The organism is Paenibacillus lautus NBRC 15380 (assembly GCF_004000945.1).
Taxonomy (GTDB): Bacteria; Bacillota; Bacilli; order Paenibacillales; family Paenibacillaceae; genus Paenibacillus_AQ; species Paenibacillus_AQ lautus.
This window is the reverse complement of the sequence record NZ_BIMF01000030.1, coordinates 1-46,138: the sequence shown is the minus strand read 5'-3', so window position 1 is coordinate 46,138 and position 46,138 is coordinate 1. Positions and strand designations below refer to the sequence as shown.

Annotated in this window: 40 protein-coding genes, 4 tRNA genes and 1 pseudogene; 39 read left to right on the top strand and 6 right to left on the bottom strand. The window is 50.6% G+C overall.

Annotated features, from left to right (window positions below):
• Positions 1 to 173 precede the first annotated feature (173 nt).
• The 10 genes from PLA01S_RS29415 (at position 174) to PLA01S_RS29370 (ending at position 8,995) form a co-directional block, all read left to right on the top strand.
• Positions 174 to 869 (top strand): Type 1 glutamine amidotransferase-like domain-containing protein, encoded by a 696-nt coding sequence (locus tag PLA01S_RS29415; protein WP_127595733.1) that lies wholly within the window; start codon positions 174 to 176, stop codon positions 867 to 869.
• 116 nt (positions 870 to 985) lie between these two features.
• A tRNA-Glu gene (locus PLA01S_RS29410) sits at positions 986 to 1,060 on the top strand.
• A 146-nt stretch (positions 1,061 to 1,206) separates the two neighbouring features.
• Positions 1,207 to 1,282: transfer RNA gene (locus tag PLA01S_RS29405), tRNA-Lys, on the top strand.
• A 39-nt stretch (positions 1,283 to 1,321) separates the two neighbouring features.
• A tRNA-Leu gene (locus PLA01S_RS29400) sits at positions 1,322 to 1,404 on the top strand.
• A gap of 312 nt (positions 1,405 to 1,716) precedes the next feature.
• Positions 1,717 to 2,181, top strand: a complete 465-nt coding sequence (locus PLA01S_RS29395; RefSeq protein ID WP_127595730.1) for a KGG domain-containing protein — start codon at positions 1,717 to 1,719, stop codon at positions 2,179 to 2,181.
• 258 nt (positions 2,182 to 2,439) lie between these two features.
• Entirely contained in the window at positions 2,440 to 4,107 is a 1,668-nt protein-coding gene (locus PLA01S_RS29390) for an AraC family transcriptional regulator (protein ID WP_127595727.1), read from the top strand.
• Positions 4,108 to 4,222: 115 nt separating this feature from the next.
• On the top strand, positions 4,223 to 5,245 hold the full coding sequence (locus tag PLA01S_RS29385; RefSeq protein WP_127595724.1) for an ABC transporter substrate-binding protein: 1,023 nt from the start codon (positions 4,223 to 4,225) through the stop codon (positions 5,243 to 5,245).
• Positions 5,246 to 5,285: 40 nt separating this feature from the next.
• Positions 5,286 to 6,293 (top strand): FecCD family ABC transporter permease, encoded by a 1,008-nt coding sequence (locus PLA01S_RS29380; protein WP_127595721.1) that lies wholly within the window; start codon positions 5,286 to 5,288, stop codon positions 6,291 to 6,293.
• Entirely contained in the window at positions 6,286 to 7,305 is a 1,020-nt protein-coding gene (locus PLA01S_RS29375; protein ID WP_127595718.1) for a FecCD family ABC transporter permease, read from the top strand. Before PLA01S_RS29380 ends, PLA01S_RS29375 begins: the two co-directional genes overlap by 8 nt.
• Positions 7,306 to 7,327: 22 nt before the next feature.
• A complete protein-coding gene (locus PLA01S_RS29370; protein ID WP_127595715.1) occupies positions 7,328 to 8,995 on the top strand; it encodes an alpha/beta hydrolase in 1,668 nt (555 codons plus the stop codon).
• A gap of 100 nt (positions 8,996 to 9,095) precedes the next feature.
• On the opposite strand, the gene PLA01S_RS29365 is transcribed toward PLA01S_RS29370, so the two are convergent.
• Positions 9,096 to 9,740, bottom strand: coding sequence for a PAS domain-containing protein (locus tag PLA01S_RS29365; protein WP_127595712.1), 645 nt, complete (start codon positions 9,738 to 9,740; stop codon positions 9,096 to 9,098).
• Between the two features lie 177 nt (positions 9,741 to 9,917).
• On the opposite strand from PLA01S_RS29365, the gene PLA01S_RS29360 reads away from it, so the two are divergent.
• The 6 genes from PLA01S_RS29360 to PLA01S_RS29335 all read left to right on the top strand — a co-directional run bounded on the left by PLA01S_RS29360 (position 9,918) and on the right by PLA01S_RS29335 (position 12,327).
• Positions 9,918 to 10,280 carry a helix-turn-helix domain-containing protein gene (locus tag PLA01S_RS29360; RefSeq protein ID WP_100539069.1) on the top strand — a complete coding sequence of 121 codons (363 nt, stop codon included), beginning with the start codon at positions 9,918 to 9,920 and terminating at the stop codon, positions 10,278 to 10,280.
• 103 nt (positions 10,281 to 10,383) lie between these two features.
• A tRNA-Leu gene (locus PLA01S_RS29355) sits at positions 10,384 to 10,466 on the top strand.
• Positions 10,467 to 10,652: 186 nt separating this feature from the next.
• The gene (locus PLA01S_RS29350; RefSeq protein ID WP_127595710.1) at positions 10,653 to 11,072 is read left to right on the top strand and encodes an organic hydroperoxide resistance protein; all 420 of its coding nucleotides are present in this window, start codon (positions 10,653 to 10,655) and stop codon (positions 11,070 to 11,072) included.
• A 135-nt stretch (positions 11,073 to 11,207) separates the two neighbouring features.
• Complete coding sequence (locus PLA01S_RS29345) at positions 11,208 to 11,450, top strand: zinc ribbon domain-containing protein (protein WP_006212369.1); 243 nt, start codon at positions 11,208 to 11,210, stop codon at positions 11,448 to 11,450.
• A gap of 89 nt (positions 11,451 to 11,539) precedes the next feature.
• Positions 11,540 to 11,815 carry a hypothetical protein gene (locus tag PLA01S_RS29340; RefSeq protein WP_076324660.1) on the top strand — a complete coding sequence of 92 codons (276 nt, stop codon included), beginning with the start codon at positions 11,540 to 11,542 and terminating at the stop codon, positions 11,813 to 11,815.
• Between the two features lie 86 nt (positions 11,816 to 11,901).
• Entirely contained in the window at positions 11,902 to 12,327 is a 426-nt protein-coding gene (locus PLA01S_RS29335) for a thiol-disulfide oxidoreductase DCC family protein (RefSeq protein ID WP_127595707.1), read from the top strand.
• Positions 12,328 to 12,337: 10 nt separating this feature from the next.
• Here PLA01S_RS29335 and PLA01S_RS29330 read toward each other — a convergent pair whose 3' ends face one another.
• From PLA01S_RS29330 to PLA01S_RS29320, 3 genes are all read right to left on the bottom strand, one after another.
• A complete protein-coding gene (locus PLA01S_RS29330; protein WP_127595704.1) occupies positions 12,338 to 12,814 on the bottom strand; it encodes a FixH family protein in 477 nt (158 codons plus the stop codon).
• 40 nt (positions 12,815 to 12,854) lie between these two features.
• Positions 12,855 to 14,267, bottom strand: a complete 1,413-nt coding sequence (locus tag PLA01S_RS29325) for a PepSY-associated TM helix domain-containing protein (RefSeq protein WP_127595701.1) — start codon at positions 14,265 to 14,267, stop codon at positions 12,855 to 12,857.
• A 78-nt stretch (positions 14,268 to 14,345) separates the two neighbouring features.
• Positions 14,346 to 15,212, bottom strand: coding sequence for a thermonuclease family protein (locus PLA01S_RS29320; RefSeq protein ID WP_127595698.1), 867 nt, complete (start codon positions 15,210 to 15,212; stop codon positions 14,346 to 14,348).
• Between the two features lie 311 nt (positions 15,213 to 15,523).
• On the opposite strand from PLA01S_RS29320, the gene PLA01S_RS29315 reads away from it, so the two are divergent.
• From PLA01S_RS29315 to PLA01S_RS32745, 12 genes and pseudogenes are all read left to right on the top strand, one after another.
• A complete protein-coding gene (locus PLA01S_RS29315; RefSeq protein WP_127595695.1) occupies positions 15,524 to 16,678 on the top strand; it encodes a P-loop NTPase family protein in 1,155 nt (384 codons plus the stop codon).
• The gene (locus tag PLA01S_RS29310; RefSeq protein ID WP_127595739.1) at positions 16,678 to 17,928 is read left to right on the top strand and encodes a TadA family conjugal transfer-associated ATPase; all 1,251 of its coding nucleotides are present in this window, start codon (positions 16,678 to 16,680) and stop codon (positions 17,926 to 17,928) included. The genes PLA01S_RS29315 and PLA01S_RS29310 overlap by 1 nt, the downstream gene beginning before the upstream one ends.
• Positions 17,925 to 18,782, top strand: coding sequence for a type II secretion system F family protein (locus PLA01S_RS29305; RefSeq protein ID WP_127595692.1), 858 nt, complete (start codon positions 17,925 to 17,927; stop codon positions 18,780 to 18,782). The genes PLA01S_RS29310 and PLA01S_RS29305 overlap by 4 nt, the downstream gene beginning before the upstream one ends.
• Positions 18,783 to 18,797: 15 nt before the next feature.
• A complete protein-coding gene (locus PLA01S_RS29300) occupies positions 18,798 to 19,670 on the top strand; it encodes a type II secretion system F family protein (RefSeq protein WP_127595689.1) in 873 nt (290 codons plus the stop codon).
• Positions 19,671 to 19,690: 20 nt separating this feature from the next.
• A complete protein-coding gene (locus PLA01S_RS29295) occupies positions 19,691 to 19,882 on the top strand; it encodes a Flp1 family type IVb pilin (RefSeq protein ID WP_127595686.1) in 192 nt (63 codons plus the stop codon).
• A complete protein-coding gene (locus tag PLA01S_RS29290; protein ID WP_127595683.1) occupies positions 19,875 to 20,549 on the top strand; it encodes a TadE family protein in 675 nt (224 codons plus the stop codon). Before PLA01S_RS29295 ends, PLA01S_RS29290 begins: the two co-directional genes overlap by 8 nt.
• Positions 20,550 to 20,551: 2 nt before the next feature.
• Positions 20,552 to 22,783 (top strand): TadE/TadG family type IV pilus assembly protein, encoded by a 2,232-nt coding sequence (locus tag PLA01S_RS29285; protein ID WP_127595680.1) that lies wholly within the window; start codon positions 20,552 to 20,554, stop codon positions 22,781 to 22,783.
• 80 nt (positions 22,784 to 22,863) lie between these two features.
• Positions 22,864 to 23,784 (top strand): TadE/TadG family type IV pilus assembly protein, encoded by a 921-nt coding sequence (locus PLA01S_RS29280; RefSeq protein ID WP_127595736.1) that lies wholly within the window; start codon positions 22,864 to 22,866, stop codon positions 23,782 to 23,784.
• Between the two features lie 239 nt (positions 23,785 to 24,023).
• A complete protein-coding gene (locus PLA01S_RS29275) occupies positions 24,024 to 24,536 on the top strand; it encodes an A24 family peptidase (protein ID WP_127595677.1) in 513 nt (170 codons plus the stop codon).
• Between the two features lie 12 nt (positions 24,537 to 24,548).
• Positions 24,549 to 26,405 carry a DUF6382 domain-containing protein gene (locus PLA01S_RS29270; protein ID WP_127595674.1) on the top strand — a complete coding sequence of 619 codons (1,857 nt, stop codon included), beginning with the start codon at positions 24,549 to 24,551 and terminating at the stop codon, positions 26,403 to 26,405.
• A 417-nt stretch (positions 26,406 to 26,822) separates the two neighbouring features.
• A complete protein-coding gene (locus PLA01S_RS29265) occupies positions 26,823 to 27,443 on the top strand; it encodes a hypothetical protein (RefSeq protein ID WP_127595671.1) in 621 nt (206 codons plus the stop codon).
• 89 nt (positions 27,444 to 27,532) lie between these two features.
• Positions 27,533 to 27,785, top strand: a pseudogene (locus tag PLA01S_RS32745) (IS3 family transposase); the annotation flags it as partial.
• A gap of 123 nt (positions 27,786 to 27,908) precedes the next feature.
• On the opposite strand, the gene PLA01S_RS29260 reads toward PLA01S_RS32745, so the two are convergent.
• The gene (locus PLA01S_RS29260; protein ID WP_246059927.1) at positions 27,909 to 28,907 is read right to left on the bottom strand and encodes a copper amine oxidase N-terminal domain-containing protein; all 999 of its coding nucleotides are present in this window, start codon (positions 28,905 to 28,907) and stop codon (positions 27,909 to 27,911) included.
• 140 nt (positions 28,908 to 29,047) lie between these two features.
• Between PLA01S_RS29260 and PLA01S_RS29255 the strand changes: the two genes are divergently transcribed.
• The gene (locus PLA01S_RS29255) at positions 29,048 to 30,223 is read left to right on the top strand and encodes a copper amine oxidase N-terminal domain-containing protein (protein ID WP_164817545.1); all 1,176 of its coding nucleotides are present in this window, start codon (positions 29,048 to 29,050) and stop codon (positions 30,221 to 30,223) included.
• Between the two features lie 100 nt (positions 30,224 to 30,323).
• Here the strand turns inward: PLA01S_RS29255 and PLA01S_RS29250 are convergent, their stop codons facing one another.
• Positions 30,324 to 30,797: a DUF2621 domain-containing protein gene (locus PLA01S_RS29250; RefSeq protein WP_127595663.1), complete on the bottom strand. Its 474-nt coding sequence runs from the start codon at positions 30,795 to 30,797 to the stop codon at positions 30,324 to 30,326.
• 125 nt (positions 30,798 to 30,922) lie between these two features.
• On the opposite strand from PLA01S_RS29250, the gene PLA01S_RS29245 reads away from it, so the two are divergent.
• The 10 genes from PLA01S_RS29245 to PLA01S_RS29200 form a co-directional block, all read left to right on the top strand.
• Positions 30,923 to 32,044 (top strand): deoxyribonuclease IV, encoded by a 1,122-nt coding sequence (locus PLA01S_RS29245; RefSeq protein WP_127595660.1) that lies wholly within the window; start codon positions 30,923 to 30,925, stop codon positions 32,042 to 32,044.
• Positions 32,045 to 32,175: 131 nt separating this feature from the next.
• Positions 32,176 to 33,075, top strand: a complete 900-nt coding sequence (gene purU / locus PLA01S_RS29240; RefSeq protein WP_100539042.1) for a formyltetrahydrofolate deformylase — start codon at positions 32,176 to 32,178, stop codon at positions 33,073 to 33,075.
• A gap of 268 nt (positions 33,076 to 33,343) precedes the next feature.
• Positions 33,344 to 35,704, top strand: coding sequence for a DUF8725 domain-containing protein (locus PLA01S_RS29235; RefSeq protein ID WP_246059925.1), 2,361 nt, complete (start codon positions 33,344 to 33,346; stop codon positions 35,702 to 35,704).
• Positions 35,701 to 36,630, top strand: coding sequence for an ABC transporter ATP-binding protein (locus tag PLA01S_RS29230; protein ID WP_127595654.1), 930 nt, complete (start codon positions 35,701 to 35,703; stop codon positions 36,628 to 36,630). The genes PLA01S_RS29235 and PLA01S_RS29230 overlap by 4 nt, the downstream gene beginning before the upstream one ends.
• Positions 36,627 to 37,574 carry an ABC transporter permease gene (locus PLA01S_RS29225; protein WP_127595651.1) on the top strand — a complete coding sequence of 316 codons (948 nt, stop codon included), beginning with the start codon at positions 36,627 to 36,629 and terminating at the stop codon, positions 37,572 to 37,574. The genes PLA01S_RS29230 and PLA01S_RS29225 overlap by 4 nt, the downstream gene beginning before the upstream one ends.
• Positions 37,575 to 37,610: 36 nt before the next feature.
• Positions 37,611 to 39,296 carry a DUF8809 domain-containing protein gene (locus tag PLA01S_RS29220; protein ID WP_127595648.1) on the top strand — a complete coding sequence of 562 codons (1,686 nt, stop codon included), beginning with the start codon at positions 37,611 to 37,613 and terminating at the stop codon, positions 39,294 to 39,296.
• Between the two features lie 75 nt (positions 39,297 to 39,371).
• The gene (locus PLA01S_RS29215; protein ID WP_100539037.1) at positions 39,372 to 40,361 is read left to right on the top strand and encodes an AAA family ATPase; all 990 of its coding nucleotides are present in this window, start codon (positions 39,372 to 39,374) and stop codon (positions 40,359 to 40,361) included.
• Positions 40,358 to 41,305: a DUF58 domain-containing protein gene (locus PLA01S_RS29210; RefSeq protein ID WP_127595645.1), complete on the top strand. Its 948-nt coding sequence runs from the start codon at positions 40,358 to 40,360 to the stop codon at positions 41,303 to 41,305. Before PLA01S_RS29215 ends, PLA01S_RS29210 begins: the two co-directional genes overlap by 4 nt.
• Positions 41,306 to 41,562: 257 nt before the next feature.
• Positions 41,563 to 43,566, top strand: a complete 2,004-nt coding sequence (locus PLA01S_RS29205; RefSeq protein ID WP_127595641.1) for a vWA domain-containing protein — start codon at positions 41,563 to 41,565, stop codon at positions 43,564 to 43,566.
• A partial coding sequence (locus tag PLA01S_RS29200; RefSeq protein WP_127595638.1) for a VWA domain-containing protein occupies positions 43,550 to 46,138 on the top strand: 2,589 nt, incomplete at its 3' end. The genes PLA01S_RS29205 and PLA01S_RS29200, both read left to right, overlap by 17 nt.

Here is a 46,138-nt window from a genome sequence, read left to right as displayed (position 1 = left end):
ATTACATCGAAGAAAGCTCCCATCACAAAGTGATCGGGGGTTTTTTTGTCTAGGGATGAGAACCCAGGATAGGGTTCGTCGGAGCATAAGTGGCGTTAGGCATACTTCGCAGTCTCGACCGAAGGGAGAGTACCCATTTTCTCTTTCGTTGAACTTAAATGGGGGAGAGCTCAATGAAACAGATTATTGCCATGGGTGGCGGCGGTTTCTCGATGGAACCGGATAATCTCTTGCTTGATCGCTATGTTCTGGCACAAGTATCGAGAGAGATGCCTGAAGTGTGTTTTGTTCCGACGGCAAGCGGGGATGCGGATGGTTATGTTGAACGTTTCTATCATGCTTTCCGGACACTGCCGTGCACTCCCAGCCATCTGTTACTGTTTCAGGCGAACTTTGCCGATCTTCGGTCTTTTGTACTCAAGAAGGATATCATCTATGTTGGCGGGGGCAATACCCGGAATATGCTCGTCTTGTGGAAGGAATGGGGCTTGGATCAGATACTCAAAGAGGCTTATGAACAGGGTGTCATCTTAACCGGGTTAAGCGCTGGTTCCATTTGTTGGTTTGAGCAAGGGGTGACGGACCCGTTGAACGGGCCTTTGTACAAGCTTGAGGGTTTGGGTCTATTACAAGGCAGTCATTGCCCGCATTATGATGGTGAGAGCAAAAGAAGACCTGCCTATCATAAACTCGTGCTTCAAGGTGAAGCACAAGCGGGATATGCTGCTGATGATGGGGTTGCATTGCATTTTATGGATGGACGGTTGCATAGAATCGTAAGCTCAAGGAAAAATGCACATGCATACCTTGTGGAGCGCGAAGGAAATAGCGTTCAAGAAGCGAAGTTAACGCCGGACTTTTTAGGCTGATTTATCGGCCGAAAAAGCTCCAAAAATAAATATTAAAATTTACGAAAAAAAAGCTTGCCAGCATTTTTGAAATTATGCTATACTCAATCTTGTCGTCACGGCGACGTGGTTAAAGTGGCCCGTTGGTCAAGGGGTTAAGACACCTCCCTTTCACGGAGGTAACAGGGGTTCGAATCCCCTACGGGTCACCACTTTCTATATTACTTCGGGGATGAGAACCCCGTCGGTTCGTCGGAGCATAACCTTCGTTAGGATAGGCTTCGCAGTCTCGAACGAAGAGAGAGTATCCCCTACGGGTCACCACTTTCTTATATGGCAGCAGCATGATTGTCATCGAGAGCCATTAGCTCAGTTGGTAGAGCACCTGACTTTTAATCAGGGTGTCGAAGGTTCGAGCCCTTCATGGCTCACCATTTTTATGAAGTAACGAAATGATGTACCCCTTATATTATGCGGTAGTGGTGGAATGGCAGACACGCTATCTTGAGGGGGTAGTGGGTGTATACCCGTGGAGGTTCGAGTCCTCTCTACCGCATACGAACATTAAGAAAAAGCTCCGCACTTTGTGCGGGGCTTTTTTTGCGTTCAAGATATCAGAAAGTATAAACTTCGAAGGATGGCCTACCTGATATCGCAAGAAAAACAACATCTAAACGCGGTCTGTCTTCTTAAGAATGTACGTCGATAGACGTTTTTCTTACACCAAGGTTTACATAGGATTCATCACGGTTTTCATCGATTTTCAGTGCGCGTTTATGCAAAACTGGTGTTTCATCTCTGGTCAGGAGTTTAATATCATAACGTGGACGAGCAACAACTTCAAATTACCTATAAGGAGTGATTCAGAATGGCTAATAACAACAATGGAAAGATGAGCCGTGAAGAAGCAGGACGTTTAGGTGGAGAAGCAACAGCGAACAACCATGACAAAGAGTTCTACCAAGAAATCGGACGGAAGGGCGGCGAAGCAACTTCCCGGTCCCATGACAAAGAGTTTTATCAGGATATCGGTAAAAAGGGTGGAGAATCCACGTCAAACTCCCATGATAAAGAATTTTATCAAGAAATCGGCCAGAAGGGCGGGGAAGCGACTTCCGATTCCCATGGCAGGGAATTCTATGAGGATATCGGACGCAAAGGCGGCGAGGCTACCTCGGATTCCCACGGACGTGAGTTCTATCAAGAGATTGGGCAGCAGGGCGGCGAAGCCAGAAGCGGCAACGGCAGCAGCGGGGACGGCAAGATGAGCCGTGAAGAAGCGGGCCGCAAAGGCGGCGAGGCGAGAGCAAGGCAGCGCCAGCGGGGGAACTAATGACAATCCGGCGGATTTGAGAAGAAGTTCCCCTTGGAGGGGACTGAAATTCTCGCATGCGAAAGATCCGCCTCATATAATACCATTTGAAAGCAGCAGCTACGACTCCCTGACAGGGAGCGCGTGGCTGCTTTCTTTTTGCCTTATATCGTCATGCAGCAAGGTGGAAAAGAGAAGATCGTGCTGGACTTTTGGGACAGTGTGTGATAATTATATGATAATGATAACCATTCTCATTTAAGGTTGGGGTCTGTACATATGGTAAACGTATCGACGAATAGTAGTAGCAAAAAAGCTCCGCGTGAATACAGCGGGCTCATGGCCCGTTTATGGAATATGGATATTGTTCATGGGCAAGAGCTCTCCTTGGAGCAGCAGCTGGCAGTTCAGCCAGCCCTGATCATCCCGCTTAGCGGAGAAACCTGTTTACAACAGGCAGAGCAAATGACCCGTATGAATAAGGGATGTGTTTATTTTTGTGCAGCGGGGTCTACTTTTGGAATCAAGAGTGCCGATCTCAAGAATTCCGAGGAATACGAGCAGGCTTCGGTCGCGATCCTTCATTTTATTTTTATGGAAGGGATATCAGGCTGCGGTCGATTGCATGAGGTGGACGGCGCCGCTTTCATGCCCTATGACGGCATCTTTGTCATCAGCTCTCCGGACCGCTTGAATCTCGTCTGCCGGTCGATGTATAAGGATTTTCACAGCAAGGAGCCCATGAAGCAGTGGAGGGTTCAGCTGGATTTTCAAGAGCTGCTGTATACGATGATTGCCGAATGCAGCCCTTACTCCAAGAATGATAAGCGGCAAGCGCTGGAGCGGGTGAAGGAGTATATCGAGGAGCATTATGATGAAGATTTAACGATTGAACAATTGGCGAACCTTTCCGAGCTGAGTCCTAAATATTTTGTAGAAGTATATAAGAAGACGTATGGGCACAGCGCAATGGATTATTTGGCGCATGTTCGTTTGAACAAGGCGAAGCAGCTGATGCTGGGCTCGGATTCTTTGCTGCGTGAAGTGGCGCATATGGTGGGGTATAAGGATGAATTTTATTTTAGCCGAAAGTTCAAGAAGTCATTCGGGATCTCTCCCTCGGTGTATATGAAGACAAGGAAAAATAAACTGGCGATGTATGGCTCCACAGCCCTTCTGGGTTATGCCATGCCGCTGGATTTCACGCCGTATGCTGCTCCGCTTCATCCGAAGTGGTCACAGCATTACTATAACCTTCTTGGGCCGGATATCCCTGTCCATCTGGATGCATACCGCCAGAATCATAACAAATATGCCAATCTGGAGAAGCTGGCCTCGGCACGTCCGGAGCTCATCGTCTGTGCACAGGGGGTGGAGGATTGGGAGAAGGAGCAGCTTCGGCTGATTGCACCTCTCTACGAAATGCCGGAAGAACAGGAAGGGTGGCAGCTTAATCTGTTGGGACTCGCTAAATTGCTGAACAAGCGGCCCGAAGCAGAGCGATGGATTGAAACGTTCCATCATAAAATATCAACTTACCGTGAGAAGCTCCCCGCTGACATGATGGATGAACGCACGCTTTTGACCGCACGCCTGCATCAGGATGAACTTATGGCTTACAGCCATCCGGGCATGAAGGAACTATTATTTGATTATTTCAATTTTCAACCGGCTATGCCTATGGATCGGGAGGATGCAGGATGTTTAACGATTAAGCAGATCAAGGAGAGCCGCGCAGACCATATTCTGCTCTTGATCCGTCAGGATTCCGAAACGCTGGCGAATTGGAGAAAACTGCAGGCAACGCCGGAGTGGATGACCATTCCCGCAGTGCGAGAGGGAACGTTCCATCAATTATCCTCTTACCCTTGGCGCGAATACTCTCCCATTGCGATGGAGCAGATGGCGGAGGAGGCCTTCCGTTTGTTTTCCGGAAATTGTCCATGAGGAATCCGGTTATTTGTCCATGGTGCTTAGAGAGCAAATCCTATACTATGATCAATAATGATAATCATTATCAGTTGTTTTGATCATAGATCATGGAAGGGGTATTTGGAGAGAGATGAAACGAATGAAATGGGTCTTGGGGTTATTGCTGGTATTTGCGTTGGTACTGTCCGCTTGCGGTGGAGGTAACGACGCTAAAGATACAGACGGAGCAAGCACGAATAATGCAGCAGAAAGCACGAACACTGCCGGGGAGGATAACGCCGCGAAAGAAGAAGCGCCCCCCGCTGCGTCCGATACTAAAGTTGTGAAATACCTCGATCAGGAATATACGCTTCCGGCCAAAACGGAGCGCATCGTCATCACGGGTGCCGTTGAAGCCATGGAGGATGCCATCGTGTTGGAAGTGAATCCGGTTGGAGCCATCACCTTCTCGGGTAAATTTCCGCCGATGTTTGAGTCGATCACGAAGGATGCCCAGTCGGTTGGTGAGAAAATGGAGCCGAATTTCGAAACGATCCTGTCTTTGAAGCCGGATGTGATTTTGGCATCGTCCAAAGCTAAGCCTGAAGTCATTGAACAGTTGAACAAAATTGCTCCCACGATTCCGTACTCCCATATCTCGACCAACTGGGAGAGCAACCTCAAATTGCTCGGCGAGTTAAGCGGCAAACAGGAACAAGCGGAACAGGAAATCGCGAAATATAAAGAGGACTTGGAGAACGTCAAAGCGACGATTGGAGATAGCCTGAAGGACAAGAAAGTTCTGGCGCTTCGGATTCGTGCAGGCGAGATGTACATCTACCCGGCAGGGGTGTTCTTTAATCCGGTGTTGTATGAGGACTTGGGGATTGCAGTACCGGCTGAAGTAGCGGCAGCCAAAGCGCAGGAACTGATCTCGAAAGAGAAAATCGCGGAGATGAATCCGGATTATGTATTCGTACAGTTCTCGCCTGATGAGAACAAGGATACGCCGAATGCACTGGAAGAGCTGCAGAATGATCCGATCATGAAAAACTTGAATGCATTTAAGAACGGCACCGCTTTTGTCAACGTGGTGGACCCACTCGCTCAAGGTGGAACCGCGTACAGCAAAATCGAGTTTCTGAAAGCTGCAGTCGAAAGTCTGACAAAGTAACATCCAACATTTCAGTATAAACCTATAAGGCGTGTTGTTCATGGGGTTCAAAAAATCACTGCCGGCTGTCATCCTTGTGATGGCCCCGGCAGTCTGTTTATTACTCATAGCGGCCTCCATCCTGTATGGAGCCAAAAATATTACGATGGATACCGTTTGGGATTCCATCTTTGCTTTTGATTCGGAGAGCATCGATCATCAGATCATTGTGAGCTCCCGATTGCCGAGAGTCGTTGGCGCCATGCTCATCGGCGCTTTTCTCGCGGTATCAGGCGCATTAATGCAAGGAATGACAAGGAACTATTTGGCGTCCCCATCCATCATGGGGGTATCCGACGGTTCGGTGTTCGCGGTGACGCTGTTCATGGTATTTATCCCGAACGCCAGCTCCAATATGTACATCGTCAGTTCGTTGATCGGCTCAGCCATCGGAGCAGCCGTCGTGTTCGGCTTGGCATGGCTTATTCCTGGCGGACTCAGTCCGGTTCGACTGGCAATACTCGGAACCGTGATCGGAACGTTTCTTAGCGGTACCGCGGAGGCATTGGCGGCGTATTTTCAAGTATCGCAAAATATCAGCTTCTGGTACAATGCCCGACTGCACGCAATGGACCCGGAACTGATCAAACTGAGCATTCCGTTTGCCATCGTCGGTTTAAGCCTTGCCGTTGTATTATCCAAATCGATCACGCTGCTGTCGCTCGGGGACGAGACGGCCAAGGGACTCGGTGTGAATACATGGCTGATCAAAGCCCTTGCGATGCTGGCTGTTGTCATTCTGACCGGCGTATCTGTGGCGCTGGCGGGTAAGGTTGCCTTTGTAGGCTTGATTATTCCTCATATTGCCCGTTTCCTGTCCGGCTCGGATTATCGATGGATCGTACCGGTGTCGGGCGTGCTTGGCGGCATGTTTCTTGCATTATGCGATATTCTCGCACGCTTTGTAAATTACCCGTTTGAGACGCCGGTGGGTGTTATTACTTCGTTGATCGGGGTTCCTTTCTTCCTCTATTTGATCAAGACGAGGGGAGGGGCTCAGCGTGCGTAACACCTATTATCGATTCCCGATTGTTCTGACTGGAGGAATCTTGGTTGTATTGACTGCCGTATATTTCAGTCTGACCAACGGGACGTTTGATATGTCCATCAAGGAAGTATTTCAGACACTGCTTCGGATGAGTCCCAATTCCGATTTTGAACTCGTTGTGTTTGAATTCAGGTTGCCGCGTATCGTGCTTGGCGCTCTCGTCGGGTTTGCGCTGGGGATGGCCGGTGCAGTTATCCAGGGGGTTACCCGCAATGGATTGGCTGATCCGGGTATCCTCGGCATCAATGCAGGTGCAGGCATGGCGGTTGTGTTCTTTATGTTCCTGCTGCAAGGGCAGATCACGATGACAGGCTGTCTCGGCGTTATGATGATGCCGATGTTCGGTATCGCTGGCGGCTTGGCGGCGACTACGGCCATATTTATGTTCGCCAGAGAAAACGGAAAGCTGGATCCGCAGCGGCTCATTCTTGTGGGGATTGCCATTGCCTCGGGCTTCGGTGCTATTACGATGTTCCTCTCGCTGAAAATGAATCCATCGGATTATGAGATGGCCGTAGCTTGGCTGGCCGGCAGCCTTCACAGCGCCAACTGGAAGTTCGTGGTCACCATGCTTCCTTGGCTCATTTTGCTGCCGCCTGTCATTTGGCTCCGCTCTCAAGTGCTCGACTTGTTCCAGCTGAGTGAGGAAAGCGTGAAGAGTGTCGGGGTGTCCGTCGAGCGCGAGAAAAATGCATTGCTTCTATGCAGCATCGGTTTGGTCAGCGCGAGCGTTGCCGTATCCGGCAGCATTGGGTTTGTCGGTCTGATCGCTCCGCATCTGGCGAGGCAGCTGGTTGGACTGCGGCACAGGCATATCATCCCGATCAGCGGTATAGCAGGTATGGCGATTGTGGTCATAGGCGATTTCATCGGCAGAACGATATTCGCTCCGGCCGAGCTGGCTGCAGGCATTGTGGTGTCCGTGATCGGGGTTCCGTATTTTATCTATCTATTAATTCGCATGAGAAAATAAAAGCAGCTTTCGGGAGGATCACATGAATCGTTATCAACAGCTGGTGGTTGAGGACAGGGAACTCATACTGTATTTACCTCCTTCTTATCATGAGTCGGACCGTTCCTATCCTGTTGCCTATGTGCAGGATCAAGGAGATATGTTTACGGACTGCCTAAACTATCTGAATCATTTGTTTGCAGCAGGCCGGCTCGTCGAGGTCATCCTGGTCGGGATTACGCCCACAAACCGGAATTGTGAGTATACGCCTTGGCCAGCCGAGCCGCTGCTGGAGGGCAATCCGCCTTTCGGCGGGGAGGGCAGAGCTTATGTCGATGAGGTTGCGGATGTCATCAAGGCATACATAGACAGACATTACCGTACACTCGCAGCACCCGAGCATACAGCCATCATGGGCGGTTCCTTTGGCGGTTTGATCTCGATGTTCGCAGGGTATTGGCGGGCCGAGACCTTCGGACGGATCGGGATGCTGTCGGCTTCGTTATGGTATGAGGGGGCTATGGATTACATCAGGGAGCAGGGGGAATTGCTTACCGGGCTGAGGGTGTATATGTCCGTTGGACAGTTGGAAGGTGCGTATAAGGAAAATGCGCAGAAACAGATGTTTTCGAATAACGTCGAGGCCCATCGGTTCTGGATCAAACAAGGGGTGAGCCCCGAGCGGCTCCAGCTGGCGGTAGATCCTGATGGAACCCATGATCCTATCTTTATGGCCCGAAGATTTCCGGATGCGCTGCGGTGGTTGTTTGTCAAGGAAGCGTATGACCAAGAGTCGGAAATAACGCAAGCTCAGCATGAGGGTAGGGATAATCACCAAAAGCGCGAAGCGGACCACGAGCACGATAACCACAATAACCGGGATAACCACAATAACCACAATAACCGGGATAACCGCGAAAAGGCTCCCTTGTTTCGCATACCGGGAACGGTGACATGGTCCATGCAATCCGACGTCACAGGCCGTGAATACCGTATTTTCATTGCCGAACCGATGGGGCCGCCACCCGAAGGGGGGTATCCTGTGTTATATTCGCTGGATGCCAATGCGACCTTCGGATCGCTTGCGGAGGCAATCCGGCTGCAATCCAGGACGCCTCGGGGCATTCCTTCGGCGCTTATTGTCGGGATCGGCTTTGACAGTGACAGTCCCATCGTGAGCAGTGAGCGTTTTTATAACTTTACTGAATATGCCGAAGACCATGAACTGCCGGTTCGTCCTAACGGATTGGATTGGCCGGAAACGGGCGGCGTCGAAGCATTCCTTACGTTCATCGAGCAGCAGCTGAAGCCGGCCGTGGAGCGGCAATACGAGGTGAACCGTTCAAAGCAGGCGCTGTTCGGGCACTCGCTCGGTGGTTTTTTTACCTTGTATACCTTATTCACCAGACCGGAGGCCTTTTCGCGGTATATTGCGGCCTGTCCCTCGGTGTGGTGGAAGAACTACGTGCTGTACAAACGATGGGAAGAGGGAAAAACCCGTTTACAGCAGAGTGGACAACGCAAACAGCTGCGTCTGTACGTGGGAGCCGAGGAGAAGCCGTCCATGGTTCAAGACGCCAGGGAACTCTATGCATTCCTCAAAGGGCACGATGAGATGCTGGAGACTACGTTTCATGAAATTGAGGGAGAAGGCCATGTCTCGGTACTGCCTGTTCTGATAAGCCCTCTGCTTCGTTTTGTGAACGCGTAATATGACAATGATGCCTTAAGCATGAATAAGCAGCCTCATATCCGTGATAAAGCCGGATATTGAAGTTGCTTATTTCGTGTTGTTGTATGTAGGCAGAGAGTTAATCGAGTAATTCCGGATCATCAAGGATGGATGAGTACTTGGGGTATAATCTACGAATGCAATCCGGACAGATATCGTGGGTGAATTCAATGGGGAGGCGGCTCTCCAAATAGCTCTCCACAGGCTCCCATTCTTCCGCGTGGTGAACGTATTTGCATACGGCGCAGATGGGAATATGTCCGGGAAGGGGAAAGCTGTGAGCCAGCGCTTGTTCCAGCAGCAGTTCCTTGCGTTTGAACTTCGTAATATCTGTAAATGATATCATAGCTCCGTGAATACGACGGTCCTTGTTGATAAGCAGCGGCAATACCTCACATAAAACCCAATTCTCTTGGCCGTTCCATTGCACTGCATATTCAAAAGAATAATCAGGCTGCTTACCCAGCATAACATCTCTTATGGAGGGTACATCCAGCTCATGGAAAAAATGATCGAATGAAGCCAAACTCAATGGCTGGGAAGCAATATTAAAAAAAGATGCCCCCTGCCATCCAAACTCAGGGGAAACACCATATCTTTCGGCCATGGTAATGAGTGGATCGTTAATTTTGTCTATGATGCCATCCGGCGTAATGATCATCAATCCTTTATTCAAGGAATGAACCGCATTATTCCAAGATGTGATCATGGTATCGTAGGGCAAATGACTCGCTCCTCGTACTGAATAGACTCATGAGTAAAAGATACAACGAACAATGAGTACTATGGTATAATTTAGGCAATATATATTTGATTATACACGTAATTAAGTGGTTTTGCAAGAGAAAAATACGTACATAAGTAATTTTCTTTCAAAGAGAACTAGGAAGGCGGTTGTTTGATGCAATCTATTTACCAACGAATCGAACATCTCATAGAAAGCCGAGGTATGACCAAGAAGGCGTTTTGTGAAACCCTCGGAATCAGCACAGGAAATTTTGGTGATTGGAAGAGGGGGAAAACAACGCCGAGCACAAATAAATTGATTGAGATTGCAGCATTCTTTTCCGTAAGCTTGGATTGGTTGATTATTGGCAAGGGCAACCCTACCCGAGTCAGGGAAGCGCGTGGGGAGTATGGAGTGGATGCGGAATCGTCCGATCTTCCCTTCATGTCCGGATTGGCAGAGAATGAGAAGGAGTTTATCCGTGAATATATCGAGTTTTCAGCATACCGGAAGGAAAAGCGAAACGACAAGACTTAGCAGCTCATTCGCCTAAGCCAACGATCCATAATTTGGTTCTTTACTTTTGTATGATGGAACAGTATAATAGGGAATGTTCGCTACAGAACATCCCTTACAACATGCGGTAGTGGTGGAATGGCAGACACGCTATCTTGAGGGGGTAGTGGGTGTATACCCGTGGAGGTTCGAGTCCTCTCTACCGCATACTTCATAAAAGAGCTGTTTATCAGGAGGAATTCAATCCTTTGATAAACAGCTTTTTTTGTTTGCTTTGCGAGCTGGGACATGCTGTTTCTTTTGCGAGTTGCCCTATTTATCGTTTCAATTTGTGCTGCAAGTTTAAAGAGTACATGTAGAGATCATAATAGGGCATGAAGGAGATGAACGAGCATGAAACCATTATACACAGCAGATGTAAAAGTCATTGGAGGGCGCGAAGGCTCTGTTGAATCTACGGATGGGGTTCTTAATCACAAACTAAGCATGCCGAAGGAGCTTGGAGGACCGGGCGGTGAAGGAACCAATCCGGAGCAGCTGTTTGCTGCCGGCTATGGCGCCTGTTACGAAAGCGCCCTGGCTAATATCGCCCGCAAAGAGGGCGTCGAGCTCAAGGACGTTGTGATACACTCCCAGGTCATGATCGGAAAGGACGAAGGCGCTGACGGCTTCAAGCTTGCGGTGAAGCTGAAGATCGAAATGCCGGGTATCGAACGAAGCCAGGCAGAGGACCTTGCGAAGAAGGCGCATGCGTTTTGCCCTTATTCCAAGGCAACCCGAGGCAACATCGACGTGGAATTAAGCGTAAGCTGACCATAAAGAAATTCGGATGGCCCTCTGAAATGGAGGGTCATCCTTTTTTGTCGGCTTACGATGCGGAATATGAAACTTTTTACATGATACTCCGTATTTCAGTTAAAGCTATGAAATGGAAAGGGGCGCTTTAAGATGCGTATTGAACAAATGATAGAGGAACGGTTTGTATGCAGCAAATGCGGAGGGAATCACTGCCAGACGAAAGAGGTCTCGATGTCAGGGGCCGGGCTGAGCAAGATGTTTGATATCCAGCACAATCATTTCCTATTTGTTTCCTGCACGAACTGCGGATATGTGGAAGTGTTCAACCCGGATATATTAGAAGGTAAAAAGAGGGGGCAGCTTGGCTCGATCCTGGATGTGTTCTTCGGTTGACATCACCTCTAAAATTCTTTAATATGACTAAGTACCAGAAAGTACAAACCAGTCATAAGGAATTTAAATAAAATAAACGGGTGATGAACATGCCATACAGACCGCAGATTGCAAATGTGACCACAGCTGGAAGCAATGAAAAAGAAGGGCTTTACGAATTCATTATCCACACGGCTGACGGAACGGATATTCGCGTATTCTATAACCGCTTCCCGGAATGGAAACTGACTGCGCTTAGCCGACTTGGGAAAGTACCTTGCCCGGTTTGTCGTAAGGATTTCATATGCAAATGCATGGAGAAATTCTCGAACGAATTCGACCAGCAGATGAAAGACGGCGAGTGGCTGAACAAAGCTGCTGAGTAATAAACCAATAAGCGTACTTGATCAAGCGTAGGAGAGGGCTCCTGCGTTTTTTCTTTTTTTATGGCGTGAAGGGAGCGAAAAAAGATATGAAGAATCGTGCAACCGAAAATCATGAGGAATATGCGATTGTGCTGATTGATGGCGTCTGCCATTTGTGCCAGGGGCTGACCCAGTTCATTATCAAGCGAGATCCTGCGGGTGCTTTCCGCTTCGCTTCGCTGCAATCCGAGATTGGGCAGGAGCTGTTGAAGCAAGGAGGGCTTAATGGAGATACGTCGGAGACGATGGTGCTGATAGAGCAGGGAAAGTATTACACAAGGTCGACGGGAGCTCTTCGGATTGCGCGGCATCTTCGCTTTCCTTGGCCGCTGTCGTATATCCTGATCTTGATTCCCCCATTCTTACGGAACCTGGTGTACCGCTGGGTGGCAAAGAACCGTTACCGGTGGTTTGGGCAATCCAGTGAATGCATGATCCCGACGCCGGACATTCGGCGCCGGTTTTTATCCTAATCCACTTGTATTAATGATGATGTTCTGCCGTACCTTCATGAAATGTCGGAGTTCCTGCTTGCAGGTAGGCAAGCTCGGTCTCGGACAGTTTGCCGACCGCGAACGGTTTCTGGGGAATGATGATGGAACCGTTGTTGCCGCTGTGCAGCTTGATAAAATACAGCCCCTCTTTATCAAAGGTTTTGGTTACCGTGTACACGCCATCACCGACCGCTACCGCATCTGTCATGGGATCCCGCAGGGAGCCGTCATGGCTCCACAGCTCGTAATGAACAAAATCCGCATCGGGCACTCTTTGACCAGCCTGGGTAAGAATGATTTCAATGGTCTCCGGTTGATGCACAGATAACGTCTCCGGAATGTTCACCTCGGCGATCAGCGGGATTTCTTTTTCATACCGGTCGGCTGCGCCGGGATTGGCCGTGCAAGCGCTCAGCAGCAGGACCGCTAGCAGTACGGATAATATAACACGGCTTTTCATGATCATGAACCGCCACCCCTTATTGTAGTTAGAGTATATAACCGAATCAGGCATTCAGAAATGTCTTGATCGCCGGTACCCTCCGAACGATGAAATAATCGATGATCCATACGATGATGAGCGACAAGCCCACAAGCGGGAACAGGATTCCCAAAGCGATGAGCAGCAGAAGGTATACCCTCATGTTCTTGACTTTAACCTCAGGCGCTTTCGGTGCCCCCAATCCATGATCCGGTTTTCGCTTCCACCACAAGTACAAACCGCTTACCGCAATGAAAATGATGCCTATGCATATAAGCAAACTGAAGATTTGGTTGACGATGCCGAACTGGGTTCCTTTATGCAGGGTAATGCCAAGAGCAACGGCTTTGCCGACGAATCCGTAATGATCATAGCGATAATCCGCCAACACCGCGCCGCTGTACTGGTCGATATGCATGGTGGCTTCGTCCTGCGCTTTCGGCGGATAGGCCGACAACGTGTACACGCCGTCCGCTTGCTGCGGGATGCTGATGGTGTAGCTTGGATGAATCCCCTCGCTTCGGGCCACATACATCACATCTTCGATTGGAAGAGGAGTAAAGTCGGAGATGGTGGAGTTAGGTACCTCCAGATTTTCGGCCGCCCAAGGGACCTCTGCGACTTCCTTCGTCTGAACCACATGGGAGGATGGCGCACTGCCTGACCAGATGGAAGGCGGATAGCCGGCACCGGTATTGGTCGCCACGGTTTGAAAATTACTACCCCACAGGCCTGACCAGGGCAATCCGGTCATAATAAGAAACAACATGCCTGCGGCAATCCAGAATGCGGGAACGGCATGCAGGTCTCTACGAAGAATCTGCTTGCCCTTGCCTAGACGCGGGTACAGGATGCCCGCGAGGCTTCTTTTCTTTTTGCTTTTGTTTTTATTTTTCGGAAACCACAAATACACCCCGGTAATGATCAGCACGATCGCCCAGCAGGCGGCAAGCTCCACGATCCGGTCCCCGATGGTCCCGACCATCAGCTCACCGTGGAACTCCTCGATTTTGTCCATGATGCGGTCTTTGTCTTTCAACTCGCCTATCTTCTCTCCGGTATAAGGGTCCATGAAGACGGTCATGGATTCGCTGCCTGAGGTCAAACTGATTTCCGTGGAGCGGGAGTCCGATTCGCCGGGGCGGTACTTGGTAATGGTAGCATCAGGGTAGAGCTCTTTCACTTGTCCGACCAGCTTGCTGGGCGTTACCCGTTCAACCTGAGGTGTTACCGTGTAGTAGTCCCGATAGAGCGCTTGTTCAATCTGAGGCTTGAATAAGTAAACGGAGCCGGTGATAGCCAGGATGATCAGAAAGGGAGCAAAAATGATGCCGGCATAGAAATGCCATCTCCAGACGGTTTTGTACCATGCGGCAGAGCTTGAATATGGCAGTGGACTTTCATTTGGATTGATTGCTGGAGGTTTCTTTTTCCCCATGGCTGGTGGCTCCTTTTCCATTACGGCTAAAATTTATATAAGATGAACATGAGCGTTCATTTCATATATCAGATGAGTTTACTTCGGGGCCCGGAAACCGGCCTGGACGGCTTCTGCCTCGCTGCAGAACCACTGCTCCTGCTTTGTGCGCTCATAGTATGGGGATTCGGGAGTGTGGTAGATTTTTTCACCCTTCGAGTTGATGTTGCCTTTGATGTCGCATCCTTGCTTGGACTCTTGGCCGTTCTCTTTCGGAGCTTGGGTTGCCGCTGCATTATTACGGCTGCCGTTGTTCTTGTCGTTAGTGTCGTCCTGCTCCTCCGGATGGAAGCCGTCTTCCTGGGCGTAGTTCTCTACGCTCCATATGCCGAGTGCCTGGTCCCGGCTGATCCGCTGCAAATCATCAAATTTGTCCACATAGCGGGTGTTGGGCGGATAGATATAGGCCACGCGGGCGAGTCCTTCTTCAAGCAGCGATTCCTGGACCATTTTTCCGTCGGCATATACATACGCAAGCAGCCTGGAGTATTTATCCCGGTTCGGACCGATATCAAACTCCAATTCAAGAAGGTCGGCTTGTTCCACGATCTCCTTCGTAAAAGCCTTGGCTTCGGGCCCGAATGGCTGTACGCCCAGCTTCGGATGGCTTGTCTCGGGCGTGTCGACCAGCAGCATGCGAACATTCTCTTTTTTGCCTTCGAACATCACGCTGATGGTGTCGCCATCAACGGCTTTGACCAGTTCCACGGCTACCCGCGGAAGATTCAGATCATCGGTTGGATAGGTCGTTGGTTTTGAATTCGTCGTGCTGGTGCTTGTCTTTGCCTCGGAGTTAGCGGTTGTTGCGATTCCTTCGTTCGATGTCGCCGGGGACATCAGCGGCTGGCTGCAGCCTGACAATAGCAGCAAGGCGGTTAGCATAGCGGTTAACATTCGTTTGTTCACTTGTTGTCACTCTCCTGGCTTGGAAGTTTAGTTCAGATGGTTTAGGAGTTTATATAATGTTGATTCTATATAAGAGGTTTCTATATAGAGAACATTCGTTCTAAGCCTATATAGTAGGACATTTATCCTTGTTTTGACAATAGTGATTAAGGGCTATCTGTATATCAAAATAAAATCTTGCCGTTCTGCTGCAACTGTGATATTCTAATGTCAAATTATAACAGGCAACGGAAGCACCGTTCATTGACCGCATATTGCGGCCTTTGACGGTGCTTTTTTTGGCGTTGTTACAGAAATGAGGGATTGGCTTTATGATACCGGCTCGACTTGTGCTGGCAGTGCAGGATTCCCGGTATGTCGAACCGCTGCTGAGTTATTTGCATGGAAGTTCTTACGGATCCGCTCTCCAGATGACCGCATTTACCCGTACCGATTCATTTCTACATTATATGGAAGTGGGGGAAGTGCCGAATCTGGTCGTGGGGGATACGGAAATGCTGGAGAGTTGGCTTAGCCGGGGGGAGACTTCGGTTCCTTGGCTGCTACTAAGTGAAGGCCATTCATCCTCTTCTCTTTTAGAGGGGGGCAGCAGTACATTCAAGTATCAACCGCTGCCTCAGTTGATGGAAGTCATCATCACCCACTGTAAGCGAAGCGGTGGGGCGCTGGAGAAACTGAATGTCGGAACAGCCTCGGTGATTGGCATTGTATCTCCCCTGAGCGGGAGCGGGAAGTCAACGATAGCCATGAACATGGCGAAGCAGCTGGGCGTGCTCGGATTAAAGGTGTTCTATCTCAATTTGGAGACGGTGAACAGCAGCGCATTATTTCCTTCGGGTTCGGTGGGCATGGAGGGGAGCTTTTCAAGATTGTTGTATGACATTAAGGCGTCACAAGAATCGGCTTCGGGGACCGAGTTGTCGATAACCCCTTATATCATCAGACATCATGGCCTGAAGTGCGATTCCTTTGAGCCCAGCTTCAATGTAAAGGAAATTACGGAGATGACCATGGAGGACACGGCTTTGCTGCTAGCTTCCCTTGCAGCGTGTAATCAATATGATGCCATTGTCGTAGATACCGAGGGGTACATGGAAGAACGAATGCAGACGGTTCTGGAGCAGGCCGGAGTGCTGATCTGGGTTTTATTGGATGATTTAATGAGTATGTATAAAAGTTGTGTGTGGATGGATCAATTGGAGCTCAAGGATCCCGCGCTTTTCGGAAGCGTGAAGAAGCGGAGCCGATTCATTGTCAATCGATACACAGGACAGCTTGTTAACGGCTTCCCCCGCAAGGATATGAGCATAGACAGCGTCCTGCCTTATATTCCTTCATGGAAACAGCTCCATCGGGAAGAACTGCTGTTGTCCTCACCCATCTATCAAAGGGAGGTATTGAAGCTTTGCCAGCAGCTGCTGGAGGGCTCGGGTATCATGCCGGTTCATGCGGGTGGTGGGCAGTGATGATGGAGGATCCGTTCAAGTCGGTTCGTGACCAGATTCGTTCCGAGCTTGACATGAGTGCGAGCATTAACAATTCGGAATTGATGGCCCGCATCGAGGAAATGGTGTGGAGAAGACGCGAGCTTATGGAGCTGACAGCCGCTGAGAAGCGGAGGCTGGTGCGTAGGGTATTTGATTCTTTTCGCGGGTTGGATGTGCTTCAACCATTAGTGGATAATCCTCGAATTACGGAAATTATGATTAACAGCCACCAGGACATATTCATTGAACAGGATGGCGAGGTCAAGAAGCTGCCACTCCAATTCGAATCACAGAGCCGCCTGGAGGATATCATTCAGAGCATTGTCGGTACGGTAAACCGGGTGGTGAATGAATCGACGCCCATCGTTGACGCCAGATTGAAGGATGGCTCGCGGGTTAATATCGTGCTCCCGCCCATCGCGCTGAAAGGGCCGACCATGACGATCCGCAAGTTTCCGGAATCGCCGATGACGATGGATGACCTGGTAGGAAGGGGCGCCCTAACAGAAGAGGCGGCGGAGCAGCTTCGGATCCTGGTTAAGGGTAAATACAATATTTTTATAGGCGGAGGGACGGGTTCGGGGAAGACGACTTTTCTGAATGCATTATCGCAGTATATTCCGCCTGATGAACGTGTCATCACGATCGAGGATTCGGCGGAATTGAAGATCGTGACGGTCCCGAATCTCGTGTCGCTGGAGACCCGGAATGCCAACACGGAAGGCCGGGGGGAAATCGCGATACGCGATCTGATTCGTTCCTCGCTGCGGATGCGCCCCAATCGGATCGTGGTGGGCGAGGTACGGGGCAGCGAGGCGCTGGATATGCTGCAGGCGATGAATACCGGGCATGACGGAAGTTTGTCGACGGGGCACGCCAACAGCACGCAGGACATGATCAGCCGTTTGGAAACGATGGTGCTGAGCGGTGCGGATCTTCCGATCAGCGTAGTCCGTCAGCAGATTAGCTCGGCGATTGATATTTTCGTTCATTTATCCCGGCTTAGGGATCGATCGCGGCGCGTAACGGAGATTAGTGAAGTGATTGGAATGGAGGGCGGCGAGGTGTTGCTGAATCCGCTGTACCGGTTCCGCGAGACGGGCGAATCAGGCGGCCGGGTGATTGGGTCTCTTGAGCCTTGCGGCAACCCGCTTCAATCGGCGGACAAGCTTCATATGGCCGGGATTACGACTTGGCCGCTGCAGAAGATGATGGAGGTGACGCCATGAAACGATCTGGCGGTTCGCTCTTGACGCCCGAAGAGGGTCAAGGCGAGCGGGTGATCAAGAGGAGTAAGGGGGCTGGAAAGCGTGAGCAAGCTGCCCCAGCTCGAACCAACACTCTCCCGGATTACGGCGTCTATCATCTCTCGCTGAGGCAGAGAATGGGATGTGTCATCCTTGGCGGCCTTTTGTTTTGCTTCATCGGTTATCTGTTTTATCACAATCTGATTTTGTCGCTGCTGCTTGGAACTGGAGGTCTGACGGTCCCTAAATTTTGGCGACGGTTTATGCTGGAACGCAGGCGCAAGACGCTGAATCTTCACTTCAAGCAAGCTCTGTATTCCTTGTCCTCATCTCTGTCGGCTGGCCGCTCCGTAGAGAATGGGTTTAGGGACGCCGTTCAGGACTTGCTGCTGCTGGATCCCGGGGGCAGCAGCGATCTGATCTTCGAACTCAAAGTCATTGTGTCTCGGATGGAGTACGGCGAGCCTATTGAAACTGCTTTGCAGGATTTTGCCCGAAGGGCGGGGATGGAGGATCTGACGAATTTTGCCGATGTCTTCTCGACTTGCAAGCGAACAGGCGGTGATCTGGTTGAAGTCGTGCGCAGAACCTCTTCTGTCATCGGAGAAAAGCTGGATATTCAGCAGGAGATATCCGTCATGATCGCCCAGAAGCGGTTTGAATCCAAGGCGCTTCTTGCGGCGCCGTTCCTCCTGCTGCTGTTCATGAATATGACATCTCCCGATTATATGGAGTCCATGTATAGCGGATCGGGGATCATAATCTCTACTTTTGCACTGGCGGCTCTAGGAGGCTGTTTCTTATGGATCACCAAAATGATGAATATCAAGGTGTAAGGAGGTGAAGCGGGCATGCTGACATGGATATCCGGCGCGCTGATGGTTCTGCTTGTGGGTGGTTGGGTGGTGCTGAATCAAACGTGCGGCGAACGGTACCATCGTCTTGGCAAAGTGCCAATGGAAGGTCTTAGGCTGCAGCGGTTAGCACCGCCTCTGTTGTTTCTGCTCGAGCGGGGAAAGGTTCCGATGCGCCTTCCAATTGTATTCTACCGGATGCAGGGTTCCGTTCAGAAGATCCATGGGTTGCGGCACAGCGCGGAAATGACGTTGTTGTTTATGGCCGAGGCACTTGCGTATACATGGCTTATTTTGATCGGCGGCTGCTTGTGGTCGTTGCTGTCCGGGGATGCAATCGGACTTCTGGCTGGATTGGCATTGGGGGCATTGCTGCCCGTCGCTTTGGTGAAGGACCTCCATAAAAAGGTCACACTGCGTGAGCAGGATATCGTGATGGAGCTGCCGGAACTTCTGAACAAGATTGTTTTGCTTGTCGGCGCCGGCGAGACGGTGCAGCGGGCGATCATTCATTGCGTGGAACGGAACAAGGACGCAAACCATCCCCTGTATGCTGAGCTGAAGAGAATGGTGCTTGAATGGGAGGGAGGCCATCCGTTCCAGCAAGCCTTCGAACAGTTCAATAAACGGTGCGGCGTTCAGGAAGTATCGATATTTACAACAACCGTCCTGCTTAATTTTCGGCGCGGCGGGAATGACTTTGTCCTGGCACTGCGGGATTTGTCCCGCGTGCTGTGGGAGAAGCGCAAGGCCATTGCAAGAACAAGGGGCGAGCAGGCCTCCTCTAAGCTGGTGCTGCCAATGGTGGTCATTTTCATGATCGTGATTGTTTTGCTCGGAGCGCCTGCATTTATGATGATGAACATGTAGAAGGGACCGGTGTACGAAATATGATGTTAAACATGGCGAAGAACGGGATGAAAGCTTTTTGGGAGGATGAGAAAGGGATAGGAACGCTGGAGATGATCCTGATCCTAGTCGTTATTTTGATTATCGCGCTTATATTTAAAGATCAGATTACGGCCTTGGTGAACAACTTGTTTAAAAACGTGAACAACAAGAGTAAAGAGTTCCTTGAATAAACGGCTGCCGAAAAGATGGAAGGACGAGACAGGGAGCTTCACGGTGGAAGCCTCCCTGGTTCTTCCCATCGTACTGATGGTGACGGTATTGCTTCTGTTCCTATGCTTGTATATCTACCAGCAGTCGATGCTGGTTCAGGCATCGGCCGCGGCTTCCGAAAGGACCGCGTATAGCTGGGACAACAGCCACAAGTTCGCAGCTACGGGATCCGTAGAGCAGGGACAATATGATTCGTTATATTGGCGGTTAACGGATGATAACGTAGTCGGAACTCTATTTGGTTTGGCAGGGGGAGACAGTACGAGGTCAATTACATTGCCGCAGGGCGAGGCTGAGGGCGGAAATTTGCCCGAGCTTAAGATGTCCAAGGGCGGCACGGCTGTGCCCGCTAGCATGGCGGGAGAGATGCGTTATACAAATCAGCTGCTCATTCGAAAAGTAACGACTTCGTTAAATGAGCAGGTATCACTGACGCCGCTGAGTCGAATATTGGACGATGGAGGCCAGATCAAGGTCAGCGCCCAGTCGATCGTAGTTGATCCTGTAGAGTTTATTCGTTCGGTGGATCTAATGCGATATTACGGATCGAAGTTTCAAGGCGGGAGAAATGGAACGGATAAGGCTGCCGAAGGAGAAGTTCTACAAAAGTTCGGAGGTTCGCGATAGTCATGACGAAGCATAGGGAAGCACGGTCGAGTTGGAGAAGGGAAGAGTGTGGCCGATCGTCTGATGGATCTGTATCTGTTTTTTTGATTATCGCCCTGGCAGCCGTATTTATGTTTGTAGCTATCTTTATTGATTATTCCCGCATAGCGGCGATGAAGGTGCAAAGCGAGAGGCTGACAAGAGCAGCCGTACGCTCCGTGATGTCCTCCTATGATCCGCAGCTGCAGAAGGAGTATGGATTATATGCCCTTGGAGACACCAGCGGCGATCTCATTATGGGCAATGTGCTGAATGACAGCATGAATCCGGAGGACCGTAGCGATGCATTCCGGTTAATGGCAATGGAGCTCGATAGTTCGGGGCTTGAGCTGCAGCGTCCGCTGGGGACTTATGACGTATTCAACCGGCAGATTATCGAGGATATGAAGTATAAAGCGCCGATTGATTTCACTTTGGAATTAGTGGGCAAGTTCAAACCGTTATCGCAGTCCATGAAGGAAGCTTCCAATACGGTCGATGTCCTTAAGAAGCTTCGCAAATTGTATGACAAGCGGGAAACGGCGCTGGATGAGATGCTGGCAAAGCAGCGTAAAGCGGGGGAGCATGCAATCCGGCTTTCGAAGCTGGTTATGGATCCGCCGGGACAATCGATCTCTGACATTTCGCTGGGGGGCAGTATGAATACCGCGGCTGATGTGGCATCACAATACGAGGATTTTAAGGCTAAACAGCAGGAGGATGCAGACCGGCCTCCTAAGGAAAAACAGTATACGCTGCTGCTCATGGCTTACCGGAGCGGAATTTCTTCCATTGGTTCACAGATCTCGAGGGAGGCCAGCCGAGTTCAGAGGGAGAATGATAAGCTTCTCTCGGATGCGCATCAATTATGGGAGGAAGCAAGGAATCTGAATGAAGAGATGAAGCAGGTCATCAAGGATTCCGAGAACCGTTCATCTAATAAGGGATATGATCAGGTCACGAATGATGTAACACCAGGGTCTAACGATTCTTCCGGGGCAGAAGCGGAGATGATTCAATCCATACGGAAGCAAGCTGACAAATTAATTCATAGCGATGAATTCTTGAACGGCTTCCGACAGGAGATTGATAGCCAGGAGAGTCGATACCAACAGGTTGCACGAGCGGTCAGCACTCTTCAGTCTTCTCTGGGGGGAGAGGGAATGAAGGGAACGGTGCTTGAAGCCAGTCGCACATTACAGCATTTTATCTCTAATTATGGAGTATCAGGCAGTGGAAATATTATAGATCGGCAGCAGGCGTCATTGGAACAGTTCCGCACATCGGATAAGGAACGCAAGGCGATGGAGAAGCAGGCCAATCAGAAGCTGAAGCAGGCATCCAAAGTCATGGAGGCAATTAACGGGTTGAATGGACAACATCAGGCGATTATGGATGAGTTTCGTGAACTCCAGCAGTACTATGACGAAAGTCTTCAATTTAATGCCGAAGCGGACAGTATGAGTAAGGGAAAGCCTATGGATGATGATCCGTATGATGCCGGTAAACAGGCAATGGATAATATGGATGGTATGTTTGGATTTATGGGGAACGTGCTTGGCGGTGTCAGGGATGAACTGTTTCAAAATGAGTACGCCGTTCATTATTATCAGCATTTTGATATTGGGAATTTAACCGGAATGGTTAATGGTTCCAACACTGGCGGAGATGTCATCCAGGAGTTCGCCATTGGAAACCAGGAAGTGGAGTACATTCTATATGGATTTCATAACCCCGCCGGGAACATATCGGCGGCCTATGCAGAGATTTTTGCTTCCAGGCTCGCGATCCGGACGATGGAAGGATTTATTGTGAATAGTAAATTGGGAAATCCGTTGGCGATTTTGGCGGCGGCCATTCTGTATGGGATTGAGAAGGCCATAGAGGATATGATCCAGTTGTGTCAGAAGGGGAGCGTTCAGCTATCCAAGTACGCCCCCATTGAGCTGACTTACAGGGATCATTTGCGAATATTTCTGTTTATTCATAGCAATAACGAGAAGAAGCTATCGCGCATGTTGGCATTGATTCGATTGAACACCGGCATCAATCCTGCGGAGCGATTTACTTACGCTTCAGGAGAGGTCAGGACGGCCATGCGTTTATGGTTTCTTCCAGGGGTGACGAAAGCGATCGGCGTTGTATTTGGAAGCGATGCGGACGAAGTTCAGGGAAATCGTTACATGGTAAAGCGCAAGGCGGATTTTTCCTATTAGGTTAGGGGTACGAGATGAAACGATTATCGATAACACAGAAACCTCTCCGTAAAAGTAAAGCGTCATCGGAACAAGGAAGCATGGTCGTGGAAGCTGCACTCGTGCTGCCGATGTTTATGTTTTTTGTCATTTTTCTCATTTATATCGTGCAAATGACGTTGATATCGACGGCGCTCCAGAGTACCGTTTCGGATACGGTCAAAACCGTAGCGGCTCATATGTATCCTGTCTCTCTAGCCGTGCAGGCCAATGCTGGTGGTAGTGGAACAGGAGAAGGCTCACCAAGCACATCCCATTGGGAGATTCCCAAATTGTCGCTTTCTGATTGGGTTTCGAATTACAGCGACTCTCTTCCTGCTCCTGTTAATGAGTGGATCACGCAAGCCGTAGCGTCAGGCGAGGAGCCGCTGCAGCAGCTTAAGAACCAAACCGTGGAAGCCGTACTCGATCCTGTGGTCAAGCCGATGATGAAGCCATTCATGCCTGAACATCTTCTGGATTATGATCGGATCCATGTGTCCAATGTTCACATTCCCAATTTGAAGAGCGGGGCGAGTCCCTATTTCGGCATAGAGGTGAATTACGCGCTTCCGATCCGAGTTCCTTTCTTGAACAAACGAATTGTGCTGCAGGCAAAGGCTCAGGAGAGATTATGGATTGGTGATACCGGCGAAGGAGGAACGGGTTCAGGGGACGGCTCGGGGACAAACGGGGCGATCGAGCTGCTGGAGAAGCCGAATCCGGCTGTGGCTAGCAAGCAGGCTAAGGTAAAAGTAAAAGTAGAGCCGGGAAGCAGTGCCCAATTGTCGGTCTATTATAAGAGCGGTCAGAGCACGGCTAAATATTTGGGTTGGGAAACCGCGGACGGTAACGGCTATATCGAGTGGGAATGGAATGTAGGCTTTAATACAACGCCAGGAACGTGGCTGTTTGTCGTTGAGACAGCAGACGGGCAGCGAATTGAGGTTCCGTTTACGGTGGTGGCGCGGTCGGGTTCATGAGAGGTTCGAAAGTAAGGTTGTGATATAAAAGGTTCCAAAGAAGAATCGCATTATAGAGGTTTCCAGGATATGCAATCTAAAGAAGTGTCCAAGAGAAGCAATCTAAGAAGCGTTCTAAGAGAAGCGTTCCAAAGAAATATCCAAGAAAAGTCCTTCCAAAGAAGCAATTCATTGTGCATCCATTTAATGTTCTATTAAGGCTGTTCCTTTGAATAGTCGCGCAGGGGAGGTTGATGCGTGTGGCCGTTGCCTTTGGTATTTGTGCCGTTTACCTGATTGCAGCATTCATTACAGACCTTCGTTCCATGAAAATACCGAATGTACTAACCGTTTCGGCTATGCTGTCCGGTCCTGTCTATCATGGCGCTCTGGACGGGTTGAAGGGGCTGTTCTTTTCTTTGCAGGGTCTTGGAGCAGGGTTTCTTATCTTGTTGATCATGTATTTTATAGGAGCTGTAGGAGCGGGTGACGTTAAGCTGTTTGGAGGGATTGGTGCCTGGACCGGCTTATGGTTTACCTTACAGGGCATCATGTATTCTGTCCTTTTTGCCGGTGTCATCGGTTTGCTCATCCTGCTCTGGCGGCGGGAAACGATGAAGCGAATACGCAATGTCGTTGGCAGTATCGCCGGAGTTTTTGTTATGAAGAGCTGGTTGCTATGGCGCAACAGCCAGGAGGAACACTTGCGATTCCCCTTTATGATGGCTGTCCTTCCTGGCGTAATCAGCACGTATGTAGTACTGCACTTATAGGAGGGGGAGCCTATGCTCGGATTAAAGGTGGATTTTAAGCAGAACGGTGGAACCATTATGGTGCTGGACCGGGCTGAAGGAATCCAATCATCAGAACTTAATCATGTACAGCTGGGAATGATCCGTTCTTCGAGAATCCCTCATTTTCTGAAGCTGCATATGAAAGAAGTCGATTACAAAGTAACGTTGGAATATGATATTACCGGCAAAAAAATGCTGTCTCAAGCATTGAAGAGTGAGCGAATGACGCTGACCGAATATTTTGGCTTGCTGCTGCAGATCGTCACCGCTCTGGAGGACAGCAAGTTGTATATGCTCCAACCCGAGAACTACATTCTTCATGAGGATTATCTGTTTATTGAAGGTTCCCTGCATCTTGGCACTTTATATTTAACTTATGTTCCCGTTGCAGCAACCGAAGCAAGCGGCACTCGTCTTCCGGTTATGCTCAAAGAGCTAATGACAAGGTTGCTCGCATCGGTGACGGAGCTAAAAGGGGGAGGGATACAGGCACTGATGTCGTTCTGCAGTGAACAGAGCTTCAATCTGCCGGGACTTAAGAAGCTTGTGGTCGACCTGTTAGCTGGAGAGGGGGAAGACCAGCGAACATTAACTCAAGCAAATGCAGCAGTGTCTTCAGGTTTGAATCAAGGATCTCCCTATACCGGTAGTCAATCAAGCAGCTTGGGCAAGCCTGCATTCGCATTTACAGAACCGGCTCGTGGGCGGACAGCAATGACGCAGACGGAGAGTGACATCCACACGGATAAACAGAGTTTAATCCGAGGTCTGACGGAACGTACGAATGAGATGTTTGGGAAGAGGGGCAAGAGCGAGGAAATGAATTCTCATGGGGGTCGAAGCCCCATGGGTTCAACTCCTCCGTGGTTACCTGATACGGATACGGATGATACAAATTCAGATAATTCGGACAATGACAAGACTTCACCAGTTCGTACCTATATGTTGTTAGGATGTTTGCTCGCCGCAGCGGGAGCTTGGAGATTGTTGTATATGAATCAGCGCTCTCCACTGATGTTGGGGTTGTCGGTTGGGATTACGATTCTACTTGCTGCAGTAGCCTGGCTTGGCTGGACAGGTAAACTCCAGCTGCTATCACGGAGATCCGGCGAATGGTCTGGGTCCCTGCCAATGTTTGAGTCAACAGAGCTTAGTCCGCAGGATTCCAAGTGGAAGTCCGTCCCACGTTTTCAGGCGGATCCTTTATCGGGTCTTCTTGGGGATAACTCGAAAACAGACGCTGGGAAAGCACCAGCAGAGCTTGAGGAGGGGAAAGAGATTTGGAGATGGCGGGTCCCTAAATCTCTAATTAACCCCGAGAGAGATCACCATGCAGCGGGATATCCCGCACAGTCTCCGCAGGGCCATGCTTATTCGCGTTCATCTGAGGCAGCAGCTGCGGCAGAGGATTCGTATGGGGAAGAGGGGGATTATTATGCCCAATTGTCCCAACGCACGGAGGTGCTTTCGTTCCCTGGAGGCGGGGGAGCTACCGTCCTGCTAAGTCCGGATGCTGCAGCCCGTCCAGCCGCGCAACATTCAGCAGGAGCTTACCTCGAACTAAACGAACCGAATACAGCCACCCCACAGCGGATTGAACTGCATCAGCCCCATTTCATCATCGGCCGTTCTCCCGACGTAGCCCAATTCGTCGCACAGGGAGTGGGGACTTCACGGGCGCATGTCGAGCTTTCGCGTGAAGGCGGAGGTTACATACTGAAGGATCTAGGTTCGAGAAATGGTACGGTGTTGAAGGGGGAGCCCATGGTGCCTTATAAAGAATACCCTTTGATGGAGGGGGATGTCTTTATTATTGCCGGATGGTCGTTTACCCTGCGCAGGGGTTAATTATTGCAGAAAAAAACCAAGGTATTTCCTGATTTATTTGGGGAAGGCTTTTGGTTTTTTCTTGTTTTAACTAGATCTTTAGAAACACTTGATTCGATACCTATGGTAAAATATACCCATTAAGAATAATAGTACTAAGTATATATATTCCATTGTGTTTTTGATAAAGTTGTTTCCAATTTCGTCCATGAAATTGGGCTACCAGAGGAGCCAAAACGTTGATGAGAAAGGATCGCCAAAACTTCTTGAACAACCTATGCATGAAAACAACAAGTGATGCAAGATGCAATTGAGGTGGCAGACGATGATGCTTCCTTTGACAAAGATCGAAACAGGAAATCTATCATTTATTTAATTTTTGTGAGTAACGAAGGGAGATGAGTTGTAGGAATGACATCTTACATATTTCAAGAGGTTATGAATCAAAAACCAAGACCCGTTTTTTTTGGTGTAACTGTATCTGAGAAGACATGGACGCTTTTAGAAGTATTGGCAAGGGGTGTACATATAGTTCTTTCCTCTTTATTTCTCATAGCAATCTTTTTTTTCGAATTTTCAGGAGTTGAAATATTTCTAGGGGGCTTGCTTTCGGTCTTCATCCTCAAATTTCTGAATTGGCAGGATAAGAAATATAGCAAGAGATTAGAACGGTGGGAGGAAGAAGTTGTAGATAAATATTATGAAATGTATCCTGTTACAAAAGTCTCTGATTCAATTTATGACATTAAATTCTATGATATCAATGAGTTGTCAAAAGAGGGGTTATATCACTCTGCTTGTGAAGTATCTTTTTTTCTTTCAGAAGACATTAAGCTTGACGGTGTCGACATAGATATTTTGAATCATCATGAAAAACCTATGATTACATATCATTTCATTCCAGCAGATTTAAACATCTACGGGGAGGATCTATTTTTCCTTCCGACTCTGGTTATTTCAAAAGCTGATATAGATTTTATAGTCGAAGATAACAATAAAAGCGTGATGGAAATTCTGAAGGAGAAGAAACTGACAGTTACTAAGGCGATTGAGGATTGATAATTACCGAAGCGTTGGACGATATACATAGATTTGCTAATGTGAAAACCATAAAATCCATTAATCTACCGGTAATCAGGGCTGGCGGTTACACATCTCAGGCCTATCAAGATGCTGTAATGGGAAAAGGCATTACCATGAGCATGTCTCGCAAGGATACGCCCGTTGATAATGGCCCCATCGAATCGATTCATTCTACGCTAAAGTCTGAAAACGTTCTATCTCGAAGGTTTAACCTGCTCGACGACAGCCATCGTTGATAGACCGTTCAAGACAACATTACTTACTATAATCCGCATTCAAACAAAACTAAACAACCAGTCGCCGGTTTATTTCCGGTAACTGGCTGCTTAACATTGAAAGGTGTTTTGATCCTTGTCTTTACTAAGGGGGGAGTTCCCCCCTGCCTTAACATAATACCCAGGGTTCTTTTTTTATTATTATTGAAGTCTGAGTGCGAAATTACTATAACGAGCTTGAATAGATCAGGTATTCCGTATCTCCGGTTGGGTCCAGATACCAGTTAGCGATCTTTTTTGAGTAATTATAAGATCCTCCGTATAAGGGCCAGCGTGTAACGTACACATTGTATTCCGGAACGAAGATATTATATTGTGCATCATACCCGCTTGGATAAGACGAATTCATAAAAAAAGTAATAATAAAGATATTGATGTTTTTGTAGCCATATTTTTTATGTACATGGTTGGCAATATTTTTGGTCAGCAGATGCCCCGTTGAAGGTTTGCTGTCAAAGGTGTCGATAATGTTTTGCATCGTTTGTTCATCCGAAATTTCTACGGCAATGGTGAGTGAATCCGAATCGTCGATTACGCCATAAGTTAAGTCGTTCAGGTGCAATTTTCCGGAAGAGAGATTCGAGTATTTGGATTCCAATTCCTCTTGGATTTTTACGGCTTTCGTTTTTATGGGCGGAATCGGTGTAGGCTTAGGAACAAAGGGCTCTGTCCCCTTGTAACTGGTAATGTTGATGGTATTTCCATTTACGGCCAGGGTTGCTCCAGTGGCTTCGCTAATGAAGCGAAGCGGAACGAAAATGTTTCCGTTCAAGGATACCGGAGGAGATTCGAGCAGCATTCGCGAGCCGTTTACATAGGCGTTTTTGTTGCCAACAGTCAGCACAAGGTTGATCCCTTTTTTAGTCCCTGTAATCTGCTGTTTGGAAGGATCCCATTTTACAGAGAGGCCCAAGCTTTTGAATATAGGAGCGAATTGTACCAAGGTCACTCCATCTCGCAGAAACGGGGCTTGTCGCAGTCCCACTTTAACGCCATCCACATTGACGATGTTGGCTGGCGCCGCTCCTGCGGCCGGCACAATGCATGTAAATAGTAAAACTATAATAATTGCTAATTTCAACTTCACGCCATTCTTTCCTCCTAGGACTATTGGATTATATTTCTTATAACAGTCTATTATACTTGAACGATGGCTAATTTCCATAATTTACTCGATATCAACCTGCTTCATCATCTTATCTGGCTATGAGATGAACTGTTTATTCCGCGCCGTAACCAGTACCCATATATAAGGGTTTAATACATAGGATTCTAATTTCATGGAAATGAAGGAGAATGATCGAAGTGATAAAAAGAGCCTTATTATGGTCAGCCTTGTTTTTTATGTTATGGTTGCTGCTACCGAGCCCATCCCATGCGGCCACATCTTTCGTAAAAGCAAACGTGGAATATGGGCAATTCAAATCGCTCTTCACCTTGGAAGACCCGGTAATGATGAAGGATGGGAGAGTATTGCTTCCTCTGCGGGAGGTCGGCGATATTTTGGGTTTGAAGGTTCATTGGAATCAACCACAGCAAAGGGCGAGTCTGTATGGCGTAAATCTTGAAATGACGCTGCATCCCGGCAACGATGCTGCTTACGTGAACAAGGAAAAGAAAAAACTCCAGACTTCTGTGGAAGTCATCAACGAAAAGCTGTACATTCCTCTCCGGTTTGTTGCCGAAGCCGTGAATGAAGAGGTAAAGTGGGACTCCCATACGAAGACGCTATCTGTTGGCAGTACTTATGCTGTGGGAACAGATAAGGGCATTACATTTTGGCTTAATCGAAAGAACGGCGAGTTCTATCAAGCCATCGGGAACAAAGTGCCGTCGTTTATCGGGATATTAGATATTAGGGTGGAGGAACTGAGACATCTCCAAGTGGATAGACTGTCCGACCACAGTTCGTACGTGCGACTATATGAAGCAGTAGGGATGTCCGCATTAGGTAAGAGATCCGGCCAGGTTTTTGTGAAGAACGGACAAATCATAAAGGAATCGCACTTCGGATTCAGGGGATATTATCCGGATACCAATACGTATAACCTATACGATTTGCAAGAAAAATTATTGTTCACGGATGGCAAGCATGCGGAGTTTCTAAATCATGAAGGGGAAGTGGTGGCTTCCTATAATCTAGGAGAGTTGACGGGAAAAGAAGACGAGGTCTATATGATCGAATATGTCACGGATTCATATATGATCTTACGGGAATATGGTACGCAGCATCTGATACTCTATCATCGAATGCGCGAAATCACCGCGTATGTTCATGAGATACTCCTGCTTCCGCCTGCGGAGAAACAGTTCCTTGAAGAAGTTGCCCTGGACAGAAATAACGAACCGGACCGCGAGCTTATCATTCGCTTCAATAAACAAGAGGAGAATACGCTGTTGTTCCTATATAAGAGTAAAACAACAGGTCAAGTTGATTTGTATCACTTCAATTTAAAAGACTTAAAAAACGACTCCCCCTGATCCTCTGTATGAGGACTAGGGGGAGTTATATTCCGGACAAAACGGTTTGTCCGAACATTTGAATGAAGCAAGTACCGTCGTTCCATTTAAGGTTGTGTTATTACTTATTAATCAAATGCTGATAAGGCTTGTAGTCGATTTCCTTCTTCTGGAGGAAATTCATCAGGAATTTGTAATCGCGCTTCGGCGTAGCCACGATGTAACCTTTGATGCAGTGATCCCGGGTTACTTCGGTTGCGCCGGATTCGACGGCGATTTTACCGATTTCGGCTGCAATGGAGTGTTTGGCGATATCCCGGAACGGTCCCGGAACAGGCTGCACCAGTTCGTCCAGAAATGCTTTGGATTCATCCGTCCACAGCGGGCGGCTTCGCTCTACCCAGTAATTTTGCCAATCGAGCTTTGATTTGCCGTCGGCTTTGGGAAGCACTTTCAGAAACTTGCGGAACATGAAAAATCCGCCGATGCCCATCAGCCCGAGCATGACCCATCCCCAGAAGGCAATGGAGTTCATGAACCATGACGGCGGTGCACTGGACGACAAATAGCCCATGACGGCCCCTGTGCTGTTCATCTGTATATCACCTCAATGATTATTGTCACATGACACTTTCATGAGAATTATAACGCATTTCTAGATTTATTTCGATATACAAGCTAAAATAGGTGTAATTGTGTGTTAAAAAAGGGGGATGCAGCATGTTGAAAATTGGTTCCCACGTGTCGTTTTCGGACAAGGGATTGCTGACTGCGACGGCTGAAGCCACGTCATACGGCTCCAGCTCGTTCATGATATATACCGGCGCACCGCAAAATACGCGCCGCAAGCCGATCGATTCCATGTTTATCGAAGAAGGCAAGGCTGCCATGCAGGAAAGCGGGATTGAAGAGATCGTGGTCCACGCGCCTTACATTATCAACCTTGGATCGTACAAGCCCAATACGTTTGAGCTGGCGGTTAGCTTTCTGCAGGAGGAGATTCGCCGCACGCATGCGGTCGGCGTGAAGAACATCGTTCTCCATCCCGGCGCATATACCGATAAGGATGCGGAATACGGCATCGACCGAATTGCCGAAGGGCTCAATGAAGTGCTCGGCGGTACGGATGAGACTGAAGTGAAGATTGCGCTGGAGACGATGGCCGGCAAAGGCACCGAGATGGGACGCAGTTTTGAAGAAATTGCTTCCATTATTGATAAGGTGAAGTACAATGACCGTTTGGCCATTTGTCTCGACACCTGTCATATTCATGATGCGGGTTATGATATCGTAAATGATCTGGACGGCGTCCTGGAGCAGTTCGACAAGCTGATCGGACTCGACCGATTAACGGTCGTACACGTGAATGATAGCAAGAATCCGCGTGGAGCGGGTAAAGACCGTCATACGCCAATTGGAACCGGATGGATCGGCTATGAAGCGATCCAAAGAGTGGTTCATCATGAGAAGCTCCAGGGCAGACCGTTCATTCTGGAGACGCCGTGGATCGGTAAGGATCCGAAAACGCAGCGTCCGATGTATGAGATCGAGATTGCGCTTCTGCGCGGGGATGTGGAAGGCCGTTTCGGGCAAACTTTTACTCAGCAAGTAGAAGAACTGGGTGCTTTCTTTGCGAAGGAAGGCATCGAATCCCGTTCGTTCATGCTGGATACCTGGGCGCTTCTGAAGAATGACGCGAAAGCCAAAAAGGCCGATCCACGCGAACCGATGGAGCGCCTGTACGATATGGTCATGGCAGCAGGCCTGCTGTCCGACCTTTCGGAGGAGCAGATCAATCAGCGCCTGATCGCTTGGTTGTCCGGTGTTCCCCTGAATTCATAAGCTTCATTAGAAATGACTTTATATTAAGAATACTAAGGCATTCTCAGGATAACGTCCGCATGGCGCGGTATGTTTTCCTGGGAGGCCGTTTGACGTTAATTGCAGATTTAAAAGGAGGATCACCGAGTCTCATGGAAATTCACATCAAGAAGGATCTGCCGTCTGCGGCAGGTCAGTACCCTAATCGTGCCCGCATGCTGATCTCCTGTCCGGATGGACCGGGAATTGTGGCGGCGGTCTCCCAGTTTCTGTACCAGCATGGCGCCAACATCGTTCAGTCTGACCAATACACGATGGATCCGGCCGGCGGCATGTTTTTTATGCGGGTTGAATTTGATCTGGAGGATTTGAATACAAAGCTTCCCAAGCTGGAGGAATCCTTCCGGGAAGTTGCCGATCAATTCCGTATGGAATGGAATATTTACCATGCAGCCCGTAAGAAACGACTGGCGATTTTTGTTTCAAAAGAAGATCACTGCCTTGTTGAGCTGTTGTGGCAATGGCAGGCCGGCGACCTGGATGCGGATATCGCACTGGTCGTAAGCAACCATCTGGATATGAAGGAATACGTGGAATCGTTCGGTATCCCGTATCACCATATTCCGGTTACGGCGGATACGAAGCCTCAAGCGGAGCAGCGTCAGCTGGATGTGATCGGCGATGATATCGACGTGATTATCCTTGCTCGTTACATGCAAATTATTTCGCCAACCTTTATCGAACATTACCGGAACCGGATTATCAACATTCACCATTCTTTCCTTCCGGCCTTTGTCGGCGGCAAGCCTTATGCGCAAGCGTATAACCGCGGGGTGAAAATTATCGGAGCCACCGCCCATTATGTAACCGAAGAGCTGGATGGCGGACCGATTATTGAGCAGGACGTGCAGCGCGTTAGTCACCGTGACGATGTCAACGAGTTGAAGCGTATTGGCCGTACCATCGAACGCGTAGTGCTTGCAAGAGCCGTCAAATGGCATGTCGAGGATCGGATTCTGGTGCATAACAATAAAACGGTTGTATTCAACTAACGATTGCAAATAAGGCTGTATTCGGACGATTCATCATAGATAGTACAATGGAGCAGCCTAACACTTTAACGCTGCAATGGATTACCCCTTGATCCCGCTCCTCTTATTGGAGTGGGATTTTTATTTATGGAAGGAAACGTCAAACTTTTTATAAATTCGACTCGTCAATATAGTTGAACTTGTGAAGAGAACCTTTACATACGTCTTATGAACCTATGTGTCAGTTTTCATGCGAAAGCAATTTATATGTGGAGAGGGGAATCATCAGTTGTCGTTTTATACAAAAAAAACGTGGATGTTGCTGCCGATGGTGGCGCTGCTGATTGTTGCAACGTTATCCTTGTCGATTCCGGCCGGAAACGTCTACGCCGACGGAGCGAAGATTGGGATTCAATCCGAAATGGGTTATCAAGGCAAGATTAAACATGATAAATGGAATCCGCTCAAACTGACCTTAACCAGTGACCGGGATATATCCGGTGACGTGGTTGTGCAGATTCAGAACTATAATGGCTTTGGATATCAAACTTCCTACGTCCAGCAGGTCGACCTGCCGAAGGATACGCCGAAGGAAGTCGTGATCGGCATTCCAGGGGCCGTGCTGAATAAAGATAATAACCAGATCCTCTTCTATGAAGGATCTTATACCAAGGGGAAGCAGATTCCGTTTGCCACAGGTAAAAATTACGTGCAGGCTTCTCCGTATCAAGGCGCACTCATTGCCGTGTTATCCGATGATCCGGATACAATGAATTTCATGAATGTCCTTAACGGCAAGGGCAACAGCGTGAATGTGTTCCCGCTTAAGAACGCCAGCGTTCCGTCGGATGGAATGCTGTTGAACGGACTGGACGTCATCGTGATCAACAATTTTGCTTCCGATACGCTGTCAGAGCCGCAGCGCAAGGCGATTACAGATTGGGTAAATAGCGGCGGCACCCTGATTCTGGCCGGCGGCGCGGGATATACCAAAACAGCGGCGCCGTTTGCCGACATAACGCCGGTCGTTGCGAATGGCACCACAACCGTGAACTCGCTGGACGAGCTGGAGAAGCTTGGCGGGAAACCGCTGAAACTGGATGGGGCCTTTACCATTTCTACAGCGAAAGCGGTGGAAGGCGCCCAAATCGGAATTGAAGCGGAAGGACAACCTTTGTTTGCCTCGAAGGCCTATGGCCAGGGGAGCGTTCAATATGCGGCCTATGATCTGGCCATGGAGCCTGTGAGCTCATGGGCGGGCCATCCGGATGCGTGGGCATCGATATTGCGCAATAACCTTCCCATGATGGGTGCGCAGAATGGCATGTACCACAATTCGCTTATGGACAGTTTGAATTACGTTCTGGAGTATTTTCCGTCGCTGAAGATGCCTTCCTTCACACTGTTGTTGTGGATGCTCATTATTTATGCGGTCGTTGTTGCGCCGCTGCTCTACTACATTTTGAAAAAGGCGGATAAGCGGGAATGGGCATGGTTCTTGATCCCGATCATTGCCGTCATCGCGAGCGGTTCCGTTTACGTGGTCGGTTCATCGGACAAGACGCGGGAACTCGCACACACCATCAATTTGATTGAACTAAACGGTCAGGGGGATGCTGTTAAATCGACGGCTTCCGCATTCTTCACGCCTCGAAGCGGGAACTACGCCTTGGAATTTCCGGAGAATACGTATTTGAGAACGGGGCAGTCCCGGAACACGTTTGGGGGAATGGGCGAGAATAAGAATTTTGTCCGAGTGGAGCAGGAGTCCACGACGTTGGAGCTTCGCGACATGTCCCAATGGTCATTAGCCAAGGTATGGGTGGACCGTCAAGGAACCGAGGAGATGGGGCGCCTGGGCATGGACTTGAAGCTGGATCCCAAAGGGGAATTAAACGGTAAGGTCATCAATGACACGATTAACGATTTGACCGAGGTTGTGTTGGTTGTCGGAGGCAAAGCCTACAAGCTGGGAGATATCAAGAAGGGAGAGGCCGCAGCCGTTCCTCAGGACCCGAAACAAATCATCAAATTTACGGGCGGCGACTTGTCCGGGATGCTGTACCCTTATTCGCAGAATGATCCGAAACAGCGCGAGCGTGATATTTTGTCCCAATACGGATATTCCAACAGAATGGTTAACAGGGATGCTTACATTTTGGGATGGAGCAAGGATCATTTGACGAATTATACGCTGAAAGGCGCTGAGGTGGACAGTGATCAGCTAAATTTCTGGATACAGCCGGTGGAGATGGATTGGGGACTGAACGGGGAGATCAACATTCCATACGGCTTCCTGTCTCCTGAGATTTCCCAGGTGAATGCGCCGATGTTCGGGGTTTACCCTCATGGGGTAGAAATGGGACAGGGCAGCTTGATCGCCGAATTCCCGTTAATTTCGGAAGGCAACGTGAAGTATTCGGAATTGTCCGTGAAAGGCACCAAATTCAACAACAACGTCACGATGGAGATCTGGAACTCGAAGAAGAGCGAATGGGAGCCTGTTACAGAAGTGAACAATGTGCATACCATTACCAAAAATCCGGAGCAATATATCGTAGGGAATCGGATCCGTTTCATGATCACCGCCAAGGATCAGACCAACTTTATGATGCCGGAGCTGTCTGTGAAGGGGGATGCCACTCCATGATCGAGATTAGAAACCTGAGTAAAAAATACGGAACGTTCCATGCGCTGAAGGACATCAGTCTTCATATCGAAAAAGGGACGGTGTTTGGATTTGTCGGTCCGAACGGAGCCGGCAAATCCACAACGATGTCCATATTGGCCACCCTGATGCTGCCAACCTCGGGCGTTGCCAAGGTCGGCGGCTTCGATGTGACCCAGCATCCCAAAGAGGTCCGCAAGCGGATTGGCTACATGCCCGATTTCTTTGGTGTGTATGACCAGCTGAAGTCTACCGAATATTTGCATTTTTACGGGGCAAGTTACGGCATTCCGCGCGCCGAGCGGGAACAACTCATTCCGCAGCTCCTGGAGCTCGTCAACCTGAGCGACAAAGCGGATACGTACGTCGACAGCCTCTCGCGCGGCATGAAGCAGCGTTTATGCCTTGCCCGGTGCCTGGTGCATGATCCGGACGTATTGATTCTGGATGAGCCGGCTTCGGGGCTGGATCCGCGGGCGCGGATCGAGATGCGTGAAATATTGAAGGAATTGAAGCTGATGGGCAAGACGATCATCATTTCGTCGCATATTTTGCCTGAGCTGGCGGAGATGGTGGATGAAATTGGCGTGATCGAGCACGGCGAGATGGTTGCCCAAGGCAAGGTGGCTGATATTCAGAGCCGTCTCCGCGTGAAAAAAGTCATCCACATCCGCACGCTCGAGCGCGAAGAGGAACTGGCCGAGAAGCTGCGGGACGAACCGTTTGTCACGTCGGTATTAACGGATAACACGGGCGTCCATGTTCATTACGGCGGGGATGATTCGCAGCAAAGCGCTCTGCTTCGGCAGGTGGTCTCCTGGGAAATTCCGATTGTCTCGTTTCAGGAAGCGCAGAGCAATCTGGAGGATGTATTCCTCGAAATTACCAAAGGAGGACCCCGCGAATGAATTGGAGCAGAAAGCTAATTAATCCGGTCATTGACAAGGAGTTTCGGCTGCGGATGCGTTCTACGCGTTCCATGCTGTCGGTGTTATTTTATGTGTTGGCGCTCGGAGCCGTTGCGATGGGCTTCATTTACCTTTTCTTATATTTGGGACAGCGAGGACCTCAGCGATTCGATCCGCAGATGAGCCAAATGATGTTCTATGTGCTGAGTTTTGCTCAGCTTGTTCTCATCGCGTTCATGGCGCCTGCTCTTACCGCCGGCGTCATCAGCAGCGAGCGGGAGAAGCAAACGCTGAGCATGCTGCTGACGACGCAGCAGAGCTCGGCCACGATTGTGCTGAGCAAGCTGGTGTCGGCACTCAGCTTCATGACATTGATCGTGCTGGCCACCCTGCCGGTATACAGCATTGTTTTCCTGTATGGGGGGATTTCGCCGAAACAGCTCATATCCGTCTTTGTTTTTTATTTATTCGTGATGCTGCTGCTCGGTTCGCTTGGCGTGATGTTCTCGACTTTATTCAAAAGAACCATCGTCGCGATTATTGTCACCTACGGTGCGGGACTTATTATCTTCCTTATAACAGGGCTGCTGTATTTGTTCTTTATGGGGATTGAACAGCAGAATATATATCAAAGCGGGCAGGCGCCTGCGCCGGGCAGCTATTCCTGGGTCGGATATTTGCTGGGTCTGAATCCGGCCGGAGCAATGATGAGTTTGTTCAACCCGTCGTTCTCTAAGGAAGTGTTCCTGCTGCACGGCGGAAGTTTGAACAGCAAGGCCCCCATTGAATTGTGGCTGGAATTCTTCATCGTGTATTCGGTTGTGATTGTTCTTGCCCTGTGGGTTGCCATACGGAAAATACGTCCTATCGCAAGGCGGAAACGTAAGGATAAGGACGAGGCACAGCTCCCGCAAGTACCGGAAATGACGCGGGATGAAGCGTAACCTTAAAGCATAAGAGTACGGTAAGGAGGAAGAGCAATGGACAACATCATGCGTTTTATCGAAGCTGCGAGACGGCGGCTGCAGCGATTTCGCGTCATAACGTATGTTTTATACGGACTGATGGCAGGGTTTGCTGCGCTGCTGCTGCTCCTGGTGCTGGGGAGATTCTTACCCATAGCCTGGCTTCCCGTCGCATCCGTGGCCGTTCCTGTCGGAGCAGGCTTCGTGGGCTTGTTATGGGGATGGCTGCACCGGGTTCCGATCGAAGAGGCCGCTTCTGCGATGGATCATGTTCCGGACGGAGCGGAGCGAAGCGACATGATGGTGACGGCACTATCGTTCAAAGAAGAGGAATCGCAGGCCGCTAAATGGCAGCGCGAGCAGGCGGAACGCTATGGTGCACGTTTTGCGGAGCAATTGCCGGAGCGTCTTCCGTACCCTAGTCGTAAAAGACATCTCTTGATCTGTGGCGCATCGCTGGCTGCCGTGCTCATCCTTGTTTTTGTTCCGAACCCGATGGATAAGAAGGTGGAAGCGGCAAAAGAGGTGCAGAGCTGGATGAAGGAGCAGGCAGCCAAAACCGAAAAGCTTGCGGAAGAGCTCCCGAAAGAAACGCTCGATCCTGCCGACAGGAAGAAGCTGCAGGAGAAGCTGGATGCCTTGAAAAAAGCGCTGGACCGTGAGAAGCATCCCGAGCAAGCGCTGGAGAAGCTGGAAGAAGCGATGAAAGAGCTGGAGAAAATAGCGAAACAGCAGGAGGAAAAAGCAAAGGCATTGTCTGAGCTGGCTAAGCAAATGCAGCAGGAGAAGGCGTTGTCCCAGGTGGGGAAAAAGCTTGCCGAAGGCATGGCCGATGAGCTGAAGCAGGAAATGAAGAAACTCACCGAGCAGGTGAAAAAGATGTCCCAGGAAGAGAAGAACGAGCTGTCCGATGCTTTGAAAAAATTGGCTGAGGAAGCCGCCAAGCAGATGGAGGACGGAAAGCTGGAGCAGGAGTTCAAGAAAGCGGCCGATTCGCTGAAGGAAGGCAAGCTGCCGAAGGAGCTGGAAGAAGCGCTCCAGCAGCTGGCTGAGGAGCTGGCCAAAGCGGCGCAAGCCAAAGCTGCGTCGGACAGTCAATCGCAATCCGCCGCTTCGCTGGCGTCCTCCCTTGCTTCGCAAGGACTGAGCTTGGCCGATCAGATGACGGCTGCCGGTATGTCGGTATCCGATGCCTGGAGTAACGGCGGCAGTGCCGAGGCGTTAGCGCAGGCCGGATCCGGGGAAGGCTCGGGAGAAGAAAGCGAAGGCTCGGAGGGAAGCTCCGGGGAAGGCGGCTCCGGGGCCGGTCAAGGGCAAGGTGCCGGCAGTGGGTCCGGTTCGGGGAGCGGCTCTGGGTCAGGAGCAGGCTCCGGCTCAGGTGGCAGCGGCAGTGGAGGATCGGGAAGCGGGACCGGCAGCGGAGCCGGCCTTGGCTCAGGCGGTCGCGAGCTTGTGACGATCCCCAGGGATTACAAGGGCAGCGGCAATGTGCAAAACGATTCCGGCCAGATCAAGGGCAGCGGCGGAGATATTCAGAAGGGCGGCGTTTCGCCGACCGTGCCGGGCATGTCCAGGCCTTATGAGGAAGTGTACCGCGATTATGAGACCGAAGCGCGCAAAACGTTAGATCGCAATCAGCTGCCTGACCAGATGCAAGGGTTGGTTGAGGAATATTTCATACAGATTAATCCGAATCCGTAGGGGATCGAAGAGCCAACCGATCACGGAAGCTAGAATGAGTACTTGAACTTTACCAAGAAGATGGAGGTTTCGTCCATGTCGGATATTGCAGTGAGACCACAGGAATGGATGGAGAAAATATCAGGCCTGCGGGAACATATCGGCAAGGTGATTGTCGGGCAGCAGGATGTTGTGGAGCAGATGCTCTGGTGTATCTTTGCAGGAGGGCATGCCCTCCTGGAGGGGATTCCGGGTCTCGGTAAAACGATGCTCGTCCGCACGGTGTCGGAAGCGTTGGAATTGTCCTTTTCCCGTATTCAGTTTACGCCGGATTTGATGCCGAGCGATATAACGGGCACCAACATCTTGTCGTTCGGGCAGCATGGAGACACCGGAATGACCTTTCAAAAGGGTCCGCTGTTCAGCAGCATCGTGCTGGCTGATGAGATCAACCGGGCCACGCCCAAAACCCAGAGCGCCTTGCTGGAGGCCATGCAGGAGAAGACCGTCACGGTGGGCGGGGTAACCCATCAGCTGCCCAAACCTTTCTTTGTTCTGGCGACGCAAAACCCATTGGAAAACGAGGGGACGTATCCCTTGCCGGAGGCGCAGCTTGACCGCTTTCTGCTGAAGATCGAAGTATCGTATCCGAGTGCGGATGAGCTGAAGGAAATCGTGAAGCGGACGACGTCCTCCCACGAATTCCAGGTGGAACGACAAATGACCGGAGACGAGCTGCTGGAAATCCAGCGCGGAGCCCGGGAAGTGCTGGTTGCCGAGGAGATTTTGGACTATGCGGTTCGTCTGCTCATGATGACGCATCCGCAAGAGGCTGCGGCCCCGGAGGCGGTACGAAAATACGTCCAGTTTGGTTCCGGACCGCGGGGCATTCAGTCCATCATATCCGTGAGCAAGGTCCGTGCATTGTGCAGCGGGCGGATGCATGTATCGACGGGGGATATTCGCGCCGTGGCTTTATCGGCGCTGCGCCACCGTTTGTTCCTGAATTTCGAGGGGCAGGCGCTCGGCATTACGACAGACCATGTCATTCAGGAGGTTCTGCAAGCGCTGGAGGCATCCGCGTGAGCGGGGGCGGGCACCTGCTTCCTCCGGAGTGGCTTCCCCGTCTGGAGCGGTTGAGTCTGGAGGCCAAGCGACGGGTTGCCGGAACGCTGCAGGGAAAGAGACGATCCCGCTGGCTCGGTTCATCCCTCGAGTTCGCCGATTACCGAGTATATTCTCCCGGGGATGATGTCCGCAGGTTTGACTGGGGCGTCTATTCCCGTACGGGAAAAGCATTCGTTCGTCAATTCATGGACGAGCAGGAGCTGACAGTCAGTCTATTCGTGGATTGCTCGGCATCCATGGGGGCCGTCATGTCATCATCATCTGAAATATCGGCTGCGGATCCGGCGGGAACGAAGGGAAGCCCGAAATGGCTGCTCGCACGTCAACTCGCCGCCAGCATCGGCTACATGGCATTGTCCTCCTACGACAGGCTGCAGGTCGCCTGTTACAGCCGTTCGATTAACGCCCGTCTTCCGATCATGAGAGGAAAGGGCTCGGCCCATCGTCTGTTTTCATTCCTGCAAGGGGCAGAAACGGGAGGTGAGGGCAGCTTGGGTGCTGCGCTTGCCGTTCCTGGTGCACTCCCCCGGCAGCCGGGGATGACCTGGGTGTTCTCGGATTTTTGGCTGGAGGGCGGCGAGGAGGAATTGTTCAGAGCGCTTTCCCTTTTGTCCGGTACCGGACAGGAAGTGGTGCTGGTGCATGTTTTGTCGAGGGAAGAACTGGAGCCTAAATTGACCGGCGATTTGCGATTGGTCGACAGCGAAACGATGAGCGGCAAGGAAGTGGCATTGACGGGTAAAGTACTCGATGCTTACAAAGAGGAGCTGGAGCGGTACCGGACGATGCTCTCCCGCGTGTGCGCGGAGCGGGGAATGTCTTACGTGCTCATTCCGGTGGATATGCCGCTTACGGACGCGATGTTCGGGGTACTGGCAGGAGCAGGACTGGTTACTGGATAAGGCGAAATCTCATGCAGGGTCCGGTGTCTGAGCATCTGCCGGATTTTCTCCGCTTTCGAAAGCTTGGCGACAAGGTAACACCGGTAAATACACAAGCTGTGAAAAGTAGGCTTCACTAGCACCTGTCTGTGATCTCTAGAAACGAACAAGCAGGAAACGCATTAAATCTAGGAAGAGATAGATAGGCCTACATCCAATGCTTGGGGAAAACAGGCAAGTCTCGTTAGTCAGGGTCCACGGAGTAAGGAGGGGACACGTTGGGGATTCAATCTTGGCTGAGTCTATGGTTCGGTTTAACGCTGCCGGCCATCGTGCTTATGTATATGTTCAAACGAAAATATGTGGATACAACCGTTCCCAGCCACTTGCTGTGGGAGCGGGTGCTTCGGAACCTGGAGGCCAACAGGCCGTGGCAGAAGCTGCAGAACCGGCTTCTGCTGTGGCTCCAGCTGCTTGCTGCCGCGCTGATGGTCTTCGCACTGATGCAGCCCTTTATGCAGGTGTCTGGCGGAGGCAGCGCCCATGTGGTCATCGTTGCCGATACCTCGGGCAGCATGAGCGCGCAGATTCAGCCTTCGGCCGAAGGCGAAGCCGCATCCAGGCTGCAATGGATGCAGGAACGAATTAAGGAATACGTGAAGGACCAAGGGAGACGGAGCGAGATCACCCTCCTGTCCGTGGGAGCAAGTCCCATGACGCTGGTCTCCCATGAAAGCGACCGCGCCGCCATCGATAAGGCGGTGGATGGGTTGCGGCCCTATTACGGACAGGCATCCTACAGGGAAACCTTATCGCTCGCTTCCGCTCTGACACGGGAAGAACATGATGCAGAAGTCGTTATTTTTACAGATAGCTATTGGAAGCAGGATACGGCTCCCATATCGTTTCAGGTTCCAGTATCCGTGGAGAAGATACAAGGGGAGCACCCTCTTAACGTTTCCATCGACCAATTCGGCATTTCACTCAAGGGTGAAACAGGTTCATCCTATGCGGCGGTCGCCGTCCTCAGCACGAATGCCAAGGAATCGATGTCGGCCGAAGTGAATCTTTACGGAGATGAACAACTGCTGACCAGCAAGGTACTTGAATTGGAGCCGGGGAAGAGATTAACCGAATCCTTTGCCGATCTGCCGTTTGCCGAAGTGTACCGACTTGAATTATCCCAGGATGACGGGTATGCGGCAGACAATCAATCCTTTGCGTTCGGTTTGGGTCACGGATCTTCGCGCGTCCTTCTGCTGACTTCGGGCAATTTGTTCCTGGAGAAGGCCCTGCAGCTAAGCGGAGCCGAGGTCACCCGGGTTGCCTTAGATGACTCCGAAGACAAGAAGGATGAGGATCCAGGCCCGGATCAAAATACGGACAAGGGCAGCGCAGCATCGGATGTACCGCCCGTACCCGATGGCGAATTTGATCTGCTCGTCATAGACGGGAGCATGCCGGAAGGGTTCAAGCAAGGGAAGTGGGCGGAGCTGGCCGCCAAAACGCCGCTCTGGACGATCGGCGGGGAAGGTTCCAAAGTCGGAAGCCAAGGAGGACGCGCCGTGCTTGCCAAGCATCCGGTGACCGCCTACGTAACCTTATCGGGCGTCTATTTCGGCACGCTGGTGAATCAGGCCCCTGCCTGGGGGGAACCTGTAGTCAAGCTGGGGGATCAACCCATCGTCTATGCGGGAAGCGAAAACGGGCGACCGCGATTGTCGTTTAATTTCCTTCTTCAGGATAGCGATCTTCCGTTATCGCCGGAATTCCCGGTCATGGTCAGCAATGCACTGGAGTGGATGACCTCGGGCAAGGGAAGCGGCCTTGGCCGCTATATGGCTGGCGCGCAAGCGGATATACCGATTGCGGCGGATACGGTAGCTGCAAAATGGGTGCCCAAGAGCGGTCTTGCTCTTACTGACGGTCTTCCTGCTGCAGAACCTCTCCGGAATGAGCAAGGGGTATCGCCGGTACAGATCGTGCCGGAATATCCGGGGCTGTATGCTTTCGAACAGCAGAATGAAGCGGGTGAGAAGCTTAATTATTGGCTTGCTGTAACGGCAGACCCGTACGAGGCGGATTGGAGCAACGATCAGGGTCCATTCGTAAGTCAAGCGGCTCCTAACTTGGATGAGTCTGAAGCGGGAGAGCATGCCGGGACATCCGGCAGCAACGAAACCGCAAACCGCGCCGGCTCGTTAATGCCATGGCTTGTTGTCTTGGCACTGGCTGTGATCGCAGCAGAATGGGGGGTGTACCAGCGTGGGCGTTCAATTTAGCCAACCATGGTTGTTGCTGCTGTTGATTCCAGCAGGATTATTTCTCTACTATGCCTACAAATCGGATTTTCGATTAAGCGGCTTTCGGAAGAAACTGGCTTTATTCTTTAGAACCTGCGTTATTTTATTATTGATTCTTATGATTTCGGGTTTGCATGGCTTTACCGTCCTGAGGGATAAACAGGTTGTGTATCTGGCCGACCGTTCCGACAGTATGGGGGATTCGGCCCGGATCGCGAGCTGGATTAACGATTCTCTCTCGGCAAAAGGCGAGAAGGATGGCACCGCCGTTGTTTCAACGGGGCTTGAGGGCGCTGTAGAACGGCGGTTAACCTCTGCAGAGAATGCAGGAGCCTCTCTTAATGCGCTGCTGGAGCAGCAGTTTACGGGGCTGGAGTCCGGTCTTCAGCTCGCGGGGAGCCTGTTCGAGGGCAACAGCGATTCCAGAATCGTGTTGATTTCGGACGGGGAAGAGAATGTAGGCAGCATGGCAGCGGCGGGAAGGCTGCTGAAGGATCGGGGCATTGCGGTTGATGTGCTTCCGACTCCGAAGCAGGCGATCCAGGATGTTGCCGTGGAGGAACTGAAGGTACCGGATAAACTGTATCAAGCAGAGTCGTTCTACGTGGAGGTCATGATCCGGAGCACGTTTAAGACCTCCGGTGAATTGCGCATTTACGAGGACAACCGCGAGATTGGCCGGGAAAGAGTGGACGTAACCCCGGGCGAGAACCGGTATGCCGTGAAAGGCCTGGCCAAGAATCCGGGACTTCACCGTTACCGTGCCGAAATCTTCATGGATGGGGATGAAGCATCCGCTAATAATACAGCGTTCGATTTTACCCGGGTGGAAGGTCCGCCGAACGTACTGATCGTTGAAGGAACCCCGGGAACGTCGGGTAATATCACGGCGGCACTCGAGTCCGGAATGATCGGCACTGAAGTGATTCCGCCGGAGCTGCTTCCGCTGGAAGCGGCCAAGTATGCCGTATACGACAGCATTATCTTTAATAATGTCTCGGGCAGTGACGTCGGCGGCAAACAGATGGAGCTGATCGAGCAGGCGGTCCGTAGCTTCGGCATCGGGTTTATGATGGCGGGGGGCGAGGACAGCTTCGGGATGGGCGGATATTTTAAAACCCCGATTGAAAAAGCGCTGCCGGTCTCGATGGAGCTGGAAGGCAAGCGGGAGATTCCATCGCTTGGTCTCATACTCGTCATTGATCGTTCGGGGAGCATGGATGGCAACAAGATCGAATTGGCCAAGGAATCGGCTATGCGCACGGTGGAGCTGCTGAGAGCCAAGGATACGGTCGGCGTCGTCGCTTTTGACGATCAGCCGTGGTGGGTCGTTCCGCCGCAGAAGCTCGGGGATAAGGAAGAGGTGCTCAGCAGCATCCAGTCGATTCCGAGCGCAGGAGGAACCAACATCTATCCTGCCGTTTCCTCGGCGCTTGAAGAAATGCTGAAGATTAACGCCCAGCGCAGACATATCATTCTGATGACCGACGGACAATCCGCCATGAATTCCGGGTATCAGGACCTGACCGATACGATGGTGGAGAACAAAATCACGATGTCTTCGGTAGCGGTCGGGATGGATGCCGATACCAACCTGCTTCAATCCTTGGCGGATGCGGCCAAAGGACGTTATTACTTCGTTGAGGATGAAACGACGCTGCCGGCGGTATTCAGCCGGGAGGCCGTCATGCTGGCCAAATCCTATATCGTGGATAAACCCTTTGTCCCGGCCGTTCAGAATGCGGGCGATTGGGCGAGTCTATTCCAGCAGGGCGTTCCGGGGCTATATGGTTATGTAGCGGCAACGCCGAAGTCTTCCGCCCAGACGGTATTGTCCAGTCCGGAGCCGGACCCCATCCTGTCGCGCTGGCAATACGGATCCGGGCGAACGGTGACGTGGACGAGCGATTTAAGCGGAAAGTGGTCCAAGGAATGGGTATCGTGGTCCGGCTTTGCCAACACGTTGACCGAAATCGTGAAGTGGACGTTCCCGCAGTTTACGTCGTCGCCATATGAAGTGACGACCGAGACGGCCGGCAACCAAGTAAAGCTCCAAGTTATGGCAGAGGGCGAGAATCCGCTGGAGAAGCTGAATGCGGTGATCGGGGACGATGAAGCCGGCGAGCAGACGGTAGAGCTTATCCAGGAGGCTCCCGGCCGTTATACCGGACTGGTCAATGTCACGAAGCCGGGAGCCTTCCTCATGTCTCTTGAGGATGCCAGCGGGGAAGAAGCGCTGCAGGCGGCGCCAGGCACCGGTTTTGTCGTGCCGTATTCTCCGGAATACCGGCTGTCCTCCGGCAGCGGCGAGGAAGCCATGAAGCGGCTGGCCGAGGTGACCGGCGGCCGTGTGCTATCTTGGGATAACCCGGCCGAAGTGTTCGACCGGCAGGCGACCTCGCGGATGAATCTCCACGATTGGAGTTATCCGCTGCTGGCGGCGGCCCTGCTGCTGTGGGTCGCCGACATCGCCGTGCGGCGCCTGGCTCTGCCATGGGGCGCCATCGGCGCAAGGCTGGCCGCCCTGCTCCGCAGGCGGCCGGCACCTGCC

Excerpts from the sequence above, each read along its gene's own strand:
- PLA01S_RS29415 (WP_127595733.1), top strand. The coding sequence starts at position 174 with ATGAAACAGATTATTGCCATGGGTGGCGGCGGTTTCTCGATGGAACCG.
- PLA01S_RS29395 (WP_127595730.1), top strand. The coding sequence starts at position 1,717 with ATGGCTAATAACAACAATGGAAAGATGAGCCGTGAAGAAGCAGGACGT.
- PLA01S_RS29390 (WP_127595727.1), top strand. The coding sequence starts at position 2,440 with ATGGTAAACGTATCGACGAATAGTAGTAGCAAAAAAGCTCCGCGTGAA.
- PLA01S_RS29385 (WP_127595724.1), top strand. The coding sequence starts at position 4,223 with ATGAAACGAATGAAATGGGTCTTGGGGTTATTGCTGGTATTTGCGTTG.
- PLA01S_RS29380 (WP_127595721.1), top strand. The coding sequence starts at position 5,286 with ATGGGGTTCAAAAAATCACTGCCGGCTGTCATCCTTGTGATGGCCCCG.
- PLA01S_RS29370 (WP_127595715.1), top strand. The coding sequence starts at position 7,328 with ATGAATCGTTATCAACAGCTGGTGGTTGAGGACAGGGAACTCATACTG.
- PLA01S_RS29360 (WP_100539069.1), top strand. The coding sequence starts at position 9,918 with ATGCAATCTATTTACCAACGAATCGAACATCTCATAGAAAGCCGAGGT.
- PLA01S_RS29350 (WP_127595710.1), top strand. The coding sequence starts at position 10,653 with ATGAAACCATTATACACAGCAGATGTAAAAGTCATTGGAGGGCGCGAA.
- PLA01S_RS29345 (WP_006212369.1), top strand. The coding sequence starts at position 11,208 with ATGCGTATTGAACAAATGATAGAGGAACGGTTTGTATGCAGCAAATGC.
- PLA01S_RS29340 (WP_076324660.1), top strand. The coding sequence starts at position 11,540 with ATGCCATACAGACCGCAGATTGCAAATGTGACCACAGCTGGAAGCAAT.
- PLA01S_RS29335 (WP_127595707.1), top strand. The coding sequence starts at position 11,902 with ATGAAGAATCGTGCAACCGAAAATCATGAGGAATATGCGATTGTGCTG.
- PLA01S_RS29330 (WP_127595704.1), bottom strand. The coding sequence starts at position 12,814 with ATGATCATGAAAAGCCGTGTTATATTATCCGTACTGCTAGCGGTCCTG.
- PLA01S_RS29325 (WP_127595701.1), bottom strand. The coding sequence starts at position 14,267 with ATGGGGAAAAAGAAACCTCCAGCAATCAATCCAAATGAAAGTCCACTG.
- PLA01S_RS29315 (WP_127595695.1), top strand. The coding sequence starts at position 15,524 with ATGATACCGGCTCGACTTGTGCTGGCAGTGCAGGATTCCCGGTATGTC.
- PLA01S_RS29310 (WP_127595739.1), top strand. The coding sequence starts at position 16,678 with ATGATGGAGGATCCGTTCAAGTCGGTTCGTGACCAGATTCGTTCCGAG.
- PLA01S_RS29305 (WP_127595692.1), top strand. The coding sequence starts at position 17,925 with ATGAAACGATCTGGCGGTTCGCTCTTGACGCCCGAAGAGGGTCAAGGC.
- PLA01S_RS29300 (WP_127595689.1), top strand. The coding sequence starts at position 18,798 with ATGCTGACATGGATATCCGGCGCGCTGATGGTTCTGCTTGTGGGTGGT.
- PLA01S_RS29295 (WP_127595686.1), top strand. The coding sequence starts at position 19,691 with ATGATGTTAAACATGGCGAAGAACGGGATGAAAGCTTTTTGGGAGGAT.
- PLA01S_RS29285 (WP_127595680.1), top strand. The coding sequence starts at position 20,552 with ATGACGAAGCATAGGGAAGCACGGTCGAGTTGGAGAAGGGAAGAGTGT.
- PLA01S_RS29280 (WP_127595736.1), top strand. The coding sequence starts at position 22,864 with ATGGTCGTGGAAGCTGCACTCGTGCTGCCGATGTTTATGTTTTTTGTC.
- PLA01S_RS29270 (WP_127595674.1), top strand. The coding sequence starts at position 24,549 with ATGCTCGGATTAAAGGTGGATTTTAAGCAGAACGGTGGAACCATTATG.
- PLA01S_RS29265 (WP_127595671.1), top strand. The coding sequence starts at position 26,823 with ATGAATCAAAAACCAAGACCCGTTTTTTTTGGTGTAACTGTATCTGAG.
- PLA01S_RS29260 (WP_246059927.1), bottom strand. The coding sequence starts at position 28,907 with ATGGAAATTAGCCATCGTTCAAGTATAATAGACTGTTATAAGAAATAT.
- PLA01S_RS29250 (WP_127595663.1), bottom strand. The coding sequence starts at position 30,797 with ATGAACAGCACAGGGGCCGTCATGGGCTATTTGTCGTCCAGTGCACCG.
- PLA01S_RS29245 (WP_127595660.1), top strand. The coding sequence starts at position 30,923 with ATGTTGAAAATTGGTTCCCACGTGTCGTTTTCGGACAAGGGATTGCTG.
- purU (WP_100539042.1), top strand. The coding sequence starts at position 32,176 with ATGGAAATTCACATCAAGAAGGATCTGCCGTCTGCGGCAGGTCAGTAC.
- PLA01S_RS29230 (WP_127595654.1), top strand. The coding sequence starts at position 35,701 with ATGATCGAGATTAGAAACCTGAGTAAAAAATACGGAACGTTCCATGCG.
- PLA01S_RS29225 (WP_127595651.1), top strand. The coding sequence starts at position 36,627 with ATGAATTGGAGCAGAAAGCTAATTAATCCGGTCATTGACAAGGAGTTT.
- PLA01S_RS29220 (WP_127595648.1), top strand. The coding sequence starts at position 37,611 with ATGGACAACATCATGCGTTTTATCGAAGCTGCGAGACGGCGGCTGCAG.
- PLA01S_RS29215 (WP_100539037.1), top strand. The coding sequence starts at position 39,372 with ATGTCGGATATTGCAGTGAGACCACAGGAATGGATGGAGAAAATATCA.